At 63.5% G+C, this 41,111-nt stretch carries 45 protein-coding genes and 1 pseudogene; 24 read left to right on the top strand and 22 right to left on the bottom strand.

Going from position 1 to position 41,111, the window contains the following annotated elements:
• Positions 1-59: 59 nt before the first annotated feature.
• Positions 60-632, bottom strand: coding sequence for a recombinase family protein (locus OC550_RS22640; protein ID WP_007407197.1), 573 nt, complete (start codon positions 630-632; stop codon positions 60-62).
• A 191-nt stretch (positions 633-823) separates the two neighbouring features.
• Here OC550_RS22640 and OC550_RS22635 point away from each other — a divergent pair, with 191 nt between their 5' ends.
• The gene (locus OC550_RS22635) at positions 824-1,579 is read left to right on the top strand and encodes a helix-turn-helix domain-containing protein (RefSeq protein WP_242496122.1); all 756 of its coding nucleotides are present in this window, start codon (positions 824-826) and stop codon (positions 1,577-1,579) included.
• Positions 1,580-1,728: 149 nt separating this feature from the next.
• Here the strand turns inward: OC550_RS22635 and OC550_RS22630 are convergent.
• Positions 1,729-3,025, bottom strand: a pseudogene (locus OC550_RS22630) (IS110 family transposase).
• 144 nt (positions 3,026-3,169) lie between these two features.
• Between OC550_RS22630 and OC550_RS22625 the strand changes: the two are divergent.
• The 5 genes from OC550_RS22625 (at position 3,170) to OC550_RS22605 (ending at position 6,534) form a co-directional block, all read left to right on the top strand.
• The gene (locus OC550_RS22625; protein ID WP_238147330.1) at positions 3,170-3,883 is read left to right on the top strand and encodes a Mu transposase C-terminal domain-containing protein; all 714 of its coding nucleotides are present in this window, start codon (positions 3,170-3,172) and stop codon (positions 3,881-3,883) included.
• On the top strand, positions 3,810-4,688 hold the full coding sequence (locus OC550_RS22620; protein WP_088296610.1) for an AAA family ATPase: 879 nt from the start codon (positions 3,810-3,812) through the stop codon (positions 4,686-4,688). Before OC550_RS22625 ends, OC550_RS22620 begins: the two co-directional genes overlap by 74 nt.
• Positions 4,689-4,856: 168 nt before the next feature.
• On the top strand, positions 4,857-5,276 hold the full coding sequence (gene tnpA, locus OC550_RS22615; protein WP_010339227.1) for an IS200/IS605 family transposase: 420 nt from the start codon (positions 4,857-4,859) through the stop codon (positions 5,274-5,276).
• 89 nt (positions 5,277-5,365) lie between these two features.
• The gene (locus OC550_RS22610) at positions 5,366-5,917 is read left to right on the top strand and encodes a recombinase family protein (protein WP_037525727.1); all 552 of its coding nucleotides are present in this window, start codon (positions 5,366-5,368) and stop codon (positions 5,915-5,917) included.
• Positions 5,914-6,534 (top strand): hypothetical protein, encoded by a 621-nt coding sequence (locus OC550_RS22605; protein WP_126053496.1) that lies wholly within the window; start codon positions 5,914-5,916, stop codon positions 6,532-6,534. The genes OC550_RS22610 and OC550_RS22605 overlap by 4 nt, the downstream gene beginning before the upstream one ends.
• A 419-nt stretch (positions 6,535-6,953) precedes the next feature.
• On the opposite strand, the gene OC550_RS22600 is transcribed toward OC550_RS22605, so the two are convergent.
• The 5 genes from OC550_RS22600 to OC550_RS22580 are packed head-to-tail and all read right to left on the bottom strand — an operon-like array spanning position 6,954 to position 9,305.
• A complete protein-coding gene (locus tag OC550_RS22600; protein ID WP_042490982.1) occupies positions 6,954-7,397 on the bottom strand; it encodes a hypothetical protein in 444 nt (147 codons plus the stop codon).
• 1 nt (position 7,398) lies between these two features.
• Entirely contained in the window at positions 7,399-8,067 is a 669-nt protein-coding gene (locus tag OC550_RS22595; protein WP_126053495.1) for a hypothetical protein, read from the bottom strand.
• 8 nt (positions 8,068-8,075) lie between these two features.
• Positions 8,076-8,696: a histidine phosphatase family protein gene (locus tag OC550_RS22590; RefSeq protein ID WP_010339222.1), complete on the bottom strand. Its 621-nt coding sequence runs from the start codon at positions 8,694-8,696 to the stop codon at positions 8,076-8,078.
• Between the two features lie 2 nt (positions 8,697-8,698).
• Positions 8,699-9,019, bottom strand: a complete 321-nt coding sequence (locus OC550_RS22585) for a type II toxin-antitoxin system YafQ family toxin (RefSeq protein WP_029547945.1) — start codon at positions 9,017-9,019, stop codon at positions 8,699-8,701.
• Positions 8,988-9,305 (bottom strand): type II toxin-antitoxin system RelB/DinJ family antitoxin, encoded by a 318-nt coding sequence (locus OC550_RS22580; protein ID WP_368736950.1) that lies wholly within the window; start codon positions 9,303-9,305, stop codon positions 8,988-8,990. Before OC550_RS22580 ends, OC550_RS22585 begins: the two co-directional genes overlap by 32 nt.
• Positions 9,306-9,687: 382 nt before the next feature.
• Between OC550_RS22580 and OC550_RS22575 the strand changes: the two genes are divergently transcribed.
• The 3 genes from OC550_RS22575 to OC550_RS22565 all read left to right on the top strand — a co-directional run bounded on the left by OC550_RS22575 (position 9,688) and on the right by OC550_RS22565 (position 11,416).
• Complete coding sequence (locus OC550_RS22575) at positions 9,688-10,320, top strand: transcription elongation protein SprT (protein WP_010339219.1); 633 nt, start codon at positions 9,688-9,690, stop codon at positions 10,318-10,320.
• Positions 10,321-10,475: 155 nt separating this feature from the next.
• Positions 10,476-11,117, top strand: a complete 642-nt coding sequence (locus tag OC550_RS22570; protein WP_010339218.1) for an AAA family ATPase — start codon at positions 10,476-10,478, stop codon at positions 11,115-11,117.
• Between the two features lie 17 nt (positions 11,118-11,134).
• The gene (locus OC550_RS22565; protein WP_010339217.1) at positions 11,135-11,416 is read left to right on the top strand and encodes a hypothetical protein; all 282 of its coding nucleotides are present in this window, start codon (positions 11,135-11,137) and stop codon (positions 11,414-11,416) included.
• Between the two features lie 70 nt (positions 11,417-11,486).
• On the opposite strand, the gene OC550_RS22560 is transcribed toward OC550_RS22565, so the two are convergent.
• The 6 genes from OC550_RS22560 to OC550_RS22535 all read right to left on the bottom strand — a co-directional run bounded on the left by OC550_RS22560 (position 11,487) and on the right by OC550_RS22535 (position 16,364).
• Positions 11,487-12,398: a replication initiation protein gene (locus OC550_RS22560; protein ID WP_029547944.1), complete on the bottom strand. Its 912-nt coding sequence runs from the start codon at positions 12,396-12,398 to the stop codon at positions 11,487-11,489.
• Between the two features lie 946 nt (positions 12,399-13,344).
• A complete protein-coding gene (locus OC550_RS22555; RefSeq protein WP_010339215.1) occupies positions 13,345-15,003 on the bottom strand; it encodes a type IV secretory system conjugative DNA transfer family protein in 1,659 nt (552 codons plus the stop codon).
• A 2-nt stretch (positions 15,004-15,005) separates the two neighbouring features.
• The gene (locus OC550_RS22550; protein ID WP_010339214.1) at positions 15,006-15,269 is read right to left on the bottom strand and encodes a hypothetical protein; all 264 of its coding nucleotides are present in this window, start codon (positions 15,267-15,269) and stop codon (positions 15,006-15,008) included.
• Entirely contained in the window at positions 15,262-15,816 is a 555-nt protein-coding gene (locus OC550_RS22545) for an AAA family ATPase (protein WP_010339213.1), read from the bottom strand. The genes OC550_RS22550 and OC550_RS22545 overlap by 8 nt, the downstream gene beginning before the upstream one ends.
• On the bottom strand, positions 15,809-16,018 hold the full coding sequence (locus OC550_RS22540; protein WP_010339212.1) for a conjugal transfer protein TraD: 210 nt from the start codon (positions 16,016-16,018) through the stop codon (positions 15,809-15,811). The genes OC550_RS22545 and OC550_RS22540 overlap by 8 nt, the downstream gene beginning before the upstream one ends.
• A 37-nt stretch (positions 16,019-16,055) precedes the next feature.
• A complete protein-coding gene (locus tag OC550_RS22535; RefSeq protein ID WP_010339211.1) occupies positions 16,056-16,364 on the bottom strand; it encodes a conjugal transfer protein TraD in 309 nt (102 codons plus the stop codon).
• A gap of 173 nt (positions 16,365-16,537) precedes the next feature.
• Between OC550_RS22535 and traA the strand changes: the two genes are divergently transcribed.
• From traA to OC550_RS22515, 4 genes are read left to right on the top strand one after another with little or no spacing between them, the layout of a single operon-like run.
• Entirely contained in the window at positions 16,538-19,471 is a 2,934-nt protein-coding gene (gene traA, locus OC550_RS22530; protein WP_010339210.1) for a Ti-type conjugative transfer relaxase TraA, read from the top strand.
• 9 nt (positions 19,472-19,480) lie between these two features.
• Positions 19,481-20,218, top strand: a complete 738-nt coding sequence (locus OC550_RS22525) for a DUF6118 family protein (RefSeq protein WP_010339209.1) — start codon at positions 19,481-19,483, stop codon at positions 20,216-20,218.
• Complete coding sequence (locus OC550_RS22520; protein ID WP_010339208.1) at positions 20,218-20,487, top strand: DUF1971 domain-containing protein; 270 nt, start codon at positions 20,218-20,220, stop codon at positions 20,485-20,487. Before OC550_RS22525 ends, OC550_RS22520 begins: the two co-directional genes overlap by 1 nt.
• A gap of 8 nt (positions 20,488-20,495) precedes the next feature.
• The gene (locus tag OC550_RS22515; protein ID WP_228168121.1) at positions 20,496-21,794 is read left to right on the top strand and encodes a serpin family protein; all 1,299 of its coding nucleotides are present in this window, start codon (positions 20,496-20,498) and stop codon (positions 21,792-21,794) included.
• Positions 21,795-21,861: 67 nt separating this feature from the next.
• Here the strand turns inward: OC550_RS22515 and OC550_RS22510 are convergent, their stop codons facing one another.
• The gene (locus tag OC550_RS22510) at positions 21,862-22,605 is read right to left on the bottom strand and encodes a hypothetical protein (RefSeq protein ID WP_042490951.1); all 744 of its coding nucleotides are present in this window, start codon (positions 22,603-22,605) and stop codon (positions 21,862-21,864) included.
• A 208-nt stretch (positions 22,606-22,813) separates the two neighbouring features.
• On the opposite strand from OC550_RS22510, the gene OC550_RS22505 reads away from it, so the two are divergent.
• The 4 genes from OC550_RS22505 to OC550_RS22490 all read left to right on the top strand — a co-directional run bounded on the left by OC550_RS22505 (position 22,814) and on the right by OC550_RS22490 (position 26,683).
• Positions 22,814-23,332: a hypothetical protein gene (locus tag OC550_RS22505; protein WP_042490949.1), complete on the top strand. Its 519-nt coding sequence runs from the start codon at positions 22,814-22,816 to the stop codon at positions 23,330-23,332.
• Between the two features lie 685 nt (positions 23,333-24,017).
• Positions 24,018-24,302: a WGR domain-containing protein gene (locus OC550_RS22500; RefSeq protein ID WP_042490943.1), complete on the top strand. Its 285-nt coding sequence runs from the start codon at positions 24,018-24,020 to the stop codon at positions 24,300-24,302.
• Positions 24,303-24,820: 518 nt separating this feature from the next.
• The gene (locus tag OC550_RS22495) at positions 24,821-25,453 is read left to right on the top strand and encodes an RNA polymerase sigma factor (RefSeq protein WP_042490940.1); all 633 of its coding nucleotides are present in this window, start codon (positions 24,821-24,823) and stop codon (positions 25,451-25,453) included.
• 306 nt (positions 25,454-25,759) lie between these two features.
• A complete protein-coding gene (locus OC550_RS22490; protein WP_042490938.1) occupies positions 25,760-26,683 on the top strand; it encodes a GGDEF domain-containing protein in 924 nt (307 codons plus the stop codon).
• A gap of 207 nt (positions 26,684-26,890) precedes the next feature.
• On the opposite strand, the gene OC550_RS22485 is transcribed toward OC550_RS22490, so the two are convergent.
• Positions 26,891-27,259 carry a response regulator gene (locus OC550_RS22485; RefSeq protein ID WP_042490934.1) on the bottom strand — a complete coding sequence of 123 codons (369 nt, stop codon included), beginning with the start codon at positions 27,257-27,259 and terminating at the stop codon, positions 26,891-26,893.
• Positions 27,260-27,400: 141 nt separating this feature from the next.
• On the opposite strand from OC550_RS22485, the gene OC550_RS22480 reads away from it, so the two are divergent.
• From OC550_RS22480 to OC550_RS22470, 3 genes are all read left to right on the top strand, one after another.
• Entirely contained in the window at positions 27,401-28,003 is a 603-nt protein-coding gene (locus tag OC550_RS22480) for a sensor histidine kinase (RefSeq protein ID WP_052811617.1), read from the top strand.
• 146 nt (positions 28,004-28,149) lie between these two features.
• Positions 28,150-28,539: a globin domain-containing protein gene (locus OC550_RS22475; protein WP_126053680.1), complete on the top strand. Its 390-nt coding sequence runs from the start codon at positions 28,150-28,152 to the stop codon at positions 28,537-28,539.
• A gap of 351 nt (positions 28,540-28,890) precedes the next feature.
• Positions 28,891-29,151, top strand: coding sequence for a hypothetical protein (locus OC550_RS22470; protein WP_015449245.1), 261 nt, complete (start codon positions 28,891-28,893; stop codon positions 29,149-29,151).
• A 186-nt stretch (positions 29,152-29,337) separates the two neighbouring features.
• Here the strand turns inward: OC550_RS22470 and OC550_RS22465 are convergent, their stop codons facing one another.
• Positions 29,338-30,012, bottom strand: a complete 675-nt coding sequence (locus OC550_RS22465; protein WP_080604539.1) for a YgjV family protein — start codon at positions 30,010-30,012, stop codon at positions 29,338-29,340.
• 471 nt (positions 30,013-30,483) lie between these two features.
• Between OC550_RS22465 and OC550_RS22460 the strand changes: the two genes are divergently transcribed.
• Entirely contained in the window at positions 30,484-30,939 is a 456-nt protein-coding gene (locus OC550_RS22460) for a hypothetical protein (protein ID WP_037474351.1), read from the top strand.
• 72 nt (positions 30,940-31,011) lie between these two features.
• Here OC550_RS22460 and OC550_RS22455 read toward each other — a convergent pair whose 3' ends face one another.
• From OC550_RS22455 to OC550_RS22430, 6 genes are all read right to left on the bottom strand, one after another.
• The gene (locus tag OC550_RS22455) at positions 31,012-33,156 is read right to left on the bottom strand and encodes a TonB-dependent siderophore receptor (RefSeq protein WP_262108018.1); all 2,145 of its coding nucleotides are present in this window, start codon (positions 33,154-33,156) and stop codon (positions 31,012-31,014) included.
• Between the two features lie 247 nt (positions 33,157-33,403).
• Complete coding sequence (locus OC550_RS22450) at positions 33,404-33,799, bottom strand: cupredoxin domain-containing protein (RefSeq protein WP_197419094.1); 396 nt, start codon at positions 33,797-33,799, stop codon at positions 33,404-33,406.
• Between the two features lie 166 nt (positions 33,800-33,965).
• The gene (locus OC550_RS22445; RefSeq protein WP_051121504.1) at positions 33,966-34,439 is read right to left on the bottom strand and encodes an MgtC/SapB family protein; all 474 of its coding nucleotides are present in this window, start codon (positions 34,437-34,439) and stop codon (positions 33,966-33,968) included.
• Positions 34,440-34,478: 39 nt separating this feature from the next.
• A complete protein-coding gene (locus OC550_RS22440) occupies positions 34,479-35,663 on the bottom strand; it encodes a glycosyltransferase (protein WP_198010904.1) in 1,185 nt (394 codons plus the stop codon).
• Positions 35,638-36,225 carry a CDP-alcohol phosphatidyltransferase family protein gene (locus OC550_RS22435; RefSeq protein ID WP_262108017.1) on the bottom strand — a complete coding sequence of 196 codons (588 nt, stop codon included), beginning with the start codon at positions 36,223-36,225 and terminating at the stop codon, positions 35,638-35,640. Before OC550_RS22435 ends, OC550_RS22440 begins: the two co-directional genes overlap by 26 nt.
• A 95-nt stretch (positions 36,226-36,320) precedes the next feature.
• Positions 36,321-37,316, bottom strand: a complete 996-nt coding sequence (locus OC550_RS22430; protein ID WP_051121506.1) for a VacJ family lipoprotein — start codon at positions 37,314-37,316, stop codon at positions 36,321-36,323.
• A 78-nt stretch (positions 37,317-37,394) separates the two neighbouring features.
• Between OC550_RS22430 and OC550_RS22425 the strand changes: the two genes are divergently transcribed.
• The 3 genes from OC550_RS22425 to OC550_RS22415 all read left to right on the top strand — a co-directional run.
• Complete coding sequence (locus OC550_RS22425; RefSeq protein WP_051121508.1) at positions 37,395-37,961, top strand: RNA polymerase sigma factor; 567 nt, start codon at positions 37,395-37,397, stop codon at positions 37,959-37,961.
• A gap of 74 nt (positions 37,962-38,035) precedes the next feature.
• Positions 38,036-38,974 (top strand): FecR family protein, encoded by a 939-nt coding sequence (locus OC550_RS22420; protein WP_066657216.1) that lies wholly within the window; start codon positions 38,036-38,038, stop codon positions 38,972-38,974.
• A 70-nt stretch (positions 38,975-39,044) separates the two neighbouring features.
• Positions 39,045-41,111 (top strand): TonB-dependent receptor (locus OC550_RS22415; protein WP_262108016.1); only part of this gene is annotated, 2,067 nt, incomplete at its 3' end.

The raw sequence follows: 41,111 nt of genomic DNA, 5'->3' as shown, positions 1-41,111 counted from the left end.
GTGTAAACGCTCGCGCTAAGTGGCGGCATTCTGATCGCGCTATTTGTCGGCGAGCGTCGCTACGCGGCTACCGGCTTGGTCTCGGCCGATCGCACATAGGCGTAGAGTGTTGGCTTGGAGATGCCGAGCATCGAGCAAATCTTGGCGATCGGCATCGTGTTCTCGTGGTAGAGCCTGACGGCCAGGTCGCGCTTGTCCTTGCCGAGTGCGGCCGGCCGGCCACCCTTCTTGCCGCGAGCGCGGGCTGCGGTGAGACCGGCCTGGGTCCGCTCGCGGATCAGGTTGCGCTCGAACTCCGCCAATGCCCCGAACAGGTGGAAGGTAAGCTTGCCCGACGTGGTGGTCGTGTCGATCGCCTCGTGCAGGCTCAGCAGCCCGACCTTTTCCTCGTCGAGGTAGGTCATCCATCCGATCAGATCACGGAGCGAGCGGCCGAGCCTGTCGAGGCGCCAGACCACCAGTGTGTCGCCGGCGCGAAGCAGCTCCTTCACCTTTTCCAATCCAGGGCGAGCGGCAGTCGCCCCGGAGGCCTTGTCGGTGATGACCTTCTCGCAGCCGGCAGCCTTCAGCGCATCACGCTGGAGGTCCAGGTTCTGCTCGGCGGTCGATACGCGGGCGTAACCGATTTTCATGCGTAGGGCCGGTGGCGCCCCGATCGGGCGCGGTTTGGGAAGAAAGTCGTCATCGGCAGGTCTATGTTGCCCTAGTTTTCTTTACCGGGTAGATTTACGTCGAACAGGCCGGTTTGGCAACGCGAGCGGACTCGCATGGCGATGGGCAGGCAAATCTCCGTTTTCCTTACCTGCGACACGGACCGTCGGCGGTGACGCATCCGGCGCTTGTCCCGCCGCTGGCGATCGAGCGCTACCGCGTCCTTGAACCGCACCTCGCCGATGGCATCCCGCTCGCGGACCTCGCCCGCACCGGCACGCTGAGCGAGCGGACGTTGCAGCGCTGGCTCGGGCGCTACCGTGCCGAAGGACTTGCCGGTCTCGCGCGTCTGCCGCGCAACGATCGGGGCAGGCTGCACCTGCCGGAACATCTGGTCGAACTGACCCGCACTCTCGCCACCAAGCGCCCGCGACCCCCGGTCGCCGCCATTCACCGAAAGGTGCAGGAACTCGCCATCGCGCATGGACACCGAACCCCCAGCTATGCGGCCGTCGCGCGTGTCGTCAGGGCGATACCGGCAAGCCAGATCGCCGCAGCCTCCGATCCGGCCGTCTACCGCGACCAGCACGAGCTAGTGCATCGGCGCGAAGCCGCGACCTCGAACGAGATGTGGCAGGCCGATCATACCGTTCTCGACATTCTCGTGCTCGATGATGCCGGAACCCCGGTGCGTCCTTGGCTGACCGTCATCGTTGACGATCACAGCCGAGCCATCGCCGGTTACTTCCTCAGCCTCGATGCCCCCAGTGCCCTCAACACGGCGCTCGCCTTGCGGCAGGCGATCTGGCGCAAGCCCAATCCCGAATGGATCGTCAGCGGCATTCCCGAACAGCTTTACGTCGACAACGTCCTAGGTTGGGAAGCAGCGGCGGGAAAAGGCCAGCAGGTCTCGTTGCGCCGAGCGTGATCGGCGCTGATGACTTTTTGATCCAGATGGCTTCCATCGTCAAGGAATGCGCTCTCGGCCATAGCAAACACAGGATCCAGCGACCGCACCGGTCGTGGTCCTCACCGTCCTTAAAATGAGATGCGGATGCCAGATGGAAGGCCCGAACATTATCTACAGGGTCGCGGCTGCGCCCTCACGGCTCCACAGAGAGGGGTCCTTCCATCTGGTGTCCGTCCGTTCGACGAACGGACGGTACTCGGTTCCCGTCTTGATGACGGCGTGCGCGACGCGCGCCATCTTGGCGGTGAGTGCGGTCATCGCCTTGCGGCGGCGATCAGGGTCGTTGCCGTGGCCGGCCACATAGCGACCAAGCTTGTCGCGGAAACTGTTGTCGCGCTGGCGAATGGCGACCTGGGTCGCCATCCAGAAGGTGCGGCGTAGCCGGGCATTGCCGTACTTCGAGAGCTTGGTTCGGCCTCGGAAGGTGCCTGACTGACAGGTGGCCAGGTCGAGCCCGCAAAACTTCAGGAACTGGCGATGATGGTTGAAGCGCCGAAGATCGCCAGCCTCGGCGAGGATCGTCAGCGCGTTGATCGGGCCGATCCCGGGGATCATGCGCAGGAGCTGATAGTCGCGGTTCTCGCTGAGCATGGCATTGGCGGTCCGCTCGATCTCATCGCGTTGCCGGATCAGGCTGCGGGCTTGTGCGATGACCATGCGGAACATGGCGACCGCGACGGATTCCTCGTCGACCGGCAGTGCAACCGAGGCGCAGGCCGTCTCGTAGATATCGTTGATTAAGCGGGCCTTGGAGACCTTGCGGCCGACCAGTGACCAGGCCTCGCGCGTGAAGGCCTCCTGACCGAGCGTCGTCATGCTGGCCGGTGTCGGAAACCGTTCGAGCAGAGCCAGGAACCAGTCGGACCGGCTGTTGCCCGCAAAACGTTCGATCTCGGGAAAATACAAAGGCAGGTAATGGGTCAGGATGCGGTGCCAGGTCTGCGTCTTCGCCTTGGAAATGGCCTCGTGCGTCTTCGACATCTCCTGCAGGTCGTTGATGCCGGCGGCCAGCGGGTCGACGTAGCGCTGAGTGGCGCCGATCTGGAGCATGTGCAGAATTACCTGGGCGTCTTTGGAATCGTTCTTGTCCCAGCCATTATGCAACGCCTCACGCGTCCGTGCCAAGGCGACCGACGAAATCAGGCGCAGCTCGAAACCCGCAGCTAGCAGTCGGTGCGCCAGCGTACGGTGGTAGTTGCCGGTGGCCTCAAAGCCAACGACGATAGGTCTGCCGATGGCTGCCAGATCGTCCGCGAGGCGGTCGTAATCAGCCTTGGTAGCCATGACTGTCATGCGGCGACGTCGTCCGCCCTCCGGGCGTTCGATCAGCACTTCCTGGCGGTGCTTGGACATATCGATGGCTACCAGCACGGCATCGGCCGGAGTAGAACTGCGCTTGGTCATGGTCGGTCAGTCTCCAAAGTGTTGAGTCGACAACTTCACTTTAGTGACCTGCTGGCCGGTCATGGCCGCCTTGATGAAGCCGTCGGGCGCTACGCGCCCTTGTCTCCATCAAGGCGAATGCTGCCTTCGAGGGGCAGCTTCCCAATGTGCTACGGCTCGGATTTCATCTCCGAGCATATCGAGCAGGCGTGCATCGCCCTCAAAATCCGCCTCATCCATTCGCTGCCGGGGCGTCCTCGCGGGCGCGGCAAGATCGAGCGGCTGTTCCGCACCATCAACGACATGTTCCTGCCCGACCTGCCCGGCCACCTGATCGCGGGCAAGCCGCTGTCGGCGCCAGTGCTCACGCTCGACGAGCTGCGCGCCCGCTTCGAGGCGTTCGTGTGCGGCGTCTATCATCGTCGCCCGCATGGCAGCACCGGCGAACCGCCGATCACGCGCTGGCAGAAGGGCGGGTTCCTGCCCGCAATGCCCGACAGCCTTGAACAGCTCGACATGCTGCTCGTGCACGTGCCCAAGCCCCGTAAAGTGCTGCGCGACGGCATCCGTCTGATGGGCAGGCGCTATGTCGAACCCACGCTCGCGGCCTTCGTCGGCGAGCAGGTCGAGGCGGTCTATGACCCCCGCGACCTGACCGAGATCCACGTCTACCACCAGGGCCGGTTCGTCTGCCGTGCGCTCAGCTCCGAGCACGCTGGGCACCCGTCGTTGCGCGCGATCCAGCGCGCCCGGCGCGGCGCGAAGGAGCGCGACAAGCAGGTGCCTGCCCCCACGGAGACCTTCGATGGCGACCAAGAGGATACGGCTTCCCGGCCCACCACCTACCGAGGGCTCCGGCTCTACGCCGCTGACGATTGAGTTCCTGGTCGAGCAGCCGTTCCTGGCGACCCGCGAACATGCCCGGTTCGTCGAGTTTGCCGAAGCCTGCGCGCACTACCGCTATATCGGCGTGTGTCATGGCCGGCCGGGCGTCGGAAAGACGCGATCGGCGCGCGAGTTTTCCAGCTTCCCCGACCTGGGGGGATATGCCGCGCTCCGTCCCATTGCCGCGCTCCTTGGCGAAAAGGTCGCTCGCTGCCGCGCCGTCTTCTACACCGTGTCGGTCAGCAACACGCCCAAGACGATCGACGCGGTGTTGGGCCTCAACCTCATTAAGCTGGGCTATGCCCGGCTGACGGTCGCGGGCGGCTCGCAGGACGAAATCACCCATGACGCCGCCCGCATCGCCTGCCCCCTCGTCATCGTCGACGAGGCCGACCGCCTGACCATAAAGTCGCTCGAACATCTCCGCGACATGGCCGATCGCCACGGCTTCGGGCTGATCCTGATGGGTATGCCGGGCTTGGAGAAGCGCCTCGCCCGCTATGCCCAGCTCTACTCGCGGATCGGCTTCGTCCACGAGTTCAAACCGCTTACCGAGACCGAAATGCGGCTGCTGCTCGCGACCCACGCCGGCGATTTCGGGATCAGCTTCGACCCGGCCCAACTCGACGCGATCGAAGCGCAGGCAGCCGTGATCCGCATCACGCGCGGCAACTTCCGGCTCATGGAGCGCCTGTTCGCGCAGATGCGGCGGATCATGACCCTCAACCGCGTCGAGGAGGTCACCGCTGACATCGTTCAGGCCGCGCGCGATTGCCTCGTCATCGGACCCGGCAACTGACAAATAGCGCGATCAGAACGCCGCCATTTAGCGTCACGCTTTGGGAGCAACCCCTCCGACTTCAGTCGGATACTGGCTTCAGCCATAGACTCGCATAATAGCAGGTATCCTCGGGAAAGTGAGACCGCCTGAAAGGCGTGAAGTCTCACTTTCCCGAGGATACCTGCTATGGGCTATTCGAGTGGTTGCCACACGACCTTTCATCATCGCTATCATATCGTCTGGGCGCCCAAATACCGTTTCAAGGTGTTGCACGGCGAGGTCCGCCTCAGGGTGCGCGAGATCATCAAGCAGGTCTGTGTCGAAATGGGCGTGACGATCGTCAATGGCGCGCTTTCACGCGATCACGTCCATATGTTCGTTGAAATCCCACCGCATATCTCGGTCAGCGACTTCGTGCGCCGGGTCAAGGGGCGGTCCTCGCGCAAGATCCAGCAGGAGTTCGAGCATATCCGCAAGCGCTACTGGGGCCAGCGCTTCTGGCAGCGTGGCTACTTCTCAACCACGTCCGGAAACATCACCGACGATATCATCATGCGCTATCTCGACCGCCATACCCACAAGCAAGGCTTCAGCCCTTCGCCATGAACCTACCGGCGTCAGCCGGTCAGTCATTCAGCGCGAGCGTTTACATCCGCGCCCTTCCCTGATGCAAAAATCTGATGCAGAATCGCGGCATGATTTACGGCTATGCGCGCGTCTCGACCAACGGCCAGGACCTGGCCCAGCAGCTCGCCCAGCTTGAGGCGGCCGGCTGCACGAAGATCTACCGCGAGAAGATCAGCGGCGCGTCGGCCGAGCGGCCTCAGCTCAAGCGCGCGATCGGCGCGCTCGATCCCGGCGACGTGCTGATGGTGACGGCGACCGATCGCCTCGCCCGCAACACGCGTGACCTGCTCAACATCCTGCACGCGGTCAAGGAGACCGGCGCCGGCTTCCGCTCGATCGCCGAGCCGATGCTGGACACGACATCGCAGCTCGCCGAGGTCGTGATCGCGGTGCTGGGCGTCGCGGCGAGCTGGGAGCGCCAGCGGATCGTCGAGCGCACCAGCGCCGGCCGCGCCCAGGCCAAGGCGCGCGGGGTCAAGTTCGGCCGCAAAAGCGCCCTCACCCCCCACCAGCAGGCCGAGGCACGGCGCAAGCTCGACGCCGGCGACACTCAGCGTTCCGTCGCGGCGCTGTTCAACGTCAGCCAGGCGACGATTTCGCGGTTACAGGAACGGCCATGATGACGGGGCTGCAATGGCCTGGTGCCGCCATCGTCGTCAGTCTGGCCATCAGTCTCGCAGGATGTAGTCCGGCGAAAGAACCGGCGGTGGCGGAGGGACCACCCCAACGAGCAAGTTCGTCGGAATTGCCGCCGCCCCCTCCCCCGCCAGTGCCCGGCCCCAATTATCATGGTAACGGGAGTGCCATCGCGGTTCCTGGCGCTCCCGACATTAGCGGCCTCGATGATGCGCAGATCGACGTGATGTTCGACGAGGCGGTCGCGCGGGCGCGACCGGGGGAAGGCAAGCAAGCGATTTGTGTCGGGCTGCAGGGCCTCGCCGATGGCGCTGTTAAGGATGCCCCGGAAAGAACGATCAGGCGATTGGCCGAGCTACTGCGCTTGCCCGCCTTCCCCGCCTCCCAATGCAGGGCCGATGCCACTCCGTTCGTCACCGCGACCAAGGCCGAAGCGATCCTCTACACGGTGAGGGTCGAATCTCGCGATCGGAAAGGTGTGCTGACTTTTTGGGCGACAGCCGTATTCGGCAATCTCGGAGCGCATGGAATGCAATTCCGCCTTATCCGCCAAGCTGGACGCTGGGTGCCTGAGCCTACCGGATTATCGGTGTTGTCATGAGGCGATCAGTGCGCCGGTATAGCACGTTCTTGCCATCTTTGCTTTTAACCGCGATGGGACTTGAGGGCTGCGCTACGACGAGCGAGCCTCCCATGTCAGGAATCGCGCTACCAACACTATCGTTCGATCCCGAGATAGCATTGACGGCGCTAGCGTCCGGCCGGCTCGTTGCCCGTGATGGCTGTCTGCGGCTTGTCGGCAGAGCGGGCAAAACGAGGGCGCTTGTCATTTGGCCCAAGGGCTCCCGGATCGTGACCGAGGGACGCGGAGCTGCCGTTATATTGGGCAACAGCGGGCAGCGCGTGCCGATCGGCCCACGCATTCAACTTGGCGGGGGCGTCGGCGAGAGCATACCTCCCGAGGCCCTTTCCACTCCCCTGCCCTCGCAATGTGCCGGCCCCTATTTCAGCGCCAACTGACTATCGCGCCTTACCGGGCACGACGGGGTTATGAAATACCGAAGGCGTGATCCCGACCAGCAGGAACAGGGGCCGTCCGCAAAATTCGGCCAGTTCTTCGCTGAATCCACGTCGCACCTTGGAGAGAGGGCCGCCGAGCAATTGAAGCGGGGCGGAGGGCTTCGCGGTTGCAGATTGCAGGGTAGCGTCAAAGGTCGCTGGCGTGCGGAATACCGGCGAATATTCTTGGCCGCTGTAGTCCACGACAAGGCACGATCCTTGCCGCCGCACGAAGCCATGCCGTTCAATCGCGTCAGACACGACCAGGCCGTCTTCTGATTCCTGCACATCGTTTCGGACGAGCGCGGTGACGCCATCCTGGGTCTGTTCGACCACCGATGGCGAGGTCTCTCCCAGGCCGCACGCGCTCACCAGCAGGAACAGGCACAGTGCGGCCACCCTCACATCACTCTCCTGGCAAAATGCCGTTAACCGCGAAGGTCGGGAATGTGCGGCAGTCGGAGGGAATGGCATGTTGTCGTGCAAATGCAGGCGAGACGGTGTTTCCGCCGGTGCCTGTCAGCGCGACCGGCGCGCCGATCGCGGCGGACGCGCCCAACTGCTCGATGCGATATCCATCCTGCGTCTGCGTAATTTGCGCGGGCTGTCGCCAGACCAACAGGCGTGAACCATTGGCTTCGCGGAGCACGACACATCCCCTCTCCACCGCGAGCATTCCGCGCGCTTCCTGCATAGCCGATGGCGGGAAGGTCGCGGCATCGTAGGTCACGATAAATGGCCGTGCTTTGGAATATTTCGCCGGAATTGTCTGGCAATCCCGCTCATCGATCAGGGGAACAGTGGTCGCAAGATCGCGCGGGGGTAACGGTCGCAGCGCCGCGCACGAAAAATCCGGTGCTGCCGTGGTCAGTTCGTAAGCGGTGCTGATGACGATCGCGCCGCGCCTGGCATCGATGACTATTCCTAGTGGCCCGTAGAGATCGCGCGGCAAGGCGGATCGGCTATTCGTAAAAGCGCGCTCTAGCTCGGCGGCCGAGTATGGATGCGCCCCAACATGGCTGTTGGTAGGAGGCTCCGGCGTGTTGGCGCAGGAGGCCAGCAGGATCGCCGCCAAGAGAGGGGTTATGCGTCGAGTGCCAGTGAACATTCCCAGCGATCCTCAGTCCACCTGAACCCGATCCTTTCCGCGTTGCCGATCGCGGGCGGCTCGCCCTTGCGCCAGAACGCTCGCATCTTGGCGCGGTCATCCATATGGGCATCGGCGACGATCGCGCGCGCGGCCTGGATGAACTGCCCATGCCCGAACACATAGGCCAGCGAGTCCGTGGGCATGGCGGCGAGGCGGTCTAGCGCCGTCTCGCAGCGCCGGAGCAGCGTGGCGAAGCTCTCTGCCCCCTCCCCGTCGCAATAGTCCGGGTCCGCGTCCTGCCAATAGCGTTCGAGGTGCGGCATCCTCTCGGCGCTGCGCGTGCCGTTCCAGCGCGCCGGTTGCAGATAGGTGAACTCTTCGATCGGCCACACTTCGACCGGCACACCGGGAAAGCGCGCGATCGTCGGCGCGGCCGTCTGCTGCGTGCGGGTATAGGGGGACGTGACGATGAGCGCGGGCGCTTGCGTCCAGCTCGCCGCGACCGCCCTCGCCTGTTCGTGGCCGCGCTCCGTCAGCTCGATCGTCGCGAGATCGTGGCACGGCACGCCGGCATTGCCGGTGGATTCGCCGTGACGGATGAAGATTACGCGCATGGCTATTCAAACAGTTCCGCATGAGTGCCGGCGCGCACGAAGTTCACCAGATTCCCCTCAATCGTATAGATCAGCAGGAAATCGCCGCCGATATGGCACTCGCGATGATCGCTCCAATCGCCTTTCAGCGGATGATCCAGCCATTCCGGGCCTAACGGCGCGTCGTTGGCGATGAGCATCATCATCGCCTCCTTGAGCTGTTTCATGTTGTAGCGCCCGCTGCGCGACAGTCGCTCCCAATCCTTGACGAACCTTTTTTCGTAGGACGCCTCTCTTGGGAACGAAGCCCGCTTACTGCTGGTGGGCTTCTTGGTCGAGGGCATCGAACATTTCCTGGGCATCGGTGAAACGGGCGCGGTGGGCCTTCATCGTCGCGCGGGACGCCTCGATCGCGGCGCGCGTCTCGGCGTTCGGCACCTTCAGCTCGAACGGCAACGCATGATCCTTGGCAACCCGCGTGAGGGTCATGCGGACCACATCCGAGACGGTCAGCCCCAGCTCGGCCAGCACGGCGGCGGCTTCATCCTTCAATGTTTCGTCGATGCGCGCGCGCACGAAAGCGGTAGCGGCCATTGGAACCTCCTTGGTCAAGCCGACAATGTAGCTCATTTGAGCAACAATTTCAATCCAGGCAGGGGACATGCGCCTGCCGCTGGCGCGGCACCGTGGCCCTACTCGCTTCGCTCCCCAAGCCCGCAAGCGGTCTTGGCCCAAGGTGACGACCCACATGGCGGGGGCGAGATCGCAAGCGGATCTCGCTTCATGGTGCCGGCGTGCGCCGGCGTCGATGTTCGTTCAAGGGGGAAAGGCGGTCCCGGCCGTCTCTCCCCCGCAACGGGATTAGATGGGGCCGTGCCTCGCTGCGCTGCGGCCGCACCACCCCCATCGAATCCCGCTGCCCCCCTCTCTCGCCGGCGTTCTTGGGCGTCCGTGTTCCGGCCGATGGCATGGCCATCGCCGGACAGGCGATTTGAAGGGAGGAGTAAGGACGATGACCCACCAAACCCGCGAAAGCTGGCTCAATGCCGTGGCGCTGGGCATGGCTCCGCTGTTCGAGGCGCTGGACGCCCCCCTGCCCGACCGCGTGCGCGTGGCGATCGGCTTCACCAGCAGAGGCGCGAAGGGCAAGGCGATCGGCGAGTGCTGGGATAATCGGTTGAGCGCGGACGGGCATTTTGAAATCTTCATCCGGCCCGACCTGGCGCACGCGCCCGATGCGATGCCGGCGCAGATCGCGGCCATTCTCGCGCATGAACTGGTCCATGCCGCCGTTGGCATCCCGGCAGGGCATGGGAAGGCGTTTAAACGGGTCGCCCTTGGGCTGGGCCTAGTCGGGCCGATGCGCGCCACCACCCCCGGCGAGGCGTTCCTTGCGGCCATCGCGCCGATCTTGGAGAGCGTCGGCCCCCTCCCCCATGCCCGCCTTGATACGGACGGAGAGTCGACCGCGCCCAAGAAGCAGAAAGCCCGGATGCTCAAATGCGAGTGCGCGACGTGCGGCTATACCGTGAGGACCGCGCGCAAATGGCTTGAGCAGGCCGGAGCGCCGCTTTGCCCGATCGAGGATCACGGCCAGATGAGCCATGAGCCGCTGGACGATGACGATCCCGAACCGGAGGAATGAGGGCGTTATCGTCATTTCGGATTCAAGACCCGTCCTATCGCCATTTCAATGACGCTCCGATGGCTTAACACCAATAGGTAAGCATCATCTGTATATCATAGCGATAGACAGTTCATGGCAAATCGACTAACGATAGCTCGCAGAGTGAGGGCATTATGATATTGGCAGTCGGAAACACGAAAGGCGGCGTTGGCAAGACCACCCTCGCCGTCAATCTCGCGGTCGCGCTGGCGCTCGCCGGCCGCGACCTCTTGCTGGTGGACGGGGACGAGCAGGGCACCGCCCTCACCTTCACCCAGCTTCGCGCCGAGCGGCTTGGGGAGGCCGGCTATACCGCCGTCGCCCTCACCGGCGCGGCGCTGCGCAGCCAGGTCCGCCAGCTCGCCAGCAAATATGACGATATCATCATCGACGTGGGCGGACGCGATACCGGATCGCTGCGCGCCGCGCTCACCGTCGCCGACACGCTCCTGGTGCCGGTGCAGCCGCGCAGCTTCGACGTGTGGGCGCTCGATCAGGTTTCGGCGCTGGTCGCCGAGGCGCGCGAGATCAACGAGGGCTTGCGCGCCGTGGCCGTGCTGAACGGCGCGGACGCGCAGGGGGCCGACAATGAGGCCGCCTTGGAGATGATCGGCGATATCGACGGTATCGAAGTGCTGCCCACGTCGATCGTGCGGCGCAAGGCGTTCCCGAACGCGGCGGCCGAGGGCAGGGCGGTTATCGAGCAAAGCCCGCGCGACCCCAAGGCGATAGACGAATTGACGGCGCTGATCGGCGCGGTTTGTATATCAAGATAATATCGGAGTGCGTGTTAATGGCTATCGCTCGTAAACCGAACAGCAAGCCCAAGCCGGCGATTGACGAGGCGGCCGCCGATGCCTTCATTGCCGGCGCGGCGAAGCCGGATGCCGCGCCGATCGCGGTCGAGGCCGACGAGGCGGGGCAGGGGGCCGAGCCGCGCAAGTCGCCGGTGATGCTGCGTTTCGATCGCGCGCTTCTCGCCAAGGTCGATGCGGCAGCCAAGCGGCGCGGGATCAGCCGGAGCGCGTGGATTCAGTTCACGGTGAGCCGCGCGCTCGATGCCGGCGAGGGTTAGGGCGGCGCGGGCTGAGCTGGCGAAGGCTAGGCGGTCCTAGCGCGCGAAAGGTGAGTTTTGGGGTAGGCCCTCACCGTTCGGCCGCTGGCGCGCTGAAATCCACCAGCACCGGCATTTCGGGTATGTCGCCGCGCAGCTTGGCGCGCCGCACGATGCTATGCTGGTCGATCAGGTTTTGCGCGTCGCGCCGGCCGCTCATGGTTTTCGGGAGCCACATCATCGAAACCCGCTCGACCTTGCGGCCTTTCTTGATCGGGGTGAACTCGACCCAGAAGGGGCAGAGCTTGTTGATTTCGTCCTGCGCGACCTTGAGGCAGTATTTGTTGAAATCGGCGAAGCGTTCCAACTTACCTTCCGGCACGTTGAGCAGCCCGCGCAGCTCCGCAATCGTGAACTCTTCGCTTTGCTTGTATTCGAGGCCGATCCGCCGTTCGATCATTTCATAGAGGCACAGCGCGTATTTCGACTCGAAGCAATACATCACTTGCGTCTTGAGGCGGGCATAGACCTCGCTGTTACGCAATATCTCGATCAGCTCTTCGGGAATCCGGTAATGGAGGAAGCCGTCTTTTTCGAGGCTTTCGTCGCTGGGGCCGAGAAGCTGGACGCGGCGCTTGTAGCTCTTGCCGGCCTTGCGGATGGTGACGATCGCGATCGTGCCCATCAGACGCAGCAGCGAACTTTCTATGCGCTCGTTGCCCTGGTGCGTGCCCTTGAGCGCGGATTTGGCGATGCGGTGAATGACCGGCTCGCCGATCCGGTCCCAGGCGTTCGCGATCAGCAGATTGTAGATTCGCCGATCGGCGAGGGTGAGGGGCGACAGCTCGACAATATCGACCAGCTCGCCGGGTTTGACGATTTCCCCGTAATTGGCGGGATCGAACGGGTTTCCGCGTCCCTTTTGGGCGAGGGTGAGGGCGGTTTCGTCGCCCGAGGCAGTCTTTGCCTTCGCGTCCTTCACTGGTGAGTTTGCTAAAGCCATGCCCTCACCTTAACAGCAGCGGTGAGCTAGGCAAATCCTAAAGCTCGCCGATCGCGATCAGGGGAGGATACCCCAAAACTCACCGTCGATTTGGCGGATACCCCAAAGCTCACCGGACTCGACCCCAATACTCACTTTTACCGACCCCAAAACTCACCGAAGGCTACCCCAAAGCTCACGCGACTCGACCCCAAAACTCACTTTTTGAGGTCATTTTTCCAAGTTTTCTGCGGGTTTGAGGCACCCTGAATCTTGAATCTAAGAAGAATCTTTGAATCAGAAGGCGAACGGTGAGTTTTAGGGTAGCCTTGCCTGTGGATAACTCTGCGCCGGCGGCACCGACATGCCCAAAGGAGAAGAAAAGCACCGCCTCTTGGGGCTTCGCCCCGCCGGCTCGCGGCCTTCGGCCGCCCCGGATCGCTACGCGATCCTCCCACCCGGCATCCCCACAATGAGCCGGCTTCGCCGGCACGCTTTTGTTGATTTGGAATATCGCCCAACCGTCACGCCCTATCGCCAGCACACTGCCTAGACCAGCCGTGGAAAATGGCTTTCCAGAAAAGCCAAGCGGATATGTGGGCGCTCCGATCGAGAGGGCAGGGAGGGTGGAAACGTCCCGGCAGGGGCGTTTTCCGGGCCACCCAGCGCGATTCCGTCTCCTGGACAGGGTTTCGGGCGTCGCAACTGCCCACGGTGCTCTAAGGGCTTCCCGGACGGCCGATTTTTCCGGCGCGAGATCCACGACCCTTAGGAGTATCACCTACCGCCGCGCGAAAGGCGAACGGTGAGCTGATACCCCAAAACTCACCTTTCGCACGCCAAAGCGCGATTTTCCGCGCTTTTGGGCGATTTCGACGCGGCATAATGTGCGGCGGAACGCCGTTACTTCGATATTGCCTGTATATCGGAACGATGGCGCTTTGACAGGCATGCCGTTTAAACGACCTCACGCTTTGTCGAAGCGGCCGGCGAACTCGCGATCTGCGTAATATTTGAGCTTGGCGGCGACGATCGGCCGTTGCCCCGCGAGGAACACGAGTTGCAAATCCTCGCGCAGCGTGCGGACCTCATCGGGGGTGAGCAGCGGGCGGCCGACATGCTGCGCGCCGAACGAGATGCCGGTTTCCTCCGCGTCGATTGCGCGGCTCATGGTCTCGAACACTACCGTCTCCTGGCCGAGCAGATCGGAGACGAGCTTGGCGCTGTCGTGATCGTTGACCCCGAACACCTGCAGGACGCCGGCGTTGGACAGGAAGGTGCCGGCGCGGCGCTCGTAGAGCGCGCGGAGCTGGTGAACGTCCTGCAGGATCGGCCAGAGCTGGATGCCGTAGCCGGCCATCAGGCCCATGGCGCGCTCGACGGGTTCGAGGCGGCCGAGGGCGGCGAACTCATCGAGCAGGAACAGGACAGAGCGGGTAGGGGAGGCCGGTGCGCGCGCCAGATCGGTCAGCCCTTGGGCAAGCATCAGGCGCAGCCAGCGGGCATAAGTGGCGAGCCTATCGGGCGGCAGCACCAGGTAGACGCTGGTAGGCTGCGCCTTCACATCGGCGAACGTAAAATCGGAATGCCCCAGCACCGCTGTCATGCGTGGGCTGTCGAGAAAATGGGTGTGGCGCTGGGCGGCCGACAGGACGCCGGCGCCTTCGCGATCGGACTTGCCGAGGTGCCGGTTGGCGGCGCGGGCAGCGAGGCCGCCTTGCGCCTGCATCGCTTCGAGCATGGCAGCGAAGGCTTGCGGCGCAAGGGTGAGGCGATCGCGTAGCGTGGCAAGGGTGCGGGTCGCCGGCGGCTCGCTGGTGACGATCGCGAGGATGATGCCGGCGATTAGCGCCTTGGCTTCCTCGTTCCAGTGCGCCTCGCCGGCTTCGCCGGGGGCGTCATAGACCAGCGCATCGGCCAGCGTCATGCAGTCGTCGGCGAGATCGAGGCCAGCAGGGTCGATGCGATCGAGCGGGTTGAAGGCCGCGCCGGGAAGGCCCGTCACCCCGAACGGATCGAGGACATGGACCGGGCCGAAGTTGCCGCGATGGCGGGCGGTGATGCGGGCATTTTCGCCCTTGGGGTCGATGCAGACGACCGGGCCGGCATAGTCGAGCAGATTGGGGATGATCGTGCCCACGCCCTTGCCGGTGCGCGTCGGCGCGATCGTCAGCAGATGGGCTGGACCGGCATAGCGCAGCGGCCTGCCCGTCTTGCGATCGCGGCCGATCAGCAGGCCGCTATCACCGGCATAGGCGCGGTTTTCGGCGTCGGTGGCGAAGCGGGCCGAGCCGTGGGTGTCGTCGGCGGCAGGGCCGCCATAAGCAAGGATCAGGGGCTGGAAGAGCGCGCGCAGGCCAATGAGGATGACGACGATCACCGTCAGCATCATGATGATTTGATAGAGGTTGGAATCATGCGGGAGGCCGAGCAGTTTGCCCAGGATGAGCGGCATCCCAAGGCCCAGCACGATGCCGGCGGCCAGAAACAGGATCAGGACGGCGAACAGATGGCGGATCAGCCGGATTGGGCTGACCACCAGCGCGGTGATCGCCCATATGGGATTCTGGCGCGCGATGCGGGACAGGTTGCGGATCGCGCGGCCGAGCTGGCGGAACCACTCCATCGTCAACTCGCCTGGAACATGGTCATGCGGATGATGCCGGGGGTGGATTGGATTTCGGCTTCGATCGCCGAGACCTCCTCCATCTTGTCGCTGGGCCAGTCCCGTGAGACGCTGACGCCGCCCTGATCGGTTTCGATTTCGATTAGCCGGGTTTGCGGCGAGAGATCGAGCAGGCGCACAAGCCGGTCGCAAAGATCGGGCGAGATCCGATGTACGCCTGACCCGACCATCAGGAGCTGCCATGAGCGGGGAACGCGGTCAGTCATCTACCCTCCACATCCGTGCGCGCACAAAGCGCACTCTTTCAGCAACCGGGGCGAGAGGCAGGGACACAAGCTCATAGCCGAGATCGGCATAGACCGTGACCATCGCCTCATAGGTCGCTTGCGCCTCTGCAAAATCCTGCTTCCTCTCCGTGTCCTGCCCGAAAATCTCGCGCCAGGGCGGGGCGATGAATACCCGGCGCTGGTAGCGGAACATCTCGGCCGCGCGCTCGACATGGGAAGGAACGGGCAAGCCGCACAGGCGCAGATAGCCCGACACATCAGGAACGCCGCGATCGAAGATCACCGGGCCTTTTCGGTCATGCGCTTCATGCCAGGATCGTAATTCCCAGCTCAGCATCAGTTCAGCGAAGGCCCCGCGATCGGCCCATGGCAGGGCGCCGCCGCCAATGGCGATCTGATCGCGAATGATGGCGCGACCGGCTTCGGGCATATGGTGGAAGCCTTGCGCCGCCAGGGCGTCGATCAATGTGGTTTTACCCGAACCGGGACCACCAGTGATGATATGAAAATCGGGCCGGTCAGCCATCGTCAGCTTCCGCGTCGAACGCGCGTTTGCCGCGCCGCTTCCAGAGCGAGAGCGCGTTGCCATCCTCACGCGCCTTCGCGGCAAGTTCGAGCAGCGCGCCGTAGAGGGTGGCGCGATCGTCGTCGGCCAGTTCGACCAGGCCGGCTTTCTGAACCAGGCCGCCCAGCTCTATGAGATGGCGGGTGCGCTCGCGTCGGGCCACGACCCATCCTCTCGTATCGATGCGGCGCGCGGCGGCATCAAGCCTGTGCCTCGCCTGCGCCAGCTTCGCTTCCGCCTTCCGCGCTGCCGCCAGCACGTCGGCCAGTCTTGCGCCCGCGCCCTTGAAAGAAAGCCGCGCCATCGGAGCGCCACGCCTCCCGGTTTCCTTCAGCCTGTGCTTCGGCGACGATATGGAGCAGCGCACCGGCCAACACGTCGGCATCAAGCGTATCGGCCCCGGTGGACGTGACCAGTTCGCCTAGCTGCTGGACCTTCTTCGCCTTGAGCGCGCGGGCCTTGTCGCCCAGCGCCTTCAACTCGGCGTCATAGTCGCGGACCTTGCGCATATTCTCTCCCTCGCGCCCATGATCGGGAGAGGCAGCGTAGCACGATCACGGATGCAGGACAGCGGTTGCGAACAAAAATGCGGCGAAGTCAATCATGCGAACGGCAGAGAGTGTGAGTGCGCGCTTATACGTCGTTGCCGACGTGCGCTAAGAAGGGCAGTATAGCGGTTGTCATGGCGATCTACCATTTCTCGGCCAAGGTTATCAGCCGTGCCAACGGATCGAGCGCCGTTGCCAGTGCGGCCTATCGTGCGGCGGAACGGCTGCACGATGACCGGCTGGGGCGCGACCATGACTTCTCGAACAAGGCCGGCGTCGTCCATTCGGAAATCTTGGCTCCCGAAGGTGCGCCGGAGCGTTTAAACGATCGCGCGACCCTGTGGAACGAGGTGGAGGCCGGGGAGAAACGCAAGGACGCGCAGCTCGCGCGCGAGGTGGAGTTCTCGATCCCGCGCGAGATGAGCGAGAAACAGGGCGTTAGCCTCGCCCGCGATTTTGTGGACAAGCAGTTCGTCGAACGCGGGATGGTCGCGGACCTTAATGTGCATTGGGACAAGGCAAAGGACGGCACCCCGAAGCCGCACGCGCATGTCATGTTGTCGATGCGTGAGGTTGGACCTGAGGGGTTCGGCAAGAAGGTCCGCGCCTGGAACTCAACCGAGCTGTTGAAGGAGTGGCGAGAGGCATGGGCCGCCCACGTCAACGAACGCATGGCGGAGCTGGGGCTGGAAGGGCGGATCGACCATCGCTCCTACGAGGCGCAGGGGATCGAGCTTGAGCCCCAGCACAAGATCGGGCCGATGGGGAAACGGCACGAGCTTGAGGGACAGCCGCACCGCAACGCCGACGATCATGTGCGGATCGCGCGCGAGAACGGCGAGAAGATTATCGCCAAGCCGGAAATCGCGTTGGATGCGATCACGCGGCAACAGGCGACGTTCACCACCCGCGACCTGGCGATGTTCGTCCACCGGCACAGCGACGGCAAGGAGCAGTTCGACCAGGCCATGAGCGCGGTGCGGTCCTCGCCCGAGCTGGTGGCGCTGGGGAAGGACGGACGCGACCAGGAGCGGTTCACGAGCCGCGAGATGATCGCGGTGGAGGAGCGGCTAGAGCGCGCTGCCGGTCGGCTTGCCGACAGGGTGGGGCATGGTCTCCCGGCGGCGTCGCTACAAGGGGGGCTGAACGCCGCCGGGAGTGGCGGGCTGACACTCGGTGAAGATCAGCGGGCCGCTTTGGAGCATATAGGGACGAGTGGCGATCTTGCCATCGTCGTCGGCTATGCGGGCACCGGCAAGTCGGCCATGCTGGGGGTCGCGCGCGAGGCGTGGGAGCGCGAAGGCTATCAGGTGCGCGGCGCGGCCCTGTCGGGCATTGCCGCCGAAAATCTTGAGGGTGGTTCCGGCATCGCCTCGAGGACGATCGCCAGTCTCGAGCACGCATGGGGGCAGGGGCGCGAGCAGCTAGGCCCGCGTGATGTGCTCGTTATCGACGAGGCGGGCATGATCGGCTCGCGCCAGATGGAGCGGGTGCTGTCGGAGGCCGAACGTGCCGGCGCGAAGGTCGTTCTTGTCGGCGATCCCGAGCAGTTGCAGGCGATCGAGGCCGGGGCGGCGTTCCGCAGCCTTGCCGAGCGTCATGGCGCGGCCGAGATCACCGAAATTCGCCGGCAGCATGAGGACTGGCAGAAGGACGCGACGCGCGCGCTCGCCACAGGCCGGACCGGAGAGGCGCTGCACGCCTATGAGAGGCAAGGCATGGTGCGCGCTGCCGACACGCGCGAGGCGGCGCGGGTCGAACTGATGAACGGATGGGAGAGCGACCGGCAGGCCGATCCGGACAAGAGCCGCATCATCCTCACCCATACCAATGCCGAGGTGCAGGAGCTGAACAGCGAAGCCCGCAGCCGTATGCGCGCCGCCGGCGAGCTGGGTGAGGAGGTGGGGCTATCGGTGGAGCGCGGCAGGCGCGATTTCGCGACCGGTGATCGGATCATGTTCTTCCGCAACGATCGCGGCCTTGGCGTGAAGAACGGATCGCTGGGCACGCTGGAGCGCGTCAGCGCCGAGGGCATGGCGGTGAAGATGGACGATGGCCGGAAGGTCGCGTTCGACCTCAAGGACTATGCCCATGTCGATCACGGCTATGCCGCCACCTTCCACAAGTCGCAGGGCGTGACGGTCGATCAGGCGCATGTGCTGGCGACACCGGGCATGGATCGGCACTCGGCCTATGTCGGCCTGTCGCGGCACCGCGACAGCGTGCAGCTCCACTATGGTCGCGACGATTTCACAGATCAGCGCCAGCTCACCCGCACCCTGTCGCGCGACCGGGGCAAGGACATGGCGGGCGATTATGCCGCCGCCCGTGACGGGCAGGCCCAGGCCCGCGCGTTCGCCGAGCGGCGCGAGATCCGCTTCCCGGAACTCGCGCGCGAGATCGCCGGGAAGGTGCGTGACAAGGCGAGGGGTATGTTCGCCGGGTTCAAGCCGAAATCGTCCTCGCCCGAGCTGGCGCGCGACGGCAAAGGGGGTCCGATTAACACCACCCCCGAGCGGGCACCGGCAGCGCCGAGCCAGGCCAGGGCGATCGAGCGCTATGCGCGCGCGCAGGCCGATATGGACCGAATGCGGGAGAAGGGCTTGCCCGTGCTCCCGCATCAGAAGCAGGCGCTGGCGAAGGCGGGCGACGCGCTCGACCAGGTGCGGCCCCATGCCGCCCGCGATTTGGCGTCCGCGTTCGAGCGCAACCCGGTGCTGGTGCGCGAAGCGGCCGAGGGCAAGGCCGGCGGCGCGGCGCGGGCGATGGCGCACGAGGCCCAGGTCCGCACCAATCCCGAGCTTCGCGCCGATCGGTTCGTGGAGCGCTGGCAGGGCATGGCGCGCGAGCGGGCCGAGCTTACGCGCAGCGGCGATCGTGAGGCCGCGCAGCGCACCGGCAAGAAGATGGAGAGCCTGGCCGGAACGCTGCACCGCGATCCCCAACTCGAATCCGTCTTGCGGCGGCGCGCGCCCGAGCTGGGGCTGGAAATGGGCCGGGATCGCCCGATCAGCCAGGAATTGACCCGTTCGCTGGAAATCGGCCGCGATCGAGGGTTGAGCCGATAAGGAGAGGCAATGGCGGACGAGGAATGGGAGGAAGGCGGCGACGCGGCGGCGGAAGCGTTCGAGCAGGTGCGCGTTGCGGTCGAGCAGCAGCGCGGCGAACTAGCGTTGATGCGCCGCGCCATCGAGGGACTGGCGGCCGAGCGCGCCAGCATCGACGTGCCGGATTATTCCGAGACGCTGGGGCATGTCGTCCAGGGGCTGGACGGCATCAACGGACGCCTGGACCAGGTTACGACGGCCATCGTGAAGTCGCCGGCGTTGGCGATGACGCCGGCGCAGGTTTCGGCGCAGATCAATCGAGCGGCGGCCGACCTTCGCAGCGCCGACCATGCCGCCCTCGCGACCGCCACCGACGAGATGAAGCAGCAGGGGCGCGAGCTGCGCACCGTCGTTCAATCGGCGCTGACGGCGCGGGATCAGAAGGACCGTCAACTATGGTTCGGGTTGAGCGGGTTGCTTATCGGCATCCTCCTCTGGTCCTTCCTTCCCGGTATGGTCGCGCGCGAGATCGCGCCGGCGAGCTGGCAATGGCCCGAACGCATGGCGACGCGGGCTCTTGCCGAGGCGACACCGTGGGATGCCGGGCAGCATTTGATGGCGAGCGCGTCACCGGCGAGCTGGGAGGCGATCGTCGCGGCCGACAGGTTGCTGCGCGACAATCGTGAAAAGATCGAAGGATGCCGGCAAGCGGCAAGGAAGGCGGATCAGCCGGTGCGATGCACGATCCAGGTGGGAGTGAAGAGATAATGGTGATTCCCTACCGCTCGACGCCCATATTCGATGAGGCGACATTGCCCGCTGCCCTGCGCTCCGAACATCGCACCAAGGCCGGTGTGTGGGGCGTGATCCGGGTCATCGAAGGGAGATTGAAGCTCACCTATCTCGACCCGGCCTCGGAGGTGGTCCTTACACCTGACCGGCCAGGGCTGATCTTGCCCGAACAGCCGCATTTCGTGGAACCGCTCGGAGCCATGCGGATGCAGGTCGATTTCTACGATCAGCAGCCAAGCCTTTAGGGAGAGCCATGCCTAAAACAGCCTTGTCATACCCGCTTCTTGCCATCCTCGCGCTTGGTGGCTGTGCGACGCGCGACCCGGCACCGAGTCCCGGCTCGCTTCCTACAAGCCTGTCCCGGCCCGACGCCGAGGCTTTGCCGCATGACCTGACCTATGGCGCGGCGTTAATGACCGTCAAGGTCTACCCGCACCTGGCAGCGAAGGCCGATGCAAACGCCAATCTGTTCATCTCCCCGGTCAGCTTGTCGCAGGGCCTGGGGCTCGCCTACCTTGGCGCGCGGGGCGCCACGCGCGAGGAGATTGGCCGCGTGCTTGGTTGGGATTCGTCCCGCAACGTCCCTGCGCTCATCAAATCCTACAATGCCCAGCTTAACGACACCGGCGATGCCGATACCGCGCTCGGCATCGCGAACGCGCTGTGGCTGGCGAAGGGATTGCCGGTCCGGGACGAGTATGTCGCCGAGGCGCATGCCGGCTTCGGAGCGGCTCCGGAAACCGTCGATTATGCTGGTGATCCCACCGGAGCGGCCGAGCGGATCAATGGCTGGGTTTCGCGCGAGACGAAGGGCAGGATTTCGGAGATCGTCTCTCCGAGCGGCTTCGGGGATGACACCGCCGCTGTGCTGACCAACGCGCTTTACTTCAAGGCGAAGTGGCAGGTGCCGTTCGAGGAGACGGAAACGCGGTCCTTCACGCGTGGCGACGGCACGCGCATCCCGATCACGATGATGAAGCGGATTGGCTGGTTCGACTATCGCGAGACCCGGGAAGGGCAGGCGATCGCGCTGCCTTATCGCGGCGATGGCAGCTTCGTGATGGAAATCTTCCTGCCGCGTGACGCGGCGACCCTGCGCCGCTGGGAGCGCGAGCTGAAGGGTGTCGATTTCTTCGCCGGCGAGCAGGGCGGCAATGATCGTTTCGACCTGTCAGCGGAGCAGGAACGCGCGGTGCGGATCGTTCTGCCCCGCTTTGAAGCCAGGTTCGATGAGAGCGTGAAGGCAGCGCTCATCGCAGCGGGTATGCCGAGCGCCTTCGACCACCAGCGCGCGGACCTGTCGGGGATTGCCCGTGGTGCGCGCTTGGCGATCGATGATGTGGCGCACGCGACCTTCCTGCGCGTCGATGAGGAGGGCACCGAGGCAGCGGCGGCAACTGCGATCAAGGTCGTCGTCACCAGTGCGCGGATAGCGCCTCAGGTACCGGAGATGGTGGTCGATCGTCCTTTCCTTGCCACCCTGCGAGACCGAAAGAGCGGCGCGGTGCTGTTTTTCGGGCGCATCGCCGATCCAACCTCGATCAGCAACTAGGTAGCATGAAGTGCGTGGCGAGGGGCAACCGCCAGATCAGCCCTTCGACAACCCGATTGGGTTCGGTCTAAGCGAGTTGCTCGCGATGAGGTGGCTTCGCGGGAGCTGTCCAGCACCGGCCGATCTCAATCTTGTTCGGGGGTGCCGGCGGGGGAACCGATGGCTCGCGGAGATGCGGATACTGGGTCAAGAAGCGCTCGCTCGCTTCGGGCGAACCGACGACATATAGCTCGCCGGGTCCGCATGCATCTTGCAAGGCTTGTGCGGTTTCCTTGTCGATGTCCGCAGTCGCGGGGCCGCCCCAGTTCATATCCTCGCCCAAGCGGGCGAGCGTTTTTCCGCCGACCCTTTCGCGCAGAATGAAGTAGCCGGACTGGTCAATGTCGAGCCCCATTTCCGAGTGGAACCATGCCAACTTGTCGACAGGCTGGCCCGAGAGGCCGACGAAAAAGCAGCCGTCACGTAGTTCGACCCGGCCGTGGTAAAGTGCCTGATGTTGAAGGCCCGTCCGCGCCTTGGAAGCGGGCCAGACGCGGATCGCGCCTTTCGCGGCCTCACTCACCGGAGGAATGCTCATCTTAGGTACAAAGCTCCAGCTGATGTGGCCAGGCACGCGCCAACCGTTCTCCTTTGCCCAATTGTCGAATTCCTGCTGGGTCAACCCCGTGTCGATCATCTCGACCGGGCCGGCGGAACCCTTTCCCGCGAGGCCGTAGCCGAGTAACGCTCCCCGCTTTTTGAGACGGGCGATCCAGGCATCGCCGATGGCCTTGGCATCGCGCGGGAGAGGCGACGTCGCTTCCTGTCGCAACGCCCCGTGTCCGCCCGCTGCCGGCTGATTGAGTAGTATACGATAGTTAGGGGAGGGCGCTTTCGTCTGGGTTCTGAAGGTGCTTGTTGATTGCGGGCCACCCTCGTCCCCATGCTCAACTGCGGGCGAACATGCCATGCAAAGGGCAAATAGGGATAGAATCATCCTCACAATGAATTTAGTCTCTTCCGGATATCCTTGCATTGGGATGAACGGCCATATGCGGACCAGCTTGCGAACATCGCTGCTACTGCGAGTGATCGTCTGCACGGCGGCGTGCGAGCTATTGTTGGGCTGTTCAACACCCCAACCCGGTTCGGCGCTTCCCGCGCCGCCCACGCCTGAGGCCCAATCGGCGCAATCGACACCGCTCGCAATTCTTGTTTCGGCGATCAACGGGCTTGCAGCGGGCGACCCTTCCTATGCTGGAAGCTTCGTCGACGGCGGCGCGGTGATCGTGCAGTTCACTGACAACGCTGAGGCCCGCCTGCGCCGCCTGTCCGGCGACCCGCGCTATGTCGCTCGACAGGTCCGCTACTCCTTGAGGGAATTACAGGCCACGGAGCAGGCGGTTGCGGAATTGTTGTCGAGCCGGAAGTGGCGCTTCAACATTCTGACGATCGACATTCCACGCAATCGCGTGACCTTGAGCGGGGTTGATCGGCGGCAGTTTGGTGAGACAGCCCAGACCCTGATCGCTCATGATCCTCGGGTAATGATCCAATGACTGTATAGGCGCGCAGGCCATGTTTCGTTCAGCCGTGCGGCCATAGTCTCTTGGGATGACGATGCTGTCATCATCGCGGACGACCGCCGCCGCCCTCGCTGGTGCGGCATTTAGCGCGTCCACGCCCGCCCTGGCGTGCTCATGCATCCTGCCCGACAATATCGAGGCAGCGGCGCGCGCGGCGTTCGCGAAAGCCGACCTTGTTGGTGAGTTGGAGATAGGGCGCGCGCCGGTGGCAGCGGCGCGCAGTTTCTGGTGCGGGTCGGACGGACGAGCGCGACTATGGTTCAGGCCTGGGCAGAAGATCGAGCAGAGCCGCCCCGCGCGCGTTATCAGCGCTACGAAGGGCCGCGTCTCGGGACCAATCAGCATCCGCACCAGTCCGGTGATGAACATAGGTGGCCGGTGCGGGATGACCGGGAATAGCTGCCAGGTTTCTCTCAGCCGAAGCGCCGTTCGGACCGGCCCCATGCTGTTTCGGCGTGTTGCGCCGGGCACCTATGAACCCTTGGACGTTTGCACCCAGTCGGCGTTCACCCCCTGGCTCGAACAGCGCCAGAAGCATCGCGCAAGCCCGCAGACGCGGTAACGCTTCGAGGAACCATCGATTTCCTGAATCACCGGCTTGCCATTGATTCAGGAAAGTCGCCTGACTTGGAGAGGCTTATTTCGTAGGCTCCGCGCCATGAATGGCGCGAACCTGTCCCTGCCCGAGCCGATCGAACTGGTGGCGATCGACCCGGCGCGCAACATCCGCCGGCGTTACAGCATCACCGCAAGCCTCGATCTTTTCGGCATGATCGTTGTAGAAACCCGCTGGGGCCGGATCGGCGCACACGGCCAAGCCCAGCGGCACGCCTTCGCCGATCGCGCGGCGGCCGACCGCCACATTGCCGCGACCCTGCGGCGGCGCGGCACGGCCGAAACCCGGATCGGGGTACCTTACGAGCCGGTGCCTACCGAGGTTTGAGCCGCCACCGTCAAGCCGGCTGCTTGAAGAAACCGGCCGGTGCTACGGCCAGCATGTTGCCGGCTCAAGCGGCGCATCCTCTCCTGGACGACAGCCCTGGCGACCATCGACCGACCGTAGCGCTCCGCATTCTAGCCGGAAATGGTTCAGCGGGACAGGATGTCGGCGGTCCCTTGCACGTCTGGCGTTCGCCTGTGAGCGCTACGGCGGCGATGGTCATGGCGCGCTCGCGTCGAAATGGACGCTCTGGAAAAGCCTCGCGCCAGATCTTCTCGGCCATCGATGCAAGCTCCTGCGACGTCGGCGGCCGAGCCTCACGAATGCACGCTATCAAGGCGCGCGGAAACAGGCGCTCCATCGTCTCTCTCCGATTGCGATATGGAAGCCCCATAGCACGCGCGCAGCCCCGATCGACCGATACGGGACGAAGCGGGCCTTGAAGCGGTCTGGCCGGCAACATCGGCGGCTCGCACCCCCTATATCGCTTGAGGGCAGGAGAGCCCTGCCCGGAGAATGAGATGCCGCCCGATGTGCCTGCCCGTGTTCCCTTGCCGATCGCCATGCCCGATGATGCGTTCGGAGCAGCGCTGATCGAGCAGGCGGCGGCGCTAAGCGCCTATGCGCGGCGACTGACTGGAGGGGGTGCCGATGCCGACGACCTTCTGCAGGACACCATGCTCAGGTGCTGGACCGCGCGCGCCAGCTTCGCGGCGGGAACAAGCCTCGCCGCCTGGGCGCGGACCGTGATGAAGAACAGCTTTCTCACCGGTCGCCGCCGCGCCCGCTTTCATGCCGACCTGCCCGAAGAGGCGCGCGACCGCATGCTACGGGTGGACGAGACCCAGAGCCTCGCCGTCTGGCTGCGGGATACGGATTGGGCGCTCAGCGAACTCCCGATCCACCAACGCGAGGCGGTGCTGCTGGCGAGCCAAGGCGTGTCCATCGAGGATGGCGCGGCGCAGCTCGGCATTGCCCCAGGCACATTCAAGAGCCGCATCGCACGCGGGCGGACTCGGCTGCGCGCCCTCATCGAGGAGCGATCGACGCCGCTGCTGGCCGACAGGACCGGCCGCGATACGCTCCCGTCAGCGGCCAAGCGGCCCATCCACCTGCGGAAAAGGCGGGACTGGCGGGGCGTCAAGATCGGCTGATCCCCGGTGTGCCTGTCGGCTTGTTGCTTTTCTTAACGGTTTGCCGGTAGCGTGCGCGCACCTGCGGAGACGCGGGTGGAGGCGTGGAAACCTCCTGAAACACGAGCCGGTCGAGCTTCATCGACCGGGTGGCGGGCGCGCATGTCCAAGCCACCCGGCCAAAGGCGTCCGCGCCTGACGTGTTTCAGGTTTCCAACACCCGGTTCAGTGGCCGGCACGTCTCCGAAATGGGGCGTGCCGCCGGCTGAACAGGAACACTTGGGGCGGGAATGAGCTTGGAGAACCTTTTGACCGAGTAGGACATGCGTGAATAGTCATCTGCCTGTCGGCCGCCTCGCCGATCGCCTTCATTCCCTGCCGCGTGAGCGCGCCTGGTTCGCGATCCTCCTCAGCGTCACGGCGCTGGCGCTGGCGGACGCACATTTTTCCCGGATGGGTCTCGCGCCGCTCTATATCCCGATCGTCTGCGCCGCCTGCTGGGCGTTGGGAAGCCGTGCTGGCTATCTGGTGGCGATCGTTGCGGCGGTCCTCGCCGTCGTGCCGCATCTCGCCGAACTTCCAGGGCTCTCCCCCGCCCTGCTCGGGGCAAGGATGGCCGTGCGCGCCGTCACCTATGTTTTCGTCGCCGCCATTGTTCTCAGCTTCCGCCGGTCCTTCGACCGAGAGCACCACCTGGCGGCACGCGACCGCATGACCGATGCGCTCAACAAGGAGACGTTCCGCGAGCGCGTGATCCATCGTCTCGATCTAGCGGTGCCTGCCCGACAATCCTTCCTGCTCGCGATCCTTGATCTCGACGACTTCAAGGGCCTCAATAACCGCCACGGCCATGTTGCGGGCGACGAGGTGCTGCGCACCTTCGCACAGGGCGCGCGGGGGATCATCCGGCGTGAGGATGATTTCGGCCGAATCGGCGGCGACGAGTTCGCCTTTCTGCTTCCCGTCCATTCGGCCGAGGAAGCGGTGTATTTCGCTCGCTCGCTTCACAAGCGCCTGTCATCGGTTCTGGCCGGCACGCCTCATCCGGTGACGTGCAGCATGGGCGCGCTGCTGATTCAGCCCGAGACCCCGCGTGACGAACCCTCGTTGATGCACGCGGTCGATCAGCTCATGTACGCGGTCAAGCGCGCTGGGAAGAACGCCGTGGAGATCGGTCGCGCGGCGACAGATCGAGCCCCGGACACCCCTGTTCCGTCAAGGCTCCGGGTTCCCATCGAGGCATGTCTATGACGAATGACGACACAGCCCTCTCGCTTATGAGGATGGCATTGGCCCAACTGGATCGGAGCGGCCGAGGCGCGACGGCCACCGCCGTCCATTTGCAAGCCGCGATCGACGCCGCGACCGGAGCCGGCCCGATGCAACCCGGCGAGCTGCTGGACGACGAGGGGGCGTTTCCTTTTGAGCCTCTTGCATCGCGTCAGTGAAGCAGCCCTGTTAGGCAGGGTTGAGCGCGCCAGAAAGCGCCCCGATCAGCAGCTCGCGCGAAGCGGGCTTGTGGAAGGTCGGGCGTGAGGCGTGGGCAGCCGGGATCATGCTGGCCGCACCCGTGGCGAAGATGAAGGGCACGCCGCGACGGTCCAGTTCGTCCGCGATCGGGAACGAGGTTTCGGAGCCAAGTTGCACATCGAGGCTGGCGACATGAGGCGACGAGTCCAGCGCCGCGAGGGCATCCCGCACGCAATCGACAGGGCCGACGATTTCCGCGCCGGCTTCAGATATTATCTCAACCAGCGTAGCCGCGACCCAATAATCATCTTCGACAACCAGCACGCGAAGGCCGCTGATCCCGTCTTGTTTAGTCATGCCGCACCAAGCATTTACGCAGCCGTTCCACCGATCAGCGCAGCAACGCGCCGTCTGGCTCTGTGCTCCACGCGAACGTGCAAAATGTTCGTCCTGGGCTCCCGATTGCTCTAAGTAGCCGGGTAGGGGGCACGTAGAGTTATGGTCGATACTGAAACCCGGATTCGTGAGCTTGAGCATCGGTTCAGGAACATTCTCACTGTCGTTCGTTCCCTTGTCAGCCAGAGCTTGCAGGCGGCCGATTCGATCGAAGACGCCCGATCGACCATTGACGAGCGATTGGAGGCGCTGGGCAACGCGACCGAGCAGCTTCTATCCCACAACTGGCAGGCGGCGCCCCTGCCCGCGCTGGCGGAAAATGCGCTGGGCCACTTCACCCTCTACGCGGAGCGGCTTCGCCTCGACGGCCCCACGGTCACGATCGGCCCCAGGGCGGCGATGACGTTGACCCTCGCCTTTCACGAGCTGGCGACGAACGCGATCAAATATGGGGCCCTGTCCAATGAGGCGGGCACGATCGAGCTGACATGGAAGGTGCTGGATTCGGGCACCGAAGCCGAGCTTTGGATGCAATGGGCCGAACGGGGTGGCCCGCCAGTCGTCAGGCCCGAGCGGCGGGGCTTTGGGTCGCGGCTGATATGCACGGCCGTGAGCCGCAGCTTGCGCGGCCGTGCCGAGATGGAGTTTCCCGCCTCGGGCGTCGTGTGGACCTTGCTCGCTCCTCTGGCTGCGGTCGAGCTATGATCGATCCGGATACAGGATACCCCGCCGCTAAGCCTTGGTTCATCGCGCATGCCTGTCTCTCCGGCCCACGCTCCTTGCTGGATCGGGTCCCTCTCGCCACTTTGATCGTCTCTTTTATCAGGGTCTGAAATCCGGAGCACGTCTGTATGTCCAAACCGCTCTCCCCCGAAACAATGGCTTTGGTGAAAGCTACGGCGCCTGCGCTCCAGCAGCACGGCGTGGAGATTACCACGCGCATGTATCAGCGCCTGTTCGTCGATCCGGAGATCAAGGCGCTGTTTGACATGGCCGCGCACGAATCCGGCGCGCAGCCTAAGCGGCTAGCGGCCGCGATCCTCGCCTTCGCGCAGAACGTCGACAAGCTCGACGTGCTGAAACCCGCGATCGAACGCATCGCCGCGCGCCATGTCGAGACCCATATCAAGCCCGAACATTATCCTGCGGTCGCCAATGCGCTGTTGCCGGCGATCCGCGACATATTGGGCGAGGCGGCAACCGATGAGGTTCTGAACGCCTGGGGCGAGGCCTACTTGTAGGCGCTTGCAATCATAGCGGCGTGTGCTCGCAAACAGCCTGATTTCCTGCTCACGCTTTCTGCCACTGGCGGGGAGCGTCCTGCTCGAATTATCTGCCAGTGTGCTCGCCATCATCCGGCGCTGCTTGCAAACGGGGCGTTGTGCTCACGCTCCGTGCCAATGGGCTCTCCAAACCCGTAGCCGGCAAGCGCTTTTGCGAAGCAGGTTTCCAGAACAGTTCTGACAAGCGGCGGGCCGCAGAAATGCGTTGTCGTCATGGCCCGCCCGCGAGGTCGTCAGAAAGGAAGGTTTTCGCGAACAGGGCCGGCGCGTCGTGCTAGGCGATGGAACCCCGCAAGCGGACAGGATGCGATGACCAGGACCGAAATGCTGGAAACGATGAAGCGTCTCGACGCCCATGCGAACGCCCTGTTGCTTACCGGGGCCTCCGATATCGATCTGCTCGGCGGCATGTTCGACGTGATGCCCGACTTCAAGGCGTTGCTCGACGCCGGATACGGCGGTGAAATCGACAAGAACGCTGGTCGCTTCCCCGGTTTGCATCGCTACGCCGTCATGCTCTCCAATGTCGCCGAGGGGATCGCGGAAGGTTCCATCCGGGTGCCGCGCTGACGCCCTGTTTCGCTGGCAGGGGATGTGAGCAGACCTTTATGATTGCGAGCAGCGCAGGATGATGTCGAGCACATTGGCAGATAGCGCGAGCAGATCGCCGAGCCGGTTGTCAGATAATCCGAGCAAAAAAAGGCTCTGTTTGCAAGCAAACGCCGCTACGATTGCAAGCACCTACAATTACCTGTGTCATGTGAGGATCTGGACTCCCTGTAACGCGCGCGCGCGCTTTGAGATCGCGAGTTTGCCGAGGGAAAGGTGACCAGAGCGGAAAGCGTGACGTGGGGAAAGCCGCGCCGGATAGCTGAGGCTGCGCGGCCCGTCCGCTTGACGCTGTTCCCGCTTCCAAAAGGCAAAAAGCCCGAGCAGATTCCCCGCGACCGATACAAGATCAACGGCCAAGGCGAACGGTGCGCCAATGAGAAGATTGTGGGCCAGCCAGAAGGGCGCGGCCACGAGAAAGACGATCTTCATCCGCGTCGTTGATCGCTGGGTCCGCGCAATGAAAGAAGATGCACCGCCGCAAGCGGCAAGGCCGGACAGGATTCCATGCCAGGTCGCCACGGTGAGCAACAGCAGCGCGAGCAACGTCGCGCCGTCGAGCGCGAGCTTGGCAACCCGGTCACGAACCACCAGCGCGACGGTGAGCTGCATCAGGGAAAGAAGGCATGCGGCCGAAGCGGTAGGCGCGCCGATCAGCGCGAAGTGAAGCGCGAATGCGCCCGCGCCCGCGCCCTGCACCATGAGCGCTCCCCGGCGCGAGGGTAGGAGCGGCCAGCTCACCACGCAGCCGAGACCAACAGCCCCGAATAGGATCGCAGCTAACCCGGTGCTCGCAAACGTTTGATCGAGGAAAAGCGACATGCACGCTCGCGTCGGGGTTGGTCCGGCTTCCACCGTGAAGGAAGAAGGTTAATGTGGCGTTGTCGTCGACCGCTTTCCCATCGCGAGTCCCGGCCACAATGGCATTTGGCTTTTGACGAGGACTGGTTCATTCTGCGTCCAGCGCGGCGCTCTTCCCCTTGGGTTCCGCCCTTGTTTGGACCAGGACAATGGTGCGTGACGCTTTCAAGCTTCTCGCCATCTCGACGTCGCTCGTGCTTTCTGGCTGCGTCAGTCCGCGAGAAATGGCCGCTCGCCATCGGGCGGCGTGTGCGAGCTACGGCTTCCAGCCTGGAACGGAGAGCTATGCGAATTGCCTTCTCCAGCTCGACGTAGGTGATTACGGCTACGGCCATCATAGGGGTGGCGTGCCGTTGTTTCCCGCCCGGCATCAGGCGCCCGCGCCGCCTCCGCCTATCGCCACGCAGGACTAAGGTCGGCTAAAGTTCACTGATGCCCCATCGTCCTGACCTATTGATCTACGCACTTTCGCTCGGAAGCGCAGCGCCCGTGGCGGCTCAGCAGGTGGTGCCCGCCAAACCACGAACCGCCGCGGGTGCGTCGAAGTTCGTCCAGGACATGCTGACCCGCGGCACAGCCGTCGCAAAGCCTTGGCCGGGTTTCGTGCGGAACAGCAGGATCACGAGCGTAGGAGTGAAAGGTGGTTGCCTCGTTACGCTCACGCTCGCCGACAAAAGCGCCCTCAGCGTGAAACTAGATCAGGTGGTTGCGATCCGACCGCTTTACTCGGCCAACGCGCCCCAGGCGTCGGTGGAGATCAAAGGGGGCGCGCAGCCCTACGAGGGTCTCGATATATTCGTCGGGGACAACGACGCGGTGCGCCGCGTCGGTGATGCCCTGGAGTTCATGCGCCAGTCCTGTGATCCATCGGCGAAGACTGGTTTCTAAACCGGCCAGCGGCGTCTCACCGACTTTTGCGAGGGCGGCTTGATCCGCACCCGACCAAGTTGGCCAACACCGTTATAATCTCATTCTAACCGTTGCGCGCACCGTCGTCGGCGCGCCGGGCATGATGTTGTTGTCGTTGTAGGCGGACGAGAAATAATCGCTGTTAAGCAGATTCTCGACGTTGATTTGCGCCTCGATCTGGGGGGTGAGCTTGAAGAATGCGGCGGCATCGACGCGGGTGAAGGCGGGCAGGATGGCGGTGTTGCTGATGGACGTGAAGCTTTTCGACTGGTGGTAGACACCGGCGCCGGCCCCCAAGCGTGGGGTGAGGTCGTAACGCGTCCAGAGCGAAGCCTGCTGTTTTGGAACCAGCGGAACCTCGCGCCCGGCCGGGGCGGCACTCGTCGTTTTGCGAATTGTCGCGTCCTGCAGCGCATAGCCCGCGCTGATCTGCCACTGGGGTGTGATCGCGCCGCTAAGGCCGAGTTCGAGCCCTTTGCTGCGCTGCGCGCCCGTGAGCACCGTCCGTGCGGGGTCATTGGGGTCGGCCGCGCGGGTGTTGGTGCGGTCAAGCTGGTAGATGGCGGCGGTCAGGTTCAGCGTCGGGCGGATATCCCATTTGAGGCCAAGCTCGTAATTGTCGAACCTCTCCGGCTCCAGCGCGGCGCTGGTGACATCGAGCGATGAGAATTGATCCCCCGACTGCGGCAGGAAGGACCGGCTATAGCTGGCGTATATCGAGACAGGTTGCACCGGCTTGAGCACCACGCCCAGGCGGGGAGACCAAAGCGTGTCGGTCCGGCGATAGCTCTGCCCGGCAACCAGGTCGTCGACGTTAAGCGTGAAGCGGTCGCGGCGAACGCCGCCGATCAGATCGACATGGTCGCCGATCGAGATCTGGTCCTGCACATAGAAGGCGGCGGCGTCGGCGTTCGTGCGGATTGACCGGTAGCCGGTATTGGGAGTGGTGCGCAGCGTGACCGGCGGCACCGTGATCGGGTCGGCCAACCCGACAAAGACGCGCCGCCCCCCGTTGACGATATCACCACCCCCGAAAAAGCCGTTGATCCGCTGGTTGCGCGTGCGCTGGTCGCTAATTTCGAAGCCAGCGAGCAGCACGTGGCGGACGGGTCCAGTGGTGACCCTCCAAACAAGGTCGTTCTGGTTGAGCAGGTTCTTGCGTGTCGTGGGATCGCTATACGCTTCGAGGCCGACGCTCTGGACGCCGCCGCGCGACGTGACCGGGGTGACCGGAAAGGCGTTCCGATAGAGCTTGTCGTAATCACCATACAGGACCCGACTGGTCAGGGTCAGATTGTCGCTGAAGCGGTGCTCGACGCGCCCATTCAGGACCTTGGCCTCGAAATCGCTGACGTTGAATCCCGGCACACCGAAGAAGGTGTCGCGGGCGCCGGTGAGCGGGCGTGACGGGCTCGTCAGCGAGCCCTGAACGGCCGAGGGGACGCCTCGGTCGATCGTTCGCTTGTCGCTGTTATATTCGAAGCCCAGATCGATCCGAGTCGCACCGCCGAGCGAGAGCGCGACGGTCGGGTTGATCGCAACCCGGCGCCCGTCATAGAAGTCGCGATTGTTTCGGAACTCCTCGTAAACGGCGTTCATCCGGGTGGAGACGGACTCGCTGAGTGGCTGACTGATGTCGGCGTCGACATACCATGCGCCATATGTGTCCGCCGAACCGCTGCCGCTGATGAAGGCGTTGGCGACAGGGCGCTTGGTGACGCGGTTGATTACGCCCCCGCCGCCGCCGCGCCCGAAGATCATCGCGTTGGGACCTTTCAGAACCTCGATCCTCTCTGCATTGTAGAGGCCGCGATAATATTGCACGTCGTCCCGCAAGCCATCGACGAAGAAGTCTGCGGTGCTGCTGTTCCCGCGCAGGATGATCTGATCGCGGTGTCCCTCACCTTGAGAGATTACGGCGCCGGGGACATAGCGTAGTACATCGGCAATAGAGCGCATCGCCTGGTCGTCGATCTGCGTTTCCGTGATGATCGAGACCGCTTGGGGGACATCGTTGAGCTCGGTCGGTGTGCGCGTGGCGGTGCTGGTCGCATCGATCTGATAGCCGTCGCGGACGCCGGTCACGATGATCGTTTGCGAGGTGCTGCCGGGTCCCGGCAGGAACTGGTCTTGAGCCATTGCCGGGACGGTGAGCAGCCCGAAGCCGAGTGCAGTTCCAATACCAAGATTTCTCACCGTTGACCCTTTTGCGAATCTCTCTCACCAACGCAATAGGTGATTTGAGAGTGCGTCGCAATAGCCCTTCGGGGTGGTCGCTGTCGGGCCCGTTGACTTGCTCTCTAAAATATGAGGCCAGCGAAACGGACTACGGCAATGTTACGAAGCCCGACGAGATCACTTATCAGAGCCTGAGTTGGCTTTGCCGTTGCATTACGCCGAACGTCCTCAGCCATGACATGGAAGAGAGCCGAGCCAGTGACGCTCACCGGACGACGATCTTGCCTTTCATGCCGAAAATCGAGTGCATGAAGTGCGAACAATGCACGTCGTAGGTTCCGATCCGGTTGACAACCAGGCGCACGTCCCCGCTTTCTCCGCCTCCCAGATCGACCTCACCCTTGTTGATCGTCGACCGGCTGGCAGGGGCAATACTGGCTTGCTCGAAAAAGGCCTTGGCGACAAAATTGTGGCCGCCCCCTGCCGTGTTAACAAAGCGCAAGCGGTAGGGAACACCGCGTTGAAGCGTGATCGTGGCTGGAACGAAAGCGAAATTCTTCATGTCGATTTCGATCGTCCGGGCGTTCAACCAGTTCGGCGATTGAGCAAAGCCAGGCCCCGCGAGAAGAAGGCCGCAAACAGCGAGGCTTAGCGAGCGCATCGAACATCCCCAGTACAAGCGTATCATAGCACGGATTGAGCCGCAGGCTCATTTGGCCGTTCAAAAGCTGCATCGAAGCGAAAATCCCGAGAAAGGGACGTCAATTCCAACTTCCACGGCGCTAGATTCCGAGCCGATTGGCCTGCTTCGGCGTGCAAGGTGATGTTCATCGAGTAGGTTCGTCGTCGGAATCCGAATGGTGTACATGCAAGCGGGCTCGGTGCGAAACCCGCGTCCACCCAGGCATGCGAGGCAGCTCAAGGATCAAAAGAAGCATCAGAGCGGTTATGACAGCCAGATGATAGATCCCGTACGCGGCGCTTAACCCGACCGCTGCAGACGCCCAGAGCGTAGCTGCCGTTGTGAGCCCCGTCACGCGCCCAGCGTCGCGCAGGATGATGCCGGCGCCAATGAATCCTACTCCAGTAACAATTCCCGCAGAGATGCGACCTTGGTCCCCGATGGCGTTCGACACAAGTCCGAAGGCGCAGGCTCCTAGCGAAGCAGCCATGTAGGTTCGGATTCCGGCTTCCCTGCCGTGGTGCTCACGTTGCCAGCCAATTATGGCACCCAGCAACCCTGCCAGTAGGATGCGCGCTATATCAAGCCACCAGGGAATGTTTTCCGTAAGATACGTCAATGACTACAACCCTTGCTTCATTTTTTTTCGCGAAATTTATCATGAAATCGATCGTCGTAAGAGTAGCTGATTATAATAATCCAGTAGATCAATTAGGTGATCGAGATCCGTACGAACTCTTCCTGCTGCATCCAGGGTTGCCGAACGTAACTGTACGGAATCCCGCGCCAACAGGCGCAGGATCGCCGCTGCGCAGGATTTCGCGTCACGCGCATTATAGGATTCGGAATGGCTTGGTGCTGCAAATTCCGCTGACCCTCCCTCGTTAGGAACAATCAACGGCAGCCCTGACGCGATGGCTTCTAAGGCAACGAGACCAAAAGGTTCGGTATCCGATCCGTGCACGAGCGCATCTGCGCTGGCCAACACGGATGCAAATCGCTCACGCTCGAAGATCGGCTTAAACAGCCGGATGTGGGGATTGCCAGCGACGCGGCTGAAGATTTTGGGTCGATCGACGCCGTCGCCAAGGAGGATGAGCCCAATAGGTGCCGATTGGCCGGCTTGTTCAACCGCATCAATAACCATCGGCCAGCGCTTCTCCGGGTGATGCCTCCCGACCCCGATAAGTAAATGCGCACAAGGTGGAAGGTGGCACTCGCCCAGTAGCGCTGCCCGTAGTTGTTCATCTCGAAGATGCGGGGCGAAAACGCCGCCTTCCACGCCGAGCGGAAGCGGTGCATCGACCTGAAGTCCGCGGCCGGAATACCAACGGTCGAGCGTCCTGCCATTCGTGACAAAGGCATCGAACCTGTCGAGGAAGTGAGCAAGGTAGCGGGTGTACCACCCAAACCAACTCTCAACTTTTTGCCGCGAGGCCAGTCGTCCCACCCAACGCTGCGCGTAGGCAGTCATATGGTCATTGTGTGCGAAGAAGACTTTAGCCGCGGGCGCTCTCCAGTTGGCGACGATCCATGCGGGGCGAAACGGCGAGCTTGTCTCGACGACGTCGGGATTTAGTTCATCGAGCAGTGCCGTTACCGGAGCCCCATCCCAGAACATCCCGTAGCTTCGGTCGAACGGAAGGCGGGGTGCGGCTACCCAGAAAACGCGCCCCCCGCCGGGGCGGTGTTCGAGACGATTCTCATGGCCGGGTGCGATGACAATAAGTTCGTGACCAAGATCAGCCAGGAGTCGCATTTTCCGGTCGATGTACGTTCGAACCCCACCTCCTGTCGGGCAGTAGTACTCATTGACATCAACGATCCGCATTTGAATCGACACGAGCAAGTGTTCTAGCCACTAGCAAGGTTTGCACTATAAATAGGCAAATCAGCGCGGCGCCGATGAATCCTACCAGAGCGTCTAGTGCCGGTATCGTCCAGATACGGTCTCCGCCGGGCTCGATTGCCATCATCGCAATCGTCAACAGGATCAGGAAAAGGCGAAGCTCGGTAGGACCCATTGCGAGATAGGACAGTCGCAATTCGCCCATCACTCGCGCCGCGAGGAATGTGTGAACCGACATCAAGAGGTAACCGGCCAGCGCGACCATGGCGATGTTCATGGTCACGTACGGGGAAAGGCCGATCCTGGCCACGATCAGCAGATTTGCCATCCCGTCACAACTGTGATCGATGAAGTATCCGTAGGAGGGGCGCTCGATCTTACGATACCGCGCGAGGCTTCCGTCCATTGAGTCCCCAAACCATTGAACGACATAGCCGGCGAGGGACAAAAGTAACCAAAGGTGGCCAAGATTGCTCGCAATGTAGCCGCCAAAAACCATTGTGGCTCCAATCATGCCGATGGCGGTCAGGCGATCCGGCGTGATGGAAGCAGGCATTCGGGCGCAAAGCCATTGGAGAACCCGTCGTTCGCTCTTGGCAAGCCAATTCTCTTGTATGCGGCGTAGTTCGGAACGAGCAGGAGAGCCATGCATCATGGGAAAACCGGGAGCGTACGGCGCGTGATCGGTTGCGGTGACGTTCGCCCATGCAGAGCGTCAATCTCCGCCTGGCGGCCTTCCAGATAGTTCCTGCGCGAAGCAGCATACGGGTCCGGCGTGTCTTTCAACTCGCGAAGTTGTGAGTCGAACTGGACCCGGTAATCAAGCGACCCAACGATGCTTGCTGGAACCGTGTAGGTGGGCTGGTTGAACGGCTGGCCGAACGCCGACGGAAGAACCATTCGGTCGATACCAAGGCCGATGAGGTCTCTGACGGTCGTAGGGCCGATCAGCGGAAGGAACAGAAAGGGGCCGGGCTTTACGCCGTAATAGCCCAGTGTGTTGGCAAAGCCGTTCGATCTACGAGGTAGTTTGAACGGTTTTTTCCGGGCGACATCGATCATCCCGGCGACGCCGACCGTTGTGTTGATCGCAAACCGTCCGGCCGTCTCGGCCGCCTTGCCGGGTTTGAGCTGAACGAGGAAATTGAGGAATGCAACCGGTTCAGCCAGATTATTGAAGAAATTGCGGATTGCCCCACGAACCGAACCAGGCAAGGCGCGTTGATAGGTCATCGCCACCGGCGCGACGACCGCCTTGTCAACGGTCTGGGTGATGGCAAATGCCTGTGCGTTGACAGCTTGCAACGGATCTCCCGGCGCATGACCCGGTCGAGCAGTGACCACAATGTCATTGTGTTCGACCGTCTGCTGCTCGGCGCCAATATCTATCGGCAAACCTTCCTCCGGTGACGACGGTGGCGTTGGAGCCTCAACGGGGTTTGCCGACGTTGCTTCGCCTTCGGAGCCTATAGCCGGTACCTCTTGCGGCACATGGCCGACAGGTGCCGTTTCTTGAAAAAGCACCGGCACGATCGCCATCTGATCCAGCATTACTGGAGGAGGCAGAAACAGTGCCGCAGCCACGATAGCAGTGCCCAACTCATAACCTTTCGACAGGAAGAGCTCACCTGGGCGTTGCAAGTCCACCGCCTTTGGGCCATCCTCTGCGAATGAGACGCCGCCGCAGGACGCAACCGCACCTGCCGAAAAGCCGGGACGGATTTTTTGCCTCCGAACGCCCCTGGAGAAAAAGGTAAACGGGAGAAGCTCGTCCACGCCCCGCAATCCGGTCTTGCCGCCTTGTACGCAGCGTACCGTCCGGAGCTTCTCCGCTTTCTGATCACGCGCACAGGCGATCCGGCCGAAGCGGAAGACGTGCTTCAGGAACTCTGGCTGCGAGTTCATGCGGCCGGCGGCAGCCCCGTCGCAAATGGCCGCGCGTATCTCTATCGCGCGGCACAGAACCTTGTATTGGATCGGATGCGGGAAAGACGCCGCCGCTCAACGCGCGACCGTGACTGGTCGGTTGCGGAATATGGTGCCGCCAGCCCAGGCGAAACAGCCGATCCGCGCCCGGGCGCCGAACAGGCGATGGAGGACCAACAGCGCTCGGCACGTCTGGCGACCGCCATCGCGGCGCTGCCGCCCGCAGCCGGCCGAGTGTTCCGGCTTCACAAGCTCGATGGGTTGCCGCACGCGGATGTGGCTCGAGAGCTCGGCATTACGCGCAGCGGCGTGGAGAAGCACATGGCAACCGCGATGACTTTTCTTCGGCGATCGCTGAGGGACTGAGGCGGGATGGCTTGCTCGGCGTCTTACGTTCGAACCAGGAGACTGCCGGCGTGCTCCGTCGGCGGCGATGCGAAATGACCACGACAGAGGACATCTACGAGCAGGCCGCGCTGTGGCATCAGGGACAGCATCGCGACGACTTTGACTGGGATGGCTTTACTCGCTGGCTAGCTGCGAATTCTGAGCATCGTGCGTGTTATAACGAGATTGCGCTGCTTGATGAAGAGATCGATCGCCTACGGCCCGCTCTTCTTCCGCGCGCGGTCAAAAACAAAGGCGCACGCAAATGGCTGCGCTGGCGCATCGTCGCGGGCGCCGTTGCAGCCTCGGCCGTGGCCATCGTATCACTGCCGCTTCTGCGCTTTGACGCGCCGACCGCCTCGCCGGTCTATCGCACTGCCGCTAGCGAAATGAGGTCCGTCACGCTGCCAAGCGGCGCGAAAGCGACACTTGCGCCTGGGTCGACATTGGTTGCCAATGTCGACAATGCCCGTCACGTGCGGCTGACCGGGACCGCGTTCTTTGACGTGCGCCACGATCCTGCTTCGCCCTTCACTGTCGAGGCGGCCGACTTCCTCGTCAAAGATGTCGGCACCCGGTTCGATGTCTCTCTGGAGAACGGTATTCTCAGGGTGGCGGTTCAGGCCGGGACTGTGTCGGTGAGCTCGGTTCGGTTCGCTCAGCCCGTCGTGCTAGACGCGGGCAAGGCGCTTTTCGCAGACCCGGGACGCGGTGTGGTGGAGATCACTGCCCAGGCGACCGAGGCCGTCGGGAGCTGGCGGCGGGGTCGGCTCGTGTATAACCGCGCGCCGCTCGGGCTGGTCGTCGCTGATGTGTCGCGCTACGCAGGACGGCGGGTGGAGATCGGCCGCGACCTGGCCAACAGGCGCTTCTCGGGCGTCATCACGATCGAACCGGGCGCGTCAGCCATCGACACGCTTAAGCAGTTGACGGGGTTGGATGCGAGAGTGGAAGGAAGCACTGTGCGTCTCGTCCGCGGCGCTGGCGACTAGCGTTGCCGGACCGGCAGCGGCTCAGGAGCGTGTCCTTTCGATCGACGTCCCCGCTGGTACGCTTGAGACGATGCTCGCCGCGCTCGCCACTCAGACGAAGACATCGTTCGCGCTCGATGCTCCGCTTCCACAGCGCCGGGCGATCGCGTTGCGAGGCCGGATGACGGTTGATGCCGCTTACGCGCGACTCTTGGCAGGCACCGGCCTCTCGGCCCACCGCGTCGGACCGGCGACCTTTCGGATATCGGCTGCCCCCGCCGCCCCGAACGCCGGCCCGACAGCCGCCAGCGCAGATCCAACCGTTTCATCGGACATCATCGTCACCGCCAGGAAGATGCGCGAGTTGCTTTCGCAAGTGCCGGGACCGGTCACGGTCCATGTACTGGATGGAAGCGCCGCCGCGGGCTCGGACGCTGGCACGTCGGCGGTGGCGACCCAGGTTCAGGGATTGATTGCTACGAATGGCGGGCCAGGTGCGAGCCGATTGTTCTTGCGGGGCATAGCCGACAGTCCGTTTATCGGCTTCGGACAGTCCCCGGTGAGTGTGTACCTGAACGAGGCCCGGATCACTTACGACGCGCCCGATCCCGACTTCCGAATGGTTGATGTAGATCGGGTCGAAGTGCTGAAGGGACCGCAGGGTCCGCTTTACGGTACAGGAGCACTGGGCGGCGTCTATCGCGTGATGACCATTGCGCCCGATTTGGGCCAATTTGCCGGTCGCTCCCGTCAGCGTATCGCCGGCCTCCCGGGTCACGGTGTCGGCGCGTCGGTCGAGGGCGTCGTCAACTTACCCGTGCGCCAGGATCAGGCCGCCTTGCGGTTGGTGGGCTACGTCGATGTCGCGCCAGGCTGGATCAACAACGCTGGAGGTCGCTCGGGCGTCAACCGAACGGTCGTGCGCGGCACCAGAGCGTCGCTTCGCGTTGTCCCAAGCGAGGGGTGGACTTTTGACCTCATTGGCGCCGGTCAGAACATCCGCGCGCTCGACAGCCAATATGTGGATCGCGACAAGGAAGAGCTGACACGCGCAGACCGGACGCCGGAGCCACGGTCGAATAATGTCTGGCTCACCTCGGGCGTCCTGCAAGGTGAGCTTGGGCCTTATGCCCTGACCGTCTCTACAAGCCTAGCAACGCAGAGGACGCTGAAGGTTGACGACGCGAGCAGCGCGGCCTCGTCCCTCGGTCTGACCGCGCCGCTGCGGTATGCCGAAACCCGCACATATCAGGTATTCGACCAGGAAATCCGCCTTGCGAACAAAAGCGGCCGAACGCCTTGGGCTTTGGGCGTTTCCTATCTCTCATCCCGTAGCGGCGCTCGCGGCCGAGCATCGGAAATCGGCCCGATGATCGCAGATTTGCTGGATGCGTCAAGAAGCGTCACCGAAACGGCCATGTTTGCCGAGGGTAGCCGACCGCTTGTCGATGGTCTTCGTCTCGGCCTTGGCGTCCGCGTTTTCCGCTCAACCGTCAAGGAGGACCGCGACGACGATGTCGGAACCGAAGTTCGGTCCAAGTCTTTATGGGGTGTATCGCCCAGCGCGACGTTGTCATGGTTGCCCTCCTCCACCTCGTTGGCCTACTTTCGCGTTGCGTCCGCATTTCGGCCCGGTGGCCTCGATCCAACCAACGTGGAAACCCGCCGCTACGATGCCGATCAGTTGGTCGCCTTCGAGGCTGGATTTCGACGCACTTCGGACGGCGGCAGGCTTCAGGTTGAAGTTGGCGCGTTCAGCTCCATCTGGTCGGACGTTCAGTCGGACTATCTTCTTAATTCCGGCCTTGTGGCGACGCGTAACGCTGGCGACGCGAATATCCTGGGCGGCGAACTGACCGTTCGGTGGCGGCCGACACCGGCATGGTCCTTTGTTGCGGGCGCCTCCGGCCAGCGCGCCCGGCTGGTTCGCGGCATTGATGGTGCAGATTTGGAGCGTGACCCGCGCCTTCCTGTTGTACCTGACGTATCCGGCCACTTCGAGATGCGACATTCGATCGATGCAGGGTCCTGGCGAGTGTCGCCCGCGGTGACCGGTCGCTACCTAGGACGGTCTAGGCTGAGCCTGGACCCTGGGCTCGACCGGCGGATGGGCGGGTTCGCCGAGTTCGGGGCGGGGCTTGAGGCCCGCCGGGGGGCG

Source organism: Arthrobacter sp. Marseille-P9274 (assembly GCF_946892675.1).
GTDB lineage: Bacteria > Actinomycetota > Actinomycetes > Actinomycetales > Micrococcaceae > Crystallibacter.
Note: the sequence above shows the minus strand (reverse complement) of the source record. Positions and strands in the feature narration are given on the sequence as shown.

Excerpts from the sequence above, each read along its gene's own strand:
- OC550_RS22640 (WP_007407197.1), bottom strand. The coding sequence starts at position 632 with ATGAAAATCGGTTACGCCCGCGTATCGACCGCCGAGCAGAACCTGGAC.
- OC550_RS22625 (WP_238147330.1), top strand. The coding sequence starts at position 3,170 with ATGTGCTACGGCTCGGATTTCATCTCCGAGCATATCGAGCAGGCGTGC.
- OC550_RS22620 (WP_088296610.1), top strand. The coding sequence starts at position 3,810 with ATGGCGACCAAGAGGATACGGCTTCCCGGCCCACCACCTACCGAGGGC.
- tnpA (WP_010339227.1), top strand. The coding sequence starts at position 4,857 with ATGGGCTATTCGAGTGGTTGCCACACGACCTTTCATCATCGCTATCAT.
- OC550_RS22610 (WP_037525727.1), top strand. The coding sequence starts at position 5,366 with ATGATTTACGGCTATGCGCGCGTCTCGACCAACGGCCAGGACCTGGCC.
- OC550_RS22605 (WP_126053496.1), top strand. The coding sequence starts at position 5,914 with ATGATGACGGGGCTGCAATGGCCTGGTGCCGCCATCGTCGTCAGTCTG.
- OC550_RS22590 (WP_010339222.1), bottom strand. The coding sequence starts at position 8,696 with ATGCGCGTAATCTTCATCCGTCACGGCGAATCCACCGGCAATGCCGGC.
- OC550_RS22585 (WP_029547945.1), bottom strand. The coding sequence starts at position 9,019 with ATGCCCTCGACCAAGAAGCCCACCAGCAGTAAGCGGGCTTCGTTCCCA.
- OC550_RS22580 (WP_368736950.1), bottom strand. The coding sequence starts at position 9,305 with ATGAGCTACATTGTCGGCTTGACCAAGGAGGTTCCAATGGCCGCTACC.
- OC550_RS22575 (WP_010339219.1), top strand. The coding sequence starts at position 9,688 with ATGACCCACCAAACCCGCGAAAGCTGGCTCAATGCCGTGGCGCTGGGC.
- OC550_RS22570 (WP_010339218.1), top strand. The coding sequence starts at position 10,476 with ATGATATTGGCAGTCGGAAACACGAAAGGCGGCGTTGGCAAGACCACC.
- OC550_RS22565 (WP_010339217.1), top strand. The coding sequence starts at position 11,135 with ATGGCTATCGCTCGTAAACCGAACAGCAAGCCCAAGCCGGCGATTGAC.
- OC550_RS22560 (WP_029547944.1), bottom strand. The coding sequence starts at position 12,398 with ATGGCTTTAGCAAACTCACCAGTGAAGGACGCGAAGGCAAAGACTGCC.
- OC550_RS22555 (WP_010339215.1), bottom strand. The coding sequence starts at position 15,003 with ATGGAGTGGTTCCGCCAGCTCGGCCGCGCGATCCGCAACCTGTCCCGC.
- OC550_RS22550 (WP_010339214.1), bottom strand. The coding sequence starts at position 15,269 with ATGACTGACCGCGTTCCCCGCTCATGGCAGCTCCTGATGGTCGGGTCA.
- OC550_RS22545 (WP_010339213.1), bottom strand. The coding sequence starts at position 15,816 with ATGGCTGACCGGCCCGATTTTCATATCATCACTGGTGGTCCCGGTTCG.
- OC550_RS22535 (WP_010339211.1), bottom strand. The coding sequence starts at position 16,364 with ATGCGCAAGGTCCGCGACTATGACGCCGAGTTGAAGGCGCTGGGCGAC.
- traA (WP_010339210.1), top strand. The coding sequence starts at position 16,538 with ATGGCGATCTACCATTTCTCGGCCAAGGTTATCAGCCGTGCCAACGGA.
- OC550_RS22525 (WP_010339209.1), top strand. The coding sequence starts at position 19,481 with ATGGCGGACGAGGAATGGGAGGAAGGCGGCGACGCGGCGGCGGAAGCG.
- OC550_RS22520 (WP_010339208.1), top strand. The coding sequence starts at position 20,218 with ATGGTGATTCCCTACCGCTCGACGCCCATATTCGATGAGGCGACATTG.
- OC550_RS22515 (WP_228168121.1), top strand. The coding sequence starts at position 20,496 with ATGCCTAAAACAGCCTTGTCATACCCGCTTCTTGCCATCCTCGCGCTT.
- OC550_RS22505 (WP_042490949.1), top strand. The coding sequence starts at position 22,814 with ATGAACGGCCATATGCGGACCAGCTTGCGAACATCGCTGCTACTGCGA.
- OC550_RS22500 (WP_042490943.1), top strand. The coding sequence starts at position 24,018 with ATGAATGGCGCGAACCTGTCCCTGCCCGAGCCGATCGAACTGGTGGCG.
- OC550_RS22495 (WP_042490940.1), top strand. The coding sequence starts at position 24,821 with ATGCCGCCCGATGTGCCTGCCCGTGTTCCCTTGCCGATCGCCATGCCC.
- OC550_RS22485 (WP_042490934.1), bottom strand. The coding sequence starts at position 27,259 with ATGACTAAACAAGACGGGATCAGCGGCCTTCGCGTGCTGGTTGTCGAA.
- OC550_RS22480 (WP_052811617.1), top strand. The coding sequence starts at position 27,401 with ATGGTCGATACTGAAACCCGGATTCGTGAGCTTGAGCATCGGTTCAGG.
- OC550_RS22475 (WP_126053680.1), top strand. The coding sequence starts at position 28,150 with ATGTCCAAACCGCTCTCCCCCGAAACAATGGCTTTGGTGAAAGCTACG.
- OC550_RS22470 (WP_015449245.1), top strand. The coding sequence starts at position 28,891 with ATGACCAGGACCGAAATGCTGGAAACGATGAAGCGTCTCGACGCCCAT.
- OC550_RS22465 (WP_080604539.1), bottom strand. The coding sequence starts at position 30,012 with ATGTCGCTTTTCCTCGATCAAACGTTTGCGAGCACCGGGTTAGCTGCG.
- OC550_RS22460 (WP_037474351.1), top strand. The coding sequence starts at position 30,484 with ATGCCCCATCGTCCTGACCTATTGATCTACGCACTTTCGCTCGGAAGC.
- OC550_RS22450 (WP_197419094.1), bottom strand. The coding sequence starts at position 33,799 with ATGCGCTCGCTAAGCCTCGCTGTTTGCGGCCTTCTTCTCGCGGGGCCT.
- OC550_RS22435 (WP_262108017.1), bottom strand. The coding sequence starts at position 36,225 with ATGCCTGCTTCCATCACGCCGGATCGCCTGACCGCCATCGGCATGATT.
- OC550_RS22420 (WP_066657216.1), top strand. The coding sequence starts at position 38,036 with ATGACCACGACAGAGGACATCTACGAGCAGGCCGCGCTGTGGCATCAG.